At 67.3% G+C, this 56,002-nt stretch carries 54 protein-coding genes, 1 tRNA gene and 1 riboswitch (2 of these 56 cut by a window edge); of the genes, 27 read left to right on the top strand and 28 right to left on the bottom strand.

Annotated elements, in window-relative coordinates:
- The 3 genes from FL625_RS09890 to regB all read right to left on the bottom strand — a co-directional run.
- Positions 1–898 carry the 5' portion of a glycosyltransferase family 4 protein gene (locus tag FL625_RS09890; RefSeq protein ID WP_149588500.1) on the bottom strand. Its footprint begins 440 nt before the window's first position, so only the first 898 of its 1,338 coding nucleotides appear in the window; the start codon lies at positions 896–898; the stop codon falls past the left edge of the window.
- A gap of 3 nt (positions 899–901) precedes the next feature.
- Positions 902–2,317 carry a 3-isopropylmalate dehydratase large subunit gene (gene leuC / locus FL625_RS09885; RefSeq protein WP_149588499.1) on the bottom strand — a complete coding sequence of 472 codons (1,416 nt, stop codon included), beginning with the start codon at positions 2,315–2,317 and terminating at the stop codon, positions 902–904.
- Between the two features lie 380 nt (positions 2,318–2,697).
- Positions 2,698–4,089 carry a sensor histidine kinase RegB gene (regB, locus tag FL625_RS09880; RefSeq protein ID WP_149588498.1) on the bottom strand — a complete coding sequence of 464 codons (1,392 nt, stop codon included), beginning with the start codon at positions 4,087–4,089 and terminating at the stop codon, positions 2,698–2,700.
- 95 nt (positions 4,090–4,184) lie between these two features.
- On the opposite strand from regB, the gene FL625_RS09875 reads away from it, so the two are divergent.
- The 3 genes from FL625_RS09875 to FL625_RS09865 all read left to right on the top strand — a co-directional run bounded on the left by FL625_RS09875 (position 4,185) and on the right by FL625_RS09865 (position 5,777).
- Complete coding sequence (locus FL625_RS09875; RefSeq protein WP_149588497.1) at positions 4,185–4,811, top strand: SCO family protein; 627 nt, start codon at positions 4,185–4,187, stop codon at positions 4,809–4,811.
- 27 nt (positions 4,812–4,838) lie between these two features.
- Positions 4,839–5,393 carry an ActR/PrrA/RegA family redox response regulator transcription factor gene (locus FL625_RS09870; protein WP_149588496.1) on the top strand — a complete coding sequence of 185 codons (555 nt, stop codon included), beginning with the start codon at positions 4,839–4,841 and terminating at the stop codon, positions 5,391–5,393.
- A 69-nt stretch (positions 5,394–5,462) separates the two neighbouring features.
- Positions 5,463–5,777 (top strand): H-NS histone family protein, encoded by a 315-nt coding sequence (locus tag FL625_RS09865; RefSeq protein ID WP_149588495.1) that lies wholly within the window; start codon positions 5,463–5,465, stop codon positions 5,775–5,777.
- 3 nt (positions 5,778–5,780) lie between these two features.
- Here FL625_RS09865 and FL625_RS09860 read toward each other — a convergent pair whose 3' ends face one another.
- Positions 5,781–6,650, bottom strand: a complete 870-nt coding sequence (locus tag FL625_RS09860) for a LysR family transcriptional regulator (protein WP_149588494.1) — start codon at positions 6,648–6,650, stop codon at positions 5,781–5,783.
- 97 nt (positions 6,651–6,747) lie between these two features.
- On the opposite strand from FL625_RS09860, the gene FL625_RS18085 reads away from it, so the two are divergent.
- Positions 6,748–6,906, top strand: a complete 159-nt coding sequence (locus FL625_RS18085) for a hypothetical protein (protein WP_160147762.1) — start codon at positions 6,748–6,750, stop codon at positions 6,904–6,906.
- Positions 6,907–6,919: 13 nt separating this feature from the next.
- On the opposite strand, the gene FL625_RS09855 is transcribed toward FL625_RS18085, so the two are convergent.
- Positions 6,920–7,510 carry an HD domain-containing protein gene (locus FL625_RS09855; RefSeq protein WP_149588493.1) on the bottom strand — a complete coding sequence of 197 codons (591 nt, stop codon included), beginning with the start codon at positions 7,508–7,510 and terminating at the stop codon, positions 6,920–6,922.
- A 75-nt stretch (positions 7,511–7,585) separates the two neighbouring features.
- Here FL625_RS09855 and ahcY point away from each other — a divergent pair, with 75 nt between their 5' ends.
- From ahcY to FL625_RS09810, 9 genes are all read left to right on the top strand, one after another.
- On the top strand, positions 7,586–8,986 hold the full coding sequence (ahcY, locus tag FL625_RS09850; RefSeq protein ID WP_149588492.1) for an adenosylhomocysteinase: 1,401 nt from the start codon (positions 7,586–7,588) through the stop codon (positions 8,984–8,986).
- Between the two features lie 153 nt (positions 8,987–9,139).
- Entirely contained in the window at positions 9,140–9,481 is a 342-nt protein-coding gene (locus FL625_RS09845; RefSeq protein WP_149588491.1) for a DUF2853 family protein, read from the top strand.
- Between the two features lie 468 nt (positions 9,482–9,949).
- Positions 9,950–10,729, top strand: a complete 780-nt coding sequence (locus FL625_RS09840) for an L-fucose dehydrogenase (RefSeq protein WP_149588490.1) — start codon at positions 9,950–9,952, stop codon at positions 10,727–10,729.
- Positions 10,730–10,757: 28 nt separating this feature from the next.
- Complete coding sequence (locus FL625_RS09835; RefSeq protein ID WP_149588489.1) at positions 10,758–11,498, top strand: SDR family oxidoreductase; 741 nt, start codon at positions 10,758–10,760, stop codon at positions 11,496–11,498.
- Between the two features lie 170 nt (positions 11,499–11,668).
- On the top strand, positions 11,669–13,105 hold the full coding sequence (locus FL625_RS09830) for an NAD(P)-dependent oxidoreductase (protein ID WP_149588488.1): 1,437 nt from the start codon (positions 11,669–11,671) through the stop codon (positions 13,103–13,105).
- 122 nt (positions 13,106–13,227) lie between these two features.
- Positions 13,228–13,920, top strand: a complete 693-nt coding sequence (locus FL625_RS09825) for a hypothetical protein (protein ID WP_149588487.1) — start codon at positions 13,228–13,230, stop codon at positions 13,918–13,920.
- On the top strand, positions 13,910–14,353 hold the full coding sequence (locus tag FL625_RS09820; protein WP_149588486.1) for a GFA family protein: 444 nt from the start codon (positions 13,910–13,912) through the stop codon (positions 14,351–14,353). Before FL625_RS09825 ends, FL625_RS09820 begins: the two co-directional genes overlap by 11 nt.
- Positions 14,354–14,363: 10 nt before the next feature.
- Positions 14,364–18,902 carry a glutamate synthase large subunit gene (gene gltB, locus FL625_RS09815; RefSeq protein ID WP_149588485.1) on the top strand — a complete coding sequence of 1,513 codons (4,539 nt, stop codon included), beginning with the start codon at positions 14,364–14,366 and terminating at the stop codon, positions 18,900–18,902.
- A 122-nt stretch (positions 18,903–19,024) separates the two neighbouring features.
- On the top strand, positions 19,025–20,374 hold the full coding sequence (locus FL625_RS09810; protein WP_149588484.1) for an esterase-like activity of phytase family protein: 1,350 nt from the start codon (positions 19,025–19,027) through the stop codon (positions 20,372–20,374).
- 51 nt (positions 20,375–20,425) lie between these two features.
- On the opposite strand, the gene mgrA is transcribed toward FL625_RS09810, so the two are convergent.
- Positions 20,426–21,451, bottom strand: coding sequence for an L-glyceraldehyde 3-phosphate reductase (gene mgrA / locus FL625_RS09805; RefSeq protein WP_149588483.1), 1,026 nt, complete (start codon positions 21,449–21,451; stop codon positions 20,426–20,428).
- A 98-nt stretch (positions 21,452–21,549) separates the two neighbouring features.
- Here mgrA and FL625_RS09800 point away from each other — a divergent pair, with 98 nt between their 5' ends.
- Complete coding sequence (locus tag FL625_RS09800) at positions 21,550–22,392, top strand: YihY/virulence factor BrkB family protein (RefSeq protein ID WP_149588482.1); 843 nt, start codon at positions 21,550–21,552, stop codon at positions 22,390–22,392.
- Here FL625_RS09800 and FL625_RS09795 read toward each other — a convergent pair.
- From FL625_RS09795 to FL625_RS09750, 10 genes are all read right to left on the bottom strand, one after another.
- Complete coding sequence (locus FL625_RS09795; RefSeq protein ID WP_149588481.1) at positions 22,384–22,935, bottom strand: DUF4202 domain-containing protein; 552 nt, start codon at positions 22,933–22,935, stop codon at positions 22,384–22,386. The genes FL625_RS09800 and FL625_RS09795 overlap by 9 nt on opposite strands.
- Before the next feature lie 60 nt (positions 22,936–22,995).
- A complete protein-coding gene (locus tag FL625_RS09790) occupies positions 22,996–24,660 on the bottom strand; it encodes a thiamine pyrophosphate-dependent enzyme (RefSeq protein WP_149588607.1) in 1,665 nt (554 codons plus the stop codon).
- Positions 24,661–24,768: 108 nt separating this feature from the next.
- A complete protein-coding gene (locus tag FL625_RS09785) occupies positions 24,769–25,800 on the bottom strand; it encodes a proline racemase family protein (protein ID WP_149588480.1) in 1,032 nt (343 codons plus the stop codon).
- A 96-nt stretch (positions 25,801–25,896) separates the two neighbouring features.
- Positions 25,897–27,564, bottom strand: coding sequence for a glycoside hydrolase family 3 protein (locus FL625_RS09780; protein ID WP_149588479.1), 1,668 nt, complete (start codon positions 27,562–27,564; stop codon positions 25,897–25,899).
- Entirely contained in the window at positions 27,564–28,865 is a 1,302-nt protein-coding gene (gene xylA, locus FL625_RS09775) for a xylose isomerase (protein WP_149588478.1), read from the bottom strand. Before xylA ends, FL625_RS09780 begins: the two co-directional genes overlap by 1 nt.
- The gene (gene xylB / locus FL625_RS09770; RefSeq protein ID WP_149588477.1) at positions 28,862–30,301 is read right to left on the bottom strand and encodes a xylulokinase; all 1,440 of its coding nucleotides are present in this window, start codon (positions 30,299–30,301) and stop codon (positions 28,862–28,864) included. The genes xylA and xylB overlap by 4 nt, the downstream gene beginning before the upstream one ends.
- Positions 30,301–31,065 (bottom strand): ATP-binding cassette domain-containing protein, encoded by a 765-nt coding sequence (locus tag FL625_RS09765; RefSeq protein ID WP_149588476.1) that lies wholly within the window; start codon positions 31,063–31,065, stop codon positions 30,301–30,303. Before FL625_RS09765 ends, xylB begins: the two co-directional genes overlap by 1 nt.
- Before the next feature lie 13 nt (positions 31,066–31,078).
- The gene (locus tag FL625_RS09760; protein ID WP_149588475.1) at positions 31,079–32,470 is read right to left on the bottom strand and encodes a sugar ABC transporter permease; all 1,392 of its coding nucleotides are present in this window, start codon (positions 32,468–32,470) and stop codon (positions 31,079–31,081) included.
- 146 nt (positions 32,471–32,616) lie between these two features.
- Positions 32,617–33,642, bottom strand: coding sequence for a substrate-binding domain-containing protein (locus FL625_RS09755; RefSeq protein WP_149588474.1), 1,026 nt, complete (start codon positions 33,640–33,642; stop codon positions 32,617–32,619).
- 145 nt (positions 33,643–33,787) lie between these two features.
- Positions 33,788–34,813 carry a substrate-binding domain-containing protein gene (locus FL625_RS09750; protein WP_149588473.1) on the bottom strand — a complete coding sequence of 342 codons (1,026 nt, stop codon included), beginning with the start codon at positions 34,811–34,813 and terminating at the stop codon, positions 33,788–33,790.
- A gap of 214 nt (positions 34,814–35,027) precedes the next feature.
- On the opposite strand from FL625_RS09750, the gene FL625_RS09745 reads away from it, so the two are divergent.
- Positions 35,028–36,308, top strand: coding sequence for an ROK family transcriptional regulator (locus FL625_RS09745; RefSeq protein ID WP_149588472.1), 1,281 nt, complete (start codon positions 35,028–35,030; stop codon positions 36,306–36,308).
- Between the two features lie 4 nt (positions 36,309–36,312).
- Here the strand turns inward: FL625_RS09745 and FL625_RS09740 are convergent, their stop codons facing one another.
- Positions 36,313–37,158: an SDR family oxidoreductase gene (locus FL625_RS09740; RefSeq protein ID WP_149588471.1), complete on the bottom strand. Its 846-nt coding sequence runs from the start codon at positions 37,156–37,158 to the stop codon at positions 36,313–36,315.
- Positions 37,159–37,248: 90 nt separating this feature from the next.
- Here FL625_RS09740 and FL625_RS09735 point away from each other — a divergent pair, with 90 nt between their 5' ends.
- The 4 genes from FL625_RS09735 (at position 37,249) to FL625_RS09720 (ending at position 40,326) form a co-directional block, all read left to right on the top strand.
- Positions 37,249–37,884, top strand: a complete 636-nt coding sequence (locus FL625_RS09735; RefSeq protein WP_149588470.1) for a class I SAM-dependent DNA methyltransferase — start codon at positions 37,249–37,251, stop codon at positions 37,882–37,884.
- A 79-nt stretch (positions 37,885–37,963) separates the two neighbouring features.
- The gene (locus tag FL625_RS09730; RefSeq protein WP_149588469.1) at positions 37,964–39,442 is read left to right on the top strand and encodes an AMP nucleosidase; all 1,479 of its coding nucleotides are present in this window, start codon (positions 37,964–37,966) and stop codon (positions 39,440–39,442) included.
- Between the two features lie 165 nt (positions 39,443–39,607).
- Positions 39,608–39,895 (top strand): HU family DNA-binding protein, encoded by a 288-nt coding sequence (locus FL625_RS09725; protein ID WP_149588468.1) that lies wholly within the window; start codon positions 39,608–39,610, stop codon positions 39,893–39,895.
- Between the two features lie 71 nt (positions 39,896–39,966).
- Positions 39,967–40,326: a VOC family protein gene (locus FL625_RS09720; RefSeq protein ID WP_149588467.1), complete on the top strand. Its 360-nt coding sequence runs from the start codon at positions 39,967–39,969 to the stop codon at positions 40,324–40,326.
- A gap of 52 nt (positions 40,327–40,378) precedes the next feature.
- On the opposite strand, the gene FL625_RS09715 is transcribed toward FL625_RS09720, so the two are convergent.
- The gene (locus tag FL625_RS09715) at positions 40,379–40,990 is read right to left on the bottom strand and encodes a glutathione S-transferase family protein (protein WP_149588466.1); all 612 of its coding nucleotides are present in this window, start codon (positions 40,988–40,990) and stop codon (positions 40,379–40,381) included.
- A 69-nt stretch (positions 40,991–41,059) separates the two neighbouring features.
- Between FL625_RS09715 and FL625_RS09710 the strand changes: the two genes are divergently transcribed.
- From FL625_RS09710 to FL625_RS09680, 7 genes are all read left to right on the top strand, one after another.
- On the top strand, positions 41,060–41,764 hold the full coding sequence (locus tag FL625_RS09710) for a helix-turn-helix transcriptional regulator (RefSeq protein WP_149588465.1): 705 nt from the start codon (positions 41,060–41,062) through the stop codon (positions 41,762–41,764).
- 52 nt (positions 41,765–41,816) lie between these two features.
- Positions 41,817–42,731, top strand: a complete 915-nt coding sequence (locus tag FL625_RS09705; RefSeq protein ID WP_149588464.1) for a glycosyltransferase family protein — start codon at positions 41,817–41,819, stop codon at positions 42,729–42,731.
- A gap of 18 nt (positions 42,732–42,749) precedes the next feature.
- Positions 42,750–43,562 (top strand): hypothetical protein, encoded by an 813-nt coding sequence (locus FL625_RS09700; protein ID WP_235019370.1) that lies wholly within the window; start codon positions 42,750–42,752, stop codon positions 43,560–43,562.
- Entirely contained in the window at positions 43,559–45,349 is a 1,791-nt protein-coding gene (locus tag FL625_RS09695; RefSeq protein ID WP_149588463.1) for a glycosyltransferase family 2 protein, read from the top strand. The genes FL625_RS09700 and FL625_RS09695 overlap by 4 nt, the downstream gene beginning before the upstream one ends.
- Before the next feature lie 110 nt (positions 45,350–45,459).
- A riboswitch (TPP riboswitch) is annotated at positions 45,460–45,560 on the top strand.
- Positions 45,561–45,596: 36 nt separating this feature from the next.
- Entirely contained in the window at positions 45,597–46,580 is a 984-nt protein-coding gene (thiB, locus tag FL625_RS09690) for a thiamine ABC transporter substrate binding subunit (RefSeq protein ID WP_149588462.1), read from the top strand.
- 76 nt (positions 46,581–46,656) lie between these two features.
- On the top strand, positions 46,657–48,204 hold the full coding sequence (locus FL625_RS09685; RefSeq protein WP_149588461.1) for a thiamine/thiamine pyrophosphate ABC transporter permease ThiP: 1,548 nt from the start codon (positions 46,657–46,659) through the stop codon (positions 48,202–48,204).
- The gene (locus tag FL625_RS09680) at positions 48,191–48,889 is read left to right on the top strand and encodes a thiamine ABC transporter ATP-binding protein (protein WP_149588460.1); all 699 of its coding nucleotides are present in this window, start codon (positions 48,191–48,193) and stop codon (positions 48,887–48,889) included. The genes FL625_RS09685 and FL625_RS09680 overlap by 14 nt, the downstream gene beginning before the upstream one ends.
- A gap of 44 nt (positions 48,890–48,933) precedes the next feature.
- Here the strand turns inward: FL625_RS09680 and FL625_RS09675 are convergent, their stop codons facing one another.
- The 9 genes from FL625_RS09675 to FL625_RS09635 all read right to left on the bottom strand — a co-directional run bounded on the left by FL625_RS09675 (position 48,934) and on the right by FL625_RS09635 (position 54,808).
- A complete protein-coding gene (locus FL625_RS09675) occupies positions 48,934–49,725 on the bottom strand; it encodes a cytochrome c1 (protein ID WP_149588459.1) in 792 nt (263 codons plus the stop codon).
- A 14-nt stretch (positions 49,726–49,739) separates the two neighbouring features.
- A complete protein-coding gene (petB, locus tag FL625_RS09670; RefSeq protein ID WP_149588458.1) occupies positions 49,740–51,062 on the bottom strand; it encodes a cytochrome b in 1,323 nt (440 codons plus the stop codon).
- Between the two features lie 11 nt (positions 51,063–51,073).
- On the bottom strand, positions 51,074–51,646 hold the full coding sequence (gene petA / locus FL625_RS09665) for a ubiquinol-cytochrome c reductase iron-sulfur subunit (RefSeq protein WP_149588457.1): 573 nt from the start codon (positions 51,644–51,646) through the stop codon (positions 51,074–51,076).
- Between the two features lie 180 nt (positions 51,647–51,826).
- Positions 51,827–52,435 carry a glutathione S-transferase gene (locus FL625_RS09660; RefSeq protein WP_149588456.1) on the bottom strand — a complete coding sequence of 203 codons (609 nt, stop codon included), beginning with the start codon at positions 52,433–52,435 and terminating at the stop codon, positions 51,827–51,829.
- On the bottom strand, positions 52,432–52,737 hold the full coding sequence (locus tag FL625_RS09655) for a hypothetical protein (RefSeq protein ID WP_149588455.1): 306 nt from the start codon (positions 52,735–52,737) through the stop codon (positions 52,432–52,434). Before FL625_RS09655 ends, FL625_RS09660 begins: the two co-directional genes overlap by 4 nt.
- 506 nt (positions 52,738–53,243) lie before the next feature.
- Complete coding sequence (locus FL625_RS09650) at positions 53,244–53,867, bottom strand: FMN-binding negative transcriptional regulator (RefSeq protein WP_149588454.1); 624 nt, start codon at positions 53,865–53,867, stop codon at positions 53,244–53,246.
- A gap of 84 nt (positions 53,868–53,951) precedes the next feature.
- The gene (locus FL625_RS09645) at positions 53,952–54,374 is read right to left on the bottom strand and encodes a GNAT family N-acetyltransferase (protein ID WP_149588453.1); all 423 of its coding nucleotides are present in this window, start codon (positions 54,372–54,374) and stop codon (positions 53,952–53,954) included.
- Positions 54,375–54,535: 161 nt separating this feature from the next.
- Positions 54,536–54,661, bottom strand: a complete 126-nt coding sequence (gene ykgO, locus FL625_RS09640) for a type B 50S ribosomal protein L36 (protein ID WP_100196728.1) — start codon at positions 54,659–54,661, stop codon at positions 54,536–54,538.
- A gap of 72 nt (positions 54,662–54,733) precedes the next feature.
- Positions 54,734–54,808, bottom strand: a tRNA-Val gene (locus FL625_RS09635).
- Positions 54,809–54,986: 178 nt separating this feature from the next.
- On the opposite strand from FL625_RS09635, the gene FL625_RS09630 reads away from it, so the two are divergent.
- Entirely contained in the window at positions 54,987–55,850 is an 864-nt protein-coding gene (locus tag FL625_RS09630) for an N-formylglutamate amidohydrolase (protein ID WP_149588452.1), read from the top strand.
- 72 nt (positions 55,851–55,922) lie between these two features.
- Here the strand turns inward: FL625_RS09630 and FL625_RS09625 are convergent, their stop codons facing one another.
- Positions 55,923–56,002 carry the final stretch of a DNA polymerase IV gene (locus FL625_RS09625; RefSeq protein ID WP_149588451.1) on the bottom strand. Its footprint extends 1,177 nt past the window's final position, so only the last 80 of its 1,257 coding nucleotides appear in the window; its start codon lies beyond the right edge, outside the window; the stop codon is at positions 55,923–55,925.

The raw sequence follows: 56,002 nt of genomic DNA, 5'->3' as shown, positions 1-56,002 counted from the left end.
CGATCATCTCCTTCAGCACGGGCATCAGCGGCCCGTCGCCCAGGATGTCCAGCACCATGCTGCCGTCGCGCAGGAAGGGCTCGGCCGCCTCGATCAGCATGTCGGGGCCCTTGTAGGGCACCAGACGGCCGACGAAGGCGCAGCGCAAGGGCAGCGTGCCCGGTTGCGCGGCGCGCAGCGAAAAGCGCCCCGGATCGATGCCGTTCTCCGGGATCAGTGCCAGCCGGTCGCGGGCGGCGGCGAATTCCGAGGCGGTATGGCGCGAGCCGGCGATGATCGCCGCGGCCGCGCGGATCATCCGGCCGCGGGACAGCGACAGCCGGTAAAGGCCGCGGACGTAGGAGAGCCATTCCCGTTCCCGCCGGCGTTCGGCGTCGAACCCCGGGGGCCAGGGCACGCCGCCATTGAGCGGGCCCATGACGAAGGGGACCCCGGCCCTGGCGCAGCGCGGGGCGATCAGGCTATTCGCCGTGGGGGTCAGGGGCGTGACGCGGTGCACGATGTCGAACTCGCCCGCCGCGATGCGGGGGCCGAACTTCTGCCACAGCTTCCGCTCGAAATAGGGGTAGGCGAGTTTCGAGGACAGGGCGGTGACCATGGTCCAGCCCTTGCCCTTGCCCATGCGCAGGATCTCGGCCAGGCGCCAGATCGGACGGGCGACGGCCTCGCTGTCGATGGCGGTGAAGTCGCGCCCCTCGACCAGGCCCGCGCGCAGGAAGGCGTCGCGGTTGCGGATCTGGGTCACGATATGGACATCGTGATGCGCCCGCAGCGCCGTGGCGATCGACCAGCCGACCAGCGGCACCGAAACCCATTCCGGGTTCGCGGCTTCCGCGATGACCAGAACCCGCCGCCGGGGGGCGGGGGTCGGGTCATCCGTGGTCGGCCGGCCGGTCATGGATCAGACCGTCGCGCCCATCAGGTCGCGCACGTCGGTCAGGTGGCCGGTGATCGCAGCCGCAGCCGCCATGGCGGGCGACATCAGGTGCGTGCGGCCGCCGCGGCCCTGCCGACCCTCGAAGTTGCGGTTCGAGGTCGCCGCGCAGCGTTCGCCGGGGGCGAGCTGGTCAGGGTTCATGGCAAGGCACATGGAACAGCCCGCAAGCCGCCATTCGAAGCCCGCGTCGATGAAGATCTGCGCCAGCCCCTCTTCCTCGGCCTGGGCGCGGACGAGGCCGGAACCGGGGACGACCATCGCCCGCTTCACCTTGATCTTGCGGCCCTTGAGGATTTCCGCCGCGGCGCGCAGGTCCTCGATCCGGCCGTTGGTGCAGGACCCGATGAACACCGTGTCGATCTCGATGTCGGTCAGCTTCATGCCGGGCTTGAGACCCATGTAGTCCAGCGACCGCCGAGCGGCCTCGACCTTGCCGCCGGTGAAGCTTTCGGGGTCCGGCACCACGCCGGTGATGGGCAGCACGTCCTCGGGCGAGGTGCCCCAGGTCACAACGGGGGCGATGTCCTCGCCGCGGATCGTCACCACCTTGTCGAAATGCGCGCCTTCGTCGGTGTAGAGCGTCTTCCAGTAGGCCAGAGCGGCCTCCCACTTCGCCCCTTTCGGCGCATGGGGGCGGCCCTTCACATATTCGAAGGTCTTCTCGTCCGGGGCGATCAGGCCGGCGCGGGCGCCGCCCTCGATCGCCATGTTGCAGACGGTCATCCGGCCTTCCATCGACAGCTCGCGGATCGCCTGGCCGCAGTACTCGATGACATAGCCGGTGCCGCCCGCCGTGCCAGTATGGCCGATGATCGACAGGGTGATGTCCTTGGCCGTGACGCCGGGGCGCAGCGACCCGGTGATCTCGACCTTCATGTTCTTCGATTTCTTCTGGATCAGCGTCTGGGTGGCCAGCACATGTTCGACCTCGGACGTGCCGATCCCGTGCGCGAGCGCCCCGAAGGCGCCGTGCGTCGCGGTGTGGCTGTCACCGCAGACCACGGTCATGCCCGGCAGGGTCCAGCCCTGTTCGGGGCCGACGATGTGGACGATGCCCTGGCGGATGTCGGTCACGGGATAGTAGTTGATCCCGAAGTCCCTGGCGTTCTTGTCGAGCGCGGCCACCTGGATGCGGCTTTCCTCGGGCATCTGCGCCGGGTTCTCGCGTCCTTGCGTCGTCGGCACGTTGTGGTCGGGCACCGCGATGGTCTTTTCCGGCGCGCGGACCTTGCGGCCGGCCATGCGCAGACCCTCGAAGGCTTGCGGGCTGGTCACTTCGTGGACCAGGTGCCGGTCGATGTAGAGGAGGCAGGTGCCGTCCTCGGCCTGATGGACGACGTGGTCGTCCCAGATCTTGTCGTAAAGCGTACGAGGAGCCATGGCTCTCACCTGTTCTTGGGATGGCTGGGATAGGCATACCGGCGCGGGCGCGCGGGACGGCGGCGGTCAGGCGCGGGCGAGGATCGAGCGGGTCATGCCGAAGAAGCGGGCCGGAAGCCGCGCGTGATCGGTGATGTCGAAGAAGATGAACCCGGACATGAGCGCGATATACGCGCGAATCTCCGGTCAGGCAAGCTGGCGTCCGGCACGAGCCGGTTCCGGCGGGCAACCTCTTCTGGCTGACCAACGCGGCCTGGCACTGGCGCAGCCCACGACGATCAGTCTGCGGTCGAAACGGCAGGTCTGGCGATCACGGGGTCCGGCGGATAGGGACCGCGAGACAGACTGCACCCGGCCTGTCCCGAAAAGGCGCACCGCGCCTAGTCGGCGATCCGGGGGTTGTCGCCCAGGCCGCCCTGTGTCTGCGCCGCAACAAGCACATCCCTGTCCCAGATCGCCTCGACCACGGCACCCGAGCGGTCCGGGCGATCCTTCTGGGGCAGGAAGGGATCGGTCGCATTGGCAAAGGAAAGGTCGGCGCCCGACCGCTCCAGAAGCGTCTTGGCGATGAAGAGGCCCAGTCCCATGCCTTCATAGCCCGGGCGCCGGTCCGGTTCCGGCTCGGGACGCCGGACACGGACAAAGGGATCGCCGATCCGCCCGATGACATTGGCAGGAAAGCCGTCACCGTCATCCGTAATGCGCACGATGATCCGCTGGGCGGTCCATTCGCCCTCGATCCAGACGCGGGAGCGGGCGAAGTCGACTGCGTTCTGCACCAGATTCCGAAGGCCATGGATGATCTCGGGCCGGCGCTGGATCACCGGCTGTTCGTCGGTTCCGTCCTGCACCGGGCCGAAGGCGAATTCGACCTCCTTGCCGCGGGACAGATGCGGTTCGGCCGCCTCGCGCAGGACGGCGGACAGGGGCGCCTGTCGCAGGTGGCGGTCGTCCTTCCCGGCCCGGCCCATGTCGCGCAGGATGTCGCGGCAGCGGTCGGCCTGATCGCGGATCAGCCGGGCGTCCTCTTGCAGCGCAGGCTGGCCGTCGAGTTCCTCGATCAGCTCGGCGCTGACCAGCTTGATGGTGGCAAGGGGCGTGCCGAGTTCATGCGCGGCGGCAGCGACGACGCCGGCAAGGTCGGTCAGCTTCTGCTCGCGCGCAAGGGCCATCTGGGTGGCCAGAAGGGCCTCGGACATCGAGCGCATCTCGGTGGCCACCCGGCGGGAGTAGAGACCCAGGAACAGGATGCCTATCACGATCGACAGCCAGAATCCGAACACGAAGAGCGGCGGGATCACCAGCGCCCGGCCGTCGGCAAAGCGCAGGGGCAGGTGCCAGACGAGGGCGGCGGTCACGATCAGGATGGCCAGCGCCCCCAGCGTGATGGTCGAACGCAGGCGCAGCACGCTGGCAGAGATGGTGACCGGCGCCAGGACGAGGATGGCGAAGGGGTTGGTCAGGCCGCCCGTGAGGAAGATCAGCACGCCAAGCTGTCCGAGGTCGAAAAGAAGGGTCAGGAAGGCCTCGGCCTCGGACAGGCGGCGGTTTTCCGGGAACAGCATCACAAGGGCGAGGTTGGCCAGGATCGAAGCCCCGACGGCCAGCACGCAAGGCCCGAGCGGCAGGTCGAGCCCATAGACCTGGCTTGCCACCAGGATCGCCGCGATCTGCCCGGCAATCGCCATCCAGCGCAGCAGGATAAGGGTCCGCAGGCGCACCCAGTTGGTCCCTGTTTCTTGGGACGGAGAGCCGGTGGCGAAGCTGGCCATGCTGTGACCGGATGTCCCTGCCGATGGATTGCTCATTGTTAAGGACGCCCCCATCTGAGATCAATGCGCCGCGTTGCAGAATGGGAGAGACGACTGTGACCAGATTTTACGCGACTGTCGCCACGGTTGCCGTTGCCGCCTTTCTCGGCGGATCGGCCTGGTATGTCCTGTCCGACCGTGAGGCGGACCCCTTCGCGCAGTGCCGCCAGGGACAGGTTGCCGGCGGCGACATCGGCGGGCCGTTCACGCTGGTCAATTCCGCCGGGCAGACGGTCACGGATGCCGAGGTGCTGACAAAGCCGTCGCTGGTCTATTTCGGCTATACCTTCTGCCCCGACGTCTGCCCCTTCGACATGTCGCGCAACGTCGAGGCCGTGGACCTGCTTGAGAAGAAGGGCATCGACGTGACGCCGGTCTTCATCTCGATCGACCCCGAGCGCGACACGCCCGAAGCCCTGGCCGATTACGAGGCGAACCTGCATCCGAAGCTGATCGCGCTGACTGGCAGCGCCGAACAGGTCAGGGCGGCCTCGCAGGCCTACAAGACCTTCTACAAGCGGCGTGAAACCGGGGACGAATTCTACCTGCTGGATCACTCGACCTTTACTTACCTGGTGCTGCCGGGCGTGGGATTTGTGGATTTCTTCCGCCGCGAGATTACATCAGAGCAAATGGCGGAAAGCGTTGCGTGTTTTGTCGAGGCGGGCAAAGCTGCGATGTGACGCCCGAAACCGAAAAAGGTATGCCGCATGACTGAAGACTTCGCCGCCGAGCTTGGCCCGGATCGCACGCTTCTGCTGGTCGATGACGACGAGCCCTTCGTGAAGCGTCTTGCCAAGGCGATGGAGAAGCGCGGCTTTCTGCCGGAAACGGCGCAAAGCGTGGCGGAAGGCAGGGCCAAGGCGATTGCCCGGCCACCTGCCTATGCCGTTGTCGATCTGCGGCTCGAGGATGGCAATGGGCTCGAGGTTATCGAGGCCCTGCACGAAAAGCGGCCCTCCTGCCGCGTTGTCGTGCTGACCGGCTACGGCGCAATTGCGACGGCGGTTGCGGCAGTCAAGATCGGTGCCATCGATTATCTGTCCAAGCCTGCCGACGCGAACGATGTGACCAACGCGCTTCTGGCGCGCGGCGGAAACCTGCCCGAGCCGCCCGAAAACCCGATGTCGGCTGACCGCGTGCGCTGGGAACATATCCAGCGGGTCTACGAGATGTGCGACCGCAACGTCTCGGAAACCGCGCGCCGGCTTTCGATGCACCGGCGCACATTGCAGCGAATCCTGGCAAAGCGCAGCCCGAGATAATTAACCTTTCTTGCACTGATCCACAATTCGCCTTATCAAGTCCCATGCCTGTCCGGGAGGGATCAGAAATTGAAAGTCGATTTGAATAGCCTTTCCTTGAAAGAGCTGAAGGATTTGCAATCTCAGGTAGCAAAGGCAATCGCCGGGTATGAGGATCGCCGCAAGAAGGAAGTACTTGCGGAACTTGATGAAATCGCCAAGGCAAAAGGATTTTCTCTGGCTGAATTGACCGGCATCGCGGCGGGCCGCAAGAGGACGCCGTCCGTGGCGAAATACGCGAATCCCGCAAATCCGGCCGATACCTGGTCGGGCCGCGGCCGCAAACCGCGCTGGTTCACCGAGGCGCTGGCGCAGGGAAAGAAGCCGGAAGACCTGGCGGTCTGACCGTCAGCCCTGCGATTTGAGCCATTTCAGAAATGCCCGGGCGGCGGCGCGTTTCGGTCCGGGCAATGTGACGACGAAATAGGCCGGCAGTTTCTGGTGGCTTTCGTGGACGATCCGCAGCCGGCCCTCGGCCACGTCGGATTCGATCAGCGCCATGCCTTCCACCACAAGCCCCAGCCCCTGCCGCGCGGCCGCCAGCGCCAGTTCCTCGTTGCTGATGTCGGTGCGCTCCAGCCGCTCGGGATCCAGCCCCAACTGTCGCAGATAGGCGTCCTGCTCCGCCCAGTTGCGCGACAGGATCCAATCCATTTTCGCCATCTCCGCGACCGAGGGGTTGCGGTCCCCGATCAGCGAGGGCGCACCGGCGATCACCAGCCGGGCCGAGGTGAGATACTCCGTCTCGACCCCCGGCCAGTCGCCGTTGCCGTAGCGGATGCCCAGGTCCATCCGCTCGCGGTGAAGGTCCACGACCTTGCTGTCGGGATGCAGGGACAGGCCGATTTCAGGATGGCGCTGCCAGAAGTCCCTGAGCCGTGGCATCAGCCACTGCGCGGCAAAGACGGCCGTCAGGGTGATGCGGACGGGGCGGTCTGCCTCGCCTGCCTTCATCGTCTCGATCCCGCGCTGGATTGCGCCGAATCCCTCGGCCAGCGCCGCGGCAAGCTGCTCGCCGTCCGCCGTCAGACTGACGCCGCGCCCCTCGCGCTGGACCAGCGGGCGCCCCAGGGCCTCCTCCAGCGCGCGGACCTGCTGGGCCACGGCGGCATGGGTCACGTTCAGGACCCGCGCCGCCTGGCTGAAGTTGCGCAGTTCCGCCGTGGCCGCAAAGGCGCGCAGGGCAGTCAGCGACGGGATGCTGCGCCAGTCGATCATATGTTAGCATGCCTTACAGGTTGGAAGCCTTATTGGTTCGCATCATAGCCGGTTTCATGGCAGAAGGGATCATCGAAAGCCGAAAGGGAGAAAGTCAATGTTGAATATCTTCGCCGACGCCCTGATGATCGCCACGCGGTTCAAGCACAACTCCGAGGACTACCTGCCGCGGCACTACCCGCGCCGGTCGCCGCGCGAGTTCCAGGATGACGTGGCGCTGCGCACCGCCGATCATCTGCGGCACACGGGCCGCTGATGCCCGGCCTCTGTCAGCAGTCCGCAAGCAGTCTCGCCACGGTCGAGACATAGTCCGCCCGCACTTCTGCGGGCGGACGAAGCCTGATTTCCAGCCGGTGGATCAGTTCCGGCAAGGGCCTTCCGAACAGCTTGTCGGCCTCCGCCTCCCTGAAGCCCGCGATCCGCACCGCCTCCAGCCAGGCCGAAACCCTGTCCGCCGCCTTGATCGCCTTCTTGATGGGCTGGGGCAGCACGGCCGGCAGGCCAAAGCGCAGATGCACCGCCGCCGTGAGCCTCTGGTCCAGTTCGCCGTAGCCTGGCCCGACCGCCGCCTTCACCGGGCTGATCATGTCGCCGATCACATATTCCGGTGCGTCGTGCAGCAGGGCCGCAAGCCGCCATCTTGGCGCAGTTCCAGGGTTCATACGGGTGAAGATCTCCTCGACCAGCAGGGAGTGTTCCGCCACCGAATAGGGCCAGTCCCCGCGCGTCTGCCCGTTCCAGCGCGCGACGAAGGCGAGGCCATGCGCGATGTCCTCGATCTCGATGTCCACCGGCGTGGGGTCCAGAAGATCCAGCCGGCGGCCCGAAAGCATCCTCTGCCAGGCGCGGGGTTGTTTCATCGGCGGGCCTTTGTTGTCTGCGGTCGGGATCAATGCTATCTGCCCCGCCAACCAGGGATCAAGGAGAGCGCCAAGATGGCAGCGGATTACATCGTCAAGGACATCGGACTGGCTGACTTCGGCCGAAAGGAGCTGACCATCGCCGAAACCGAGATGCCGGGCCTGATGGCCTGCCGCGAGGAATTCGGGGCGTCCAAGCCGCTGAAGGGGGCGAAGATCGCCGGGTCGCTGCACATGACGATCCAGACCGGCGTGCTGATCGAGACGCTGAAGGCGCTGGGCGCGGATGTCCGCTGGGCCTCGTGCAACATCTTTTCCACCCAGGACCATGCCGCTGCCGCCATCGCGGCCTCGGGCACCCCGGTCTTCGCCATCAAGGGCGAAAGCCTGGAACAGTACTGGGATTACACCGACCGCATCTTCCAGTTCGGCGGCGAGGGTGGCACGGCCAACATGATCCTCGACGACGGCGGGGATGCAACGCTTTACATCCTGCTCGGCGCCCGCGTCGAAGCCGGCGAGACCGACCTGATCGCGATGCCGACCTCGGATGAAGAGGTCTGCCTCTTCAACCAGATCAGGAAGCGCCTGGCCGCCAGCCCCGGCTGGTTCACCAGACAGCGCGATGCGATCCGGGGCGTCAGCGAGGAAACCACCACGGGCGTTCACCGTCTGTACGAGCTGCACAAGAAGGGCCTCCTTCCCTTCCCGGCGATCAACGTCAACGACAGCGTCACCAAGTCGAAATTCGACAACAAGTACGGCTGCAAGGAAAGCCTGGTCGATGGCATCCGCCGCGCGACCGACACGATGATGGCCGGCAAGGTCGCCGTGGTCTGCGGCTATGGCGACGTGGGCAAGGGCTCGGCGGCCTCGCTTCGCGGTGCGGGCGCGCGAGTGAAGGTGACCGAAATCGATCCGATCTGCGCCCTGCAGGCGGCGATGGACGGCTATGAGGTGACACTGCTGGAGGACGAGGTCGCCACGGCCGACATCTTCATCACCACCACCGGCAACAAGGACGTGATCCGCATCGAGCACATGCGCCAGATGAAGGACATGGCCATCGTCGGCAACATCGGCCACTTCGACAACGAGATCCAGGTGGCGGCGCTGCGGAACCACAAGTGGACGAACATCAAGGACCAGGTGGACATGATCGAGATGCCCTCGGGCAACCGCATCATCCTTCTGTCCGAAGGCCGCCTGTTGAACCTCGGCAACGCCACGGGCCATCCGTCCTTCGTTATGTCGGCCAGCTTCACCAACCAGGTGCTGGCCCAGATCGAGCTCTGGACCAAGGGCAAGGACTATGCGCCGGGCGTCTATATCCTGCCCAAGGCGCTGGATGAAAAGGTCGCCCGGCTGCACCTGAAGAAGATCGGCGTGAAGCTGACCGAGCTGCGCAAGGACCAGGCCGATTACATCGGCGTCAAGGTCGAGGGCCCGTTCAAGCCGGATCACTACCGCTACTGACGGCTTGGCCTTCCCCGCTGCTGTGCGCCTGCGGGGAAGGCCCGGCGATCTTTCCCGTTGCCGTTTGGTCTCGTTAACGTAAGCTGACCAGGTCTCCGCCCGGGCTCCGCCGGGGAGGGGCGGAACGGGACAGGTGAAAGGAACGAGGATACCATGGGTATGAGAGACGAGCTCATCGCGAAATACGCCGATGACCTTAAGAACAAGTGCAAGGTGACGCCGGACATGGCGCTGCTGACCAAGGTCACGATCGGCTGCGGCCCGGCGATCTATGACAATGACGCCCAGACAGTTGCCGCCTCGGACAAGGAAGAGCTGGAGCGGATCAAGAACAACTTCCTGATGAAGAAGCTGGGCCTTGCCGACAGCCCCAAGCTTATGGAAGGCATCAACGCCGCCATCGACACCTATGGCAAGTCCGAGCGCAACAAGTATCGCGCCGTGTTCTATTATCTTCTGGTCAAGCACTTCGGCAAGGAATCCGCCTACAAGTGACGCCCGGCCATGAGGCGTTGCAGGGCCCGTTCCGCAAGGGGCGGGCCTTGTGCCATCCTGTGGCACGCATTTGTCTAAAGACCTTGATACTCCTGCCTTGCCCTGGGACGGAGATTCGGGCGACAAGACCGTAGTCGGGGCAGTAAGCCCGGGACCCTAATACAGACACGCGGTGCTATGGGGTGTGCGCGTGGGTTGGATGAAGGGTCCCGTAGGGGTGCGGGGCCCTTCGTTCATTTCCGTGTCCCGTTCCTGAGCAACCAGGCATGGCCGGCCGGTGCTCCTGGCCCCACAGGACCGGAGCCATTGCCTGACCGATCCTGCGCCAGCTGAACTCCTCCGTTGACACCGCTGCTCCCTTGGTCAGGATCGCCGTGGCGGAACCGGGTGACGGGCGGCGCGTGATCGACGGACGTGCTTGAGGTCTGCAAGCCTGGCAGCCCGGCGGCCTGAACGGAGGAAATCGCAATGGACCTTGGCCTTGCAGGCAAGGTGGTCGTGGTGACCGGCGGCGCGGCGGGCATCGGTCGGGCGATCTCGGAGGATCTGGCGGCCGAAGGGGCAGTGCCGGTCATCCTTGCCCGCCGGGCACCGGACCGCGACTGGCTGGCCGGCCTTGGGCCAAGGGCAGGCTGGATCGAGGTCGAACTGTCCAGCGACGAACAGTGCCGCGCCGCCGTGGCAGAGGTCCGGGCGCGGTTCGGGTCGGTCTACGGGCTGGTGAACAATGCCGGCAGCAACGACGGCGTAGGTATCGATGCCGGACCCGAGGCCTTCCGCGCCTCGCTGGACCGGAATCTGGTGCACTACTATACGCTGGTGCATCTCTTGGCCGAGGACATCAAGGCCGCGCAAGGCGCGATCGTGAACATCAGCTCGAAAACGGCGGTGACCGGGCAGGGGAACACTTCGGCCTATGTCGCGGCCAAGGCGGCGCAGTTGGGGCTGACACGGGAATGGGCGGCGGCCCTTGCGCCGCATGGGGTGCGGGTCAACGCCGTGATCCCGGCCGAGGTGATGACGCCGCTTTACGACCGCTGGCTGCAAAGTTTCGACAATCCGCAGGAAAAGCTGGCGGAGATCACGGCGCGCATCCCCTTGGGCCAGCGCATGACCGAGGCGCGGGAGATCGCGGCGATGACGGTCTTTGCCCTGTCGGACCGCGCGCGGCATCTTACCGGACAATGGCTTTTCGTGGATGGCGGCTACACCCACCTGGACCGGGCACTCGCCGGGGTTCAAAGGTAACGGGTCGGCAGGGAACAGGAGGTCGGGCGTGGCGGATCGGTTGAAGGGCAAGCGGGTGCTGGTTACGGCGGCCGGGCAGGGGATCGGGCGGGCAAGTGCCGTTGCGATGGCGCGGGAAGGTGCCCGGGTGCTGGCCACCGACATCAATGCCGCGGCGCTGGAAAGCCTGGGGTCCGAAGGGATCGAGACCCGGCTTCTGAACGTGCGCGACGCCGGAGAGATTGCCGAGACGGTCCGGGCGGCAGGCCCGGTCGATGTGCTGTTCAACTGCGCGGGATTTGTCGCCAACGGCACGATCCTGGACTGTGACGAGGACCAGTGGGCCTTCAGCGTGGATCTGAACCTGACGGCGATGTACCGGATGTGCCGCGCCTTCCTGCCCGGCATGCTGGAACGCGGCGGCGGTTCGATCATCAACATGGCATCGGTCGCCTCGTCGGTGATCGCCGCACCGAACCGGTTCGTCTATGGCGCGACCAAGGCCGGGGTGATCGGGTTGACCAAGTCCATCGCCGCCGATTTCGTCGGCAAGGGCATCCGCTGCAACGCGATCTGTCCGGGGACGGTTGAAAGCCCCTCGCTGGAGGAGCGGTTGCGCGCCACCGGCGACTACGAGGCCGCCCGCGCCGCCTTTGTCGCCCGCCAGCCCATCGGGCGCATGGCGAAGGCGGAGGAGATCGCCGCCCTTGTGGTCTATCTGGCCTCGGACGAATCCTCCTACACCACCGGGGTTGCGCACATAATCGACGGCGGATGGGCCAATATCTGACGCAGATCGAGGATATAGGTAATCTGAGCTGACCTTGTTTTTTGCCATTCCGGCAGAATCTTTGACCTAATCTGTCAAAAAGGGCCGATTAGGTCAGCATACCTGACTTTTACTGCGCCCCGATCCAAGCTATCCAGCAGGCCCGAAGGATTCCGGTGAAAGGCGCAGCCATGGCCACGCAGAAGATGCTGAAGTTCGTCACGATCGGCAAGGAAATGCCGGAAAAGCGTGACGCAGCCTCGCGCGCGCAGGATTTCCACGAGATTTACCGGGAGTTCGCCGACCGCAAGGCCGCCGAACAGGCCAGCCGCTGCTCGCAATGCGGCGTGCCCTACTGCCAGTCGCATTGCCCCTTGCACAACAACATCCCCGACTGGCTGAAACTGACCGCCGAGGGCCGGTTGCAGGAAGCCTACGAGATCAGCCAGGCCACCAACACCTTCCCGGAAATCTGCGGCCGCATCTGCCCGCAGGACCGGCTGTGCGAGGGCAACTGCGTCATCGAACAGTCCGGCCACGGCACCGTCACCATCGGCTCGGTCGAGAAATACATCACCGACACCGCCTGGGAGGAGGGCTGGGTCAAGCCGATCCGCCCGCATGCCGAGCGCCCGGAAAGCGTCGGCATCATCGGAGCGGGGCCGGGGGGCCTTGCGGCGGCGGACGTGCTGCGCCGGCAGGGCGTGCAGGTCACGGTCTATGACCGCTATGACCGCGCGGGGGGCCTTCTGACCTATGGCATCCCCGGCTTCAAGCTGGAGAAGGATGTGGTCGAACGCCGCACGGCCCAGCTGGCCGAGGGTGGGGTCAACTTCGTGCTGAACTGCACCGTGGGCGAGGACATCAGCTTTGACGCCATCCTCGGCCAGCACGACGCGGTGCTGATCGCGACGGGCGTTTACAAGGCCCGCGACATCGAGGCCCCCGGCGTCGGCGCCAGGGGCATCGTCAAGGCGCTGGACTACCTCACCGCCTCGAACCGCAAGGGCTTTGGCGACGATGTGCCCGAGTTCGACAGCGGCGAGCTGAACGCGAGCGGCAAACGGGTCGTGGTCATCGGCGGCGGCGACACGGCGATGGACTGCGTGCGCACGGCGATCAGGCAGGGGGCGCTGTCGGTCAAGTGCCTTTACCGCCGCGACCGGGCGAACATGCCGGGGTCGCAGCGCGAGGTGCAGAACGCCGAAGAGGAAGGTGTTGAATTCGTGTGGCTTTCCGCGCCGAAGGGCTTTACCGGCGGCACCGAGGTCGAGGGCGTTATGGTCCAGAAGATGCGCCTTGGCGCGCCCGATGCGACCGGCCGCCAGACGCCCGAGGTCATCGAGGGCGCCGATTATGTCGAACCCGCCGACCTGGTCATCCAGGCGCTGGGCTTCGAGCCCGAAGACCTGCCGACGCTCTGGGGCGTGCCGGAACTGAAGGTCACGCGCTGGGGCACGATCAAGGCCGATTTCCGCACCCATGCCACCAGCCTGCCCGGCGTCTTTGCCGCGGGCGACATCGTGCGTGGGGCCTCACTGGTCGTCTGGGCGATCCGCGACGGGCGCGAGGCGGCAGAGTCGATCCTGTCCTATCTGGCCCAGACCGGGGCGGTGGCGGCGGAATAGTGAAGGGAAGGTCAAGCGTCTGGCATCTGTCTGGCATGCGTCGGCTTTGCGTCGGGCACGGATGACAGACCGGAGGCGACGAAATGTCAGGATGGGTGACCCATCCAGAAAGTGAAGCGGCGATGCGGAAAGTTCTGATCCTTGCCTGTCTTGCTACCCCGGCCCCGGGGCTGGCCGGGACCTGGACCGCGCCCGAAGGCTGCGAGGCCTTCATGACGGTGCAGTCGAAGGGCTGCCGCGTCTCGCATTACTACAGGTGCAGCGCCGATGCGCCGGGCGACCAGTGGCGGGTGGACCTGGATCAGGAAGGTCCATTCTTCTATTCGCGCATCAACCATGAGGCGGAATGGGTCGAAAGCTATGACCCGGTCAAGCAGGTGCTGGACCCGAACCCGGCCGATCCGGCCAGCATGACCGAGCTTCTGGCCGAGGGGATGGACACCTGGAGCTTCAGCCTGTCGAAGGAGGACGGCACCGGCAGCCGGGCCGAGGGCTACGACCGGTTGACCGGCAAGTCGGTCCTGATCGATGGCATCACCCTGCAACAGACCGAGGTCGATTTCACCGAATACGGCCGCGACGGCACGGTGCTGCGCCGGTCGCGCGGCAATGAATATGTCCATCCCGACTGGCGGCTGTTCTTCGCCGGGCCCGGCGAGACGGACCTGGGCGATGGCCAGTGGCTGCCGATCGACGGCAGCCCGGTGGACTTCATCTTCCCGGGCGAGGAGGGCTTTCTGTCCAGCCAGCCGCTGTATGACTGCGACGCGCTGACGGCTTCGCTTCCGGTCTGGAGGGTCAGTCATGAGCCTTGAGCGCGAGGGCGGCTGTCTTTGCGGGGCCGTGCGGTTCCGCGCCAGGCTGATGGGCACGAATTTCGGGGTCTGCCATTGCCCGATGTGCCGGAAATGGACCGGCTCGGCGCTTCTGGGGATCACGGTTCCGGCGGCGAACGTGGAGTGGTCGGGGGCGGAGCATATCGCCAGGCGCCAGTCCTCGGCCTGGGGCGAGCGGGCCTGGTGCGCGGACTGCGGCTCTCCTGTCTGGTTCCGGGTGACGGTCGAGGGGCCATATGCGGGGAACCTGGAACTGCCGGTGGGTTCGTTCGACGATGCGAACGGGCTGACCATGACCAACGAGATCTACATCGACCACAAACCCGACAGCTATGCCTTCGCGGGCGAGGGTCGGCAAGTTTTGACGCGCGCGCAGTGTGTGGAGAAATTCCCGCTGCTGGCCAGTGAGTGAGGGGCAAGCCATGACGAAATACGATGCCGCCTGGGTGAAGGCCGAAGAGGAAAAGCGCGCCTGGCTGGATGCGAACGGGCTCTACCGGGCCGAGGACGAACATTCCTCCTGCGGGGTGGGTCTCGTCGTGTCGATCAGCGGCAAGCCGTCGCGCAAGGTCGTGGAGAACGGGATCAACGCGCTGAAGGCGGTCTGGCACCGGGGCGCGGTGGATGCGGACGGCAAGACCGGCGACGGCGCGGGGATCCATGTGCAGATCCCGGTGAAGTTCTTCTACGACGTGGTGCGCCGCACCGGGCATGAGCCGGACGTCAACAAGCTGATCGCCGTGGGCCAGGTCTTCCTGCCGCGAACGGATTTCGGCGCTCAGGAACGCTGCCGGACCATCGTCGAGACCGAGGTCCTGCGCATGGGGCATTACATCTATGGCTGGCGGCATGTGCCGGTGGATGTGTCCGTGCTGGGCGAAAAGGCCAATGCGACGCGGCCCGAGATCGAACAGATCCTGATCCGCTGCGAGAAGGACATCGACCAGGAGCAGTTCGAGCGCGAGCTTTACATCATCCGCCGGCGGATCGAGAAGGCGGCCACGGCGGCGGGGATCGCCGGGCTTTACCTGTGCAGCCTGTCTTGCCGGTCGATCATCTACAAGGGGATGATGCTGGCCGAGCAGGTCTCGACCTTCTACCCGGACCTGCAGGACGAGAGGTTCGAGAGCGCCTTCGCGATCTACCACCAGCGCTATTCGACGAACACCTTCCCGCAGTGGTGGCTGGCCCAGCCCTTCCGGATGCTGGCCCACAACGGCGAGATCAACACGCTGAAGGGCAACGTCAACTGGATGAAGAGCCATGAGATCCGCATGGCCAGCAACAACTTCGGCGAGGCGGCCGAGGACATCAAGCCGATCATTCCGGGCGGAACCTCGGACAGCGGCGCGCTGGATGCGGTGTTCGAGGTGCTGGTGCGGTCGGGGCGGTCGGCCCCCATGGCCAAGACGATGCTGGTGCCCGAGGCCTGGTCGAAGCAGACCGTGAACATGCCCAAGGCCTGGGCGGACATGTATTCCTACTGCAACTCGGTGATGGAGCCGTGGGACGGCCCGGCGGCGCTGGCGATGACCGACGGGCGCTGGGTCTGCGGGGGCTTGGACCGCAACGGGTTGCGGCCGATGCGCTATGTGGTGACGGGCGACGGGATGCTGATCGCCGGGTCCGAGGCCGGGATGGTGCCGGTGGACGAAAGCACCGTGCGCGAGAAGGGCGCGCTTGGACCGGGCCAGATGATCGCGGTCGATATGGTGGAGGGCAAGCTCTACCACGACACCGAGATGAAGGACAAACTCGCCGCCGCCCAGCCCTATGGCGAGTGGATCGAGAAGGTCGTGGACCTCAACAGCCTGCTGCGCGACGTGCCCGAGACGCAGACCTTCACCGGGGCCGAACTGCGCAAGCGCCAGATCGCGGCCGGGTTCACCCTGGAGGAACTGGAGCAGGTCCTGGCGCCGATGGCCGAGGACGGCAAGGAAATGGTCGCCTCGATGGGCGACGACACGCCGCCGGCGGTCCTTTCGGCTCAGTATCGCCCGCTGTCGCACTACTTCCGCCAGAACTTCAGCCAGGTGACGAACCCGCCCATCGACAGCTTGCGCGAGGGGCGGGTGATGAGCCTGAAGACCCGCTTCGGCAACCTGAAGAACGTGCTGGATGAATCGTCCAGCCAGACCGAGATCCTGGTGCTGGAAAGCCCCTTCATCGCCAACCGCGAGTTCCAGGTGATGGTGGAGCGCTTCGGCGATCAGGTGGCCTTCATCGACTGCACCTTCCCGGTGGGCGAGGGGCTGGACGACCTGCGCCAGGGGCTGGAACGCATCCGGGCCGAAGCCGAGGATGCCGTGCGGTCGGGTGCGGCGCAGCTGGTGCTGACGGACGAGCACCAGGGACCGGAGAAGGTGGGGATGCCGATGATCCTTGCGACCTCGGCGGTCCACAGCTGGCTGACGCGCAAGGGGCTGCGGACCTTCTGCTCGATCAACGTGCGATCGGCGGAATGCATCGACCCGCATTACTTTGCCGTCCTCATCGGCTGCGGCGCGACCACGGTGAACCCCTATCTGGCGCAGGACAGCATCGCGGACCGGATCGACCGGGGGCTGCTCGATGGCTCGCTGACCGATGCGATGCGTCGCTATCGCGATGCCATCGACGCGGGCCTGTTGAAGATCATGTCGAAGATGGGGATCAGCGTGATCTCCAGCTATCGCGGCGGGCTGAACTTCGAGGCGGTGGGACTGTCCCGCGCAATGGTGGCGGAATACTTCCCCGGCATGCAGTCGCGCATCTCGGGCATCGGCCTGACCGGGATCGAGCAGAAGCTGGAGGAGGTGCACCGCAAGGGCTGGCTGGGCGGCGCGGACGTGCTGCCCATCGGCGGCTTCTACAAGGCGCGGCGGTCGGGCGAGAAGCACGCCTGGGAAGCGCAGACCATGCACATGCTGCAATCGGCCTGCGACCGGGCGTCCTATGACATCTGGAAGCAATATTCAGCGGCGATGCGGGCGAACCCGCCCATTCACCTGCGCGACCTTTTGGACATCAAGCCGCTGGGCAAGCCGGTGCCGATCGAGGAGGTCGAAAGCATCACCTCGATCCGCAAGCGGTTCGTGACGCCGGGCATGTCGCTTGGCGCTCTCAGCCCCGAGGCGCACAAGACGCTGAACGTGGCGATGAACCGGATCGGGGCGAAGTCGGACTCGGGCGAGGGCGGCGAGGACCCGGCGCATTTCGTGCCGGAACCGAACGGTGACAACCCGTCCGCCAAGATCAAGCAGGTCGCCTCGGGCCGGTTCGGCGTCACGGCGGAGTATCTGAACGCCTGCGAGGAGCTGGAGATCAAGGTCGCGCAAGGCGCGAAGCCCGGCGAGGGCGGCCAGCTGCCGGGGATGAAGGTCACGGCGCTGATCGCTCGCTTAAGGCATTCGACGCCGGGGGTGACGCTGATCAGCCCCCCGCCGCACCACGATATCTACTCCATCGAGGATCTGGCGCAGCTGATCTACGACCTGAAGCAGATCAACCCGCGCGCCAAGGTCTGCGTGAAGCTGGTGTCTTCGTCCGGCGTGGGCACCATCGCGGCGGGCGTGGCGAAGGCCAAGGCCGACGTGATCCTGATCTCGGGCCACAACGGCGGCACCGGGGCATCGCCCGCCACCTCGATCAAGTATGCCGGCCTGCCGTGGGAGATGGGCCTGACCGAGGCGCATCAGGTGCTGGCGATGAACAACCTGCGCGAGCGGGTGACCTTGCGCACCGACGGCGGCCTGCGGACCGGGCGCGACATCGTGATGGCGGCGATGATGGGGGCCGAGGAATACGGCATCGGCACCGCCGCCCTGATCGCCATGGGCTGCATCATGGTGCGCCAGTGCCAGTCGAACACCTGCCCGGTGGGCGTCTGCACCCAGGACGAGCGCCTGCGGGCCAAGTTCACCGGCACGGCGGACAAGGTGGTCAACCTCATCACCTTCTACGCGCAGGAAGTGCGGGAAATCCTCGCCTCCATCGGCGCGCGGTCGCTGGACGAGATCATCGGGCGCGCGGACCTTTTGAACCAGGTAAGCCGTGGGGCTGCGAACCTCGATGACCTGGACCTGAACCCGCTGCTGATCACTGTCGATGGTGCGCGGTCGATCACCTATGACCGGTCGAAGCCGCGCAATGCGGTGCCCGACACGCTGGATGCCGAGATCATCCGCGACGGCGCGCGGTTCTTCGAAGACGGCGAGAAGATGCAGCTGTCCTACGCGGTGCGGAACACCCATCGCACCATCGGCACGCGGGCGTCTTCGCATATCGTCAAGAAGTTCGGGATGCGGAACGCGCTGCAGCCCGACCATCTGACGGTGAAGCTGACCGGGTCCTGCGGGCAGTCGCTGGGCGCCTTTGCGGTGCGCGGTCTCAAGCTGGAGGTGCAGGGCGACGCCAACGACTATGTCGGCAAGGGCCTGTCGGGCGGCACGATTACCGTGCGGCCGCTGATGTCCTCGCCGCTGAAGGCGGAAGAGAACACGATCATCGGGAACACCGTGCTCTATGGTGCGACCGACGGGTTCCTGTTCGCCAGCGGTCGGGCCGGCGAGCGGTTCGCGGTGCGGAACTCGGGCGCCAGCGTGGTGGTCGAGGGCTGCGGGTCGAACGGGTGCGAGTACATGACCGGCGGGGTGGCGGTGATCCTGGGCCGGATCGGCGCGAACTTCGGCGCGGGGATGACGGGGGGCATGGCCTATGTCTACGACCCCGAGGGCGTGGCCGAGGACTTCATGAACCTTGAAAGCATCCTGACCTGCGCCGTGGGCCATCCGCATTGGGAGATGCAGCTGAAGGGTCTGATCCAGCGCCACCTGGAGGAAACCGGCAGCCGGATCGCCGGACGCATCCTGTCGAACTGGGACCGCGAGCGGCAGAACTTCCTCCAGGTCTGCCCGAAGGAGATGGTGGAACGCCTGCCCTATCCCCTGTCGGACGAGGTTGCGAAGGTTCCGGCGGAATAACTCTTCCGGCGCCCGGACCATACGGCCCGGGCGCCTTTGCGAAACTTTCGCAGCGCCGTCACGTGCCTGTCGTGCCGGCTTTGCTACCGAGGCAAGGTCCACCCGACAATGGAGACCTTGCCATGCAATCCAGGTTCCTTCTGTTCTGCACCGCCCTGTCCGGCCTGGCCCTGCCGGCCGCCGCCGAGACGGTGTTCCCGTCGAAACTCGCCGGCCATGCGCTGGTGCCGGCGGCGAGCTACATCCCCGCCCCCGCCGATGCGCCGAAGGATGCGCAGGTGTCGGGCAAGTTCACCGGCGCCGCCCCGGTGAGGGAGCCGGGGACCGTCCCGGGCGACACCGGCGCCAGCCACGGCAAGCGGCCGACCGGCATCAGCCTGCCGTTCCAGGGCCAGCCCCTGCAGGGCTTTTCCGGCTTTGCGATGAACCTGACCGAGGACGGCAGCATCCTGACGCTGACCGACAACGGCTTCGGCTCCAAGGCGAACAGCCCCGATGCGCTCTTGTTCTTCCACCGCGTCGCGCCGGACTGGGCCTCGGGCGAGGTCGCGGTGCGCGAGACGGTCTTCCTGCGCGACCCCGAGTTCAAGGTGCCCTTCCGCATCGCCTATGAGGGATCGGAGAGCCGCTATCTGACCGGGGCCGATTTCGACCTTGAAAGCATCCAGCTTGTGAACGGCGAGGTCTGGATCGGCGACGAGTTCGGGCCCTACATCATCCGCGCGGGGCTGGATGGCGTGGTGCGCGAGGTCTATCCGACGATGATGGATGGCACGGTGCTAAAGGGACCCGATACCACCGGCATCAGCGCGGTTTCGGTCATGGGCAAGGACTGGACGGTGCAACGGTCGGGCGGCTACGAGGGGATGGCGCTGCAACCGGGCTCGGGCCTCTTGTGGGCGATGTTCGAGAAGCCGCTTCTGAACGCCGAGGGCAAGCCCGAGGGTGACTACCTGCGCGCGCTGGCCTTCGATCCGGCCAAGGGCGAATGGACCGGGGCGGGCTTCAAGTTCGCGCTCTCCGAAGGTGCGACGGCGATCGGCGATTTCAACTTCATCGACGAGACTCGTGCCCTGGTAATCGAGCGTGACAACGGCGAGGGCGTTCCGGCGCTGAAATGCGCGGGCGATCCGAAGCCCGACTGCTTCCCCGCCCCGGCGATGGTGAAGAACGTGGTGCTGATAGACACGGCGCAGATCGACGCGGACGGTTTCGCCAAGCGGCTGGGCCATGTCGATCTGATGAACATCGCCGACCCGGACGGCAAGGCGCGTCTGGAAACCGCGGGCGGCGAGGCAGGGGTCTTCACCCTGCCCTTCTTCACCATCGAGGACGTGATGAAGGCCGACGATACCCATATCGTCGTGGCGGTGGACAACAACCTGCCGTTCTCCTCGGGTCGCGCGCTGGACAAGGCCGCGGACAACGAGTTCGTCCTTCTGGAAGTGCCGGAGCTTCTGGCGGCGAAGTAGGCCACGGGCGGGCCCCAAGATTTTTCGACGAAAAATCTTGGGGTTGCGCGGTCATCCCTCGGAGGATCTGGCCCAGAGGTTGATGTCCTTCTCCTCGGAGATGGCGTCGATCCGGGCCAGTTCCTCGGCGGTGAAGTCCAGGTTCTCCAGCGCGCCCACGCAGTCCGTGACCTGCTCGGGCCTCGAGGCGCCGATCAGCGCGCTGGTGATCCCGCCGCCCCGCAAGACCCAGGCGATGGCCATCTGCGCCAGCGTCTGCCCGCGCGCTGCGGCCATGTCGTTCAGCTTGCGCACCGAGGCCAGCGCCTTTTCCACCACGGCGGGGTCGAGCGACTTGCCCTGCGTCGCCCGGCTGCCAGCGGGGATCCCGTTCAGATACTTGTTGGTCAGGATGCCCTGCGCCAGCGGCACGAAGGCGATGGAGCCGACGCCCAGTTCCTTAAGCGTGTCCTTCAGCCCGTCGGTTTCCACCCAGCGGTTCAGGATGTTGTAGCTGGGCTGGTGGATGAGGAGCGGCGTGCCGAGGTCCTTCAGGATCGCCACCGCCTCGCGCGTGCGCTGGGAGTTGTAGCTGGAGATGCCGATGTACTGCGCCCGACCCGACCGGACGATGTGGTCGAGCGCGCCCATGGTTTCCTCGAGCGGCGTGTCGGGGTCGAAGCGGTGGGAATAGAAGATGTCCACATAGTCGAGGCCCATCCGCTTCAGCGACTGGTCGCAGGAAGCGATCACATACTTCCGGCTGCCCCATTCGCCATAGGGGCCGTCCCACATCAGGTAGCCGGCCTTGGAGGAGATGATCAGCTCGTCCCGGTGGGAACGGAAGTCGGTGCGCAGGAGTTCCCCGAAGGCTTCCTCGGCGCTGCCGGGCGGGGGGCCGTAGTTGTTGGCGAGGTCGAAATGCGTGATGCCGAGGTCGAAGGCGGTGCGGCAGATCGCCTGTTTCGTGGCGTGCGGCGTGTCGTGGCCGAAGTTGTGCCAGAGGCCGAGGCTGATCGCCGGCAGCTTCAGCCCCGAGGCGCCGCAGCGGTTGTAGATCATCCGGCCGTAACGGTCGGGGTTAGGAACATAGCTCATGGGGGCCCTCCTGTTGGCGCTATCATGCGTCGGGGCACGGGCGGCTGCAAGTTGCGCCGGACGTTGCGCCGGGACACGATCTTGTGGAAGCTGGCGGCATGACGGGGCTGAGGCAGGCATGGGATTTCGTCGCGGCGGTCTGGCTGCGGGTCGGCGACGGGCATTTCGGCCTGATTGCCGCCGGCGTGGCCTTCTTCGCCATGTTCGCAGTCTTTCCGGGCCTGGCCGCCGCCGTCGCGGTCTGGGGCATGTTCGCCGATCCCGGGGTGATCCGGGGCTATCTGGAGGTGGCCGAACGCTTTCTGCCGCCCGAGGCGGGCCAGCTGATCCACGATCAGGTGATGGGCCTGATCACCGCGCCGCGGTCGGCGCTGCAATGGACCACGATCCTGTCGCTGCTGATCGCGCTCTACTCGGCGCGGGCGGGGGTGTCGGCGCTGGTGCAGGGGCTGGACGTGGTGCACCGCTCGCGCCCGAGGGGCTGGCTACGCGGCTGGGCGGTGGACTTCCTCTTGACCGGCGCGCTGATCGGGGCGCTGTTCATCGCGCTGGTGACGGTCGTCGTCGTGCCGATCCTCTTGAGCTATGTCACCTTCGGCACCTTCGAAGCCTGGCTGACCAAGGTGCTGCCCTGGGGGGCGATGTTCCTCCTGGTCGTCACCTGCCTGTCGATCCTTTACCGTTTCGGCCCGAACGTGCCGGGCGGGTTCCGCTCGCCCTGGATCAGCGTCGGCGTGCTGGTGGCGGCGCTGGCCTGGGCCGGAGTCTCGATCGGGTTCTCGGTCTATCTGGCGAACTTCAACAGCTACAACGCGATCTACGGCTCGATCGGGGCGGTCATCATCCTGATGATGTGGCTGTATCTGAGCGTCTGGGCGGTGCTGCTGGGCGGGGCGATCAATGCCGAACTGGACGAGCGGATGCGGCGCCGGTCAGGCTGAACGGACGGCATCGGCCAGCAGGGGCGGCAGGGCGAATTCCGCAAGCGCGCGGGTGCGGGCGGCATCCGACATCTTGCGCGCGGTCTTCCGAACGATGTCGAGGACCGAGGCCTCGTCCCGCCCGGCGGCAAAATCCGCGAAATACCAGCGCAGGAAGACGAAGCAGATCACGTCCTCGAGCATCTGCACTTCCGCGTCGCGTTTCAGCCCCTCTTTCCGCAGAAGCACTCCCACGCGGTCGCAGTCGGCGGGGTCGTATCCCGCCTCGGCCATGATCCCGGCCACGCGGAGCGCATGGCGGCGGGCCTGTTCGCGGCGCCAGGCGAGATAGCCCGCCTTGCCTTCGGGATAGTCCGAGCGGGGCAGGAGCCAGCGTTCGACATGCTGCCCGCGCGCGGCGATCTGGAGGACCTCGGAGGCATCGGGGGCGAGGCGGGCGAGTTCCGCGCTCATCCGCTCGCCATAGGGCAGGGCATCGCCCTTGGGGTCGGCGGCATTGGCGGCGTCGATCAGGGCAAGGGCGCGGTGCAGGCGGTCGGTCATGGTGGTTCCCCGGTCGCGGTCATCGGGGCGCAGTCTCGCCCCGGCGGCGGCCGAGCGCAACTACTGCGGGGCTTGCCGGGCCTGGGCGGCGGCGCGCATCTGCGAGAGCGTCTGGCGCGGGGTCAGCGCCTCGGCCGAGATGTTCAGGTCGAGGACCGCGCCGCCGGGCGAGGCCAGCGCCCGGGCGAAGGCGGCGGGGAAGTCATCGGTGCGTTCGACCCGTTCGGCGTGGAAGCCGTAGGCGCGGGCGAGCGCGGGGAAATCTGGGTTCACCAGGTCAGTGGCCGAGACGCGGGCGGGGTAGGTCCGTTCCTGGTGCGCGCGGATCGTGCCGTAGGTGCCGTTGTTCAGGATCAGGACGATGGGCTGGGCGCCGGCCTGGAGGGCGGTGCCAAGCTCCTGGCAGGTCATCTGGAAATCGCCGTCGCCGGCGAAGCAGACCACGGTGCGGTCGGGATGGGCGACCTTGGCGGCGATGGCGGCGGGCAGGCCATAGCCCATCGCGCCCGACTGCGGGGCCAGGAGGCGCGCCTTCGGGCCGAAGCGGAAGAACTTGTTCGGCCAGGCGGTGAAGTTGCCCGCCCCGTTGGTCAGGATCGCATCCTCGGGCAGCACAGCGCGCAGATGCGCCGTCACCGCGCCCATATCCACCGGCGAAGGCTGGGGCGGCAGGTCGAAGGTCGCCTCGTACTCCGCCCGCGCGCGGCGGCGCCAGTCGGCCCAGGCGCCGCTGACCGGGGTCAGGGCGGCGGCGAAGGCGTTGGGGCCGGCGGGGATGCCGAGGGTGGGGATGTAGATCTTGCCGATCTCGGCCACCGAGGCGTGGACATGGATGATCTTCTGCCGTGGGACGGGCACCTGGAACAGGGTGTAGCCTTCTGTCGAGATCTCGCCAAAGCGGGTGTTCAGCGCGAGCACGACGTCGGCCTCGGCCAGGGTCCGGCGCACCCCGGCGGCAAGGCCGAGGCCCAGATCGCCCGCGTAACAGGGCGAGTGGTTGTCGAACATGTCCTGGTAGCGCAGCGCCGCGATCACGGGGATGTCGGAGGTCTCGGCGAAGGCCTTGAGCGCGGTCTTTCCGGCCTCGGTCCAGTTGCAGCCGCCCAGAAGGATCGCGGGGCGCGCCGCCGAGGCGAGGAGCGCCAGCGCCTCGGCCAGGGCGGCGGGGTCGGGGGCGGGTTCGGCGATGCGGGCCGGGCCGGTGAGCGGCGCGGCCGAGGCGGGGCCGGAGAGCATGTCCTCGGGCAGGGCGATGACGATGGGGCCGGGGCGGCCGGTGGTGGCGGTGATCCAGGCGCGAGAGAGGATTTCCGGGATGCGGTCGGCCTGGTCGATCTCGACCGCCCATTTCGCCATGGTGCCGAAGACGGCGCGGTAGTCGAGTTCCTGGAAGGCCTCGCGCCCGCGCATGTCGGTTCCGACCTGGCCGACGAAGACGAGCATCGGCGCGGAATCCTGCATGGCGGTATGGATGCCGATGGCGGCATTGGTCGCGCCGGGCCCGCGGGTGACGAAGCAGAGCCCCGGCTGCCCGGTCAGCTTGCCCCAGGCCGCCGCCATGAAGGCCGCGCCCCCCTCGTTGCGGCAGAGGATGAAGTCGAGCCTGCCCCGCGTGTCGTGCAGCGCGTCCAGCACCGCCAGATAGCTTTCCCCCGGCACGCCGAAGCCCTTCGCGGCCCCGAGCGCCACCAGACAGTCCACCAGAAGCCGCCCGCCGTTCATCATGCCGTCGTCCAATCCTGCCGATGCGCCGCTGTTGCACGGCGCCCCGGCGGCAGGAAGCCCCGAAATGGGGCCAGAGACAAGGGAGAGCCTTGCCCCGCCCGGCCGGTGTCAGAGAATCTCGTCCACATGCGGGCCCCAGGTGTCGGACAGGGCAAAGCCGCGCGGGAAGGGGTCGGTGGGGTCGAGACCCAGTTGCGAGATGCCGTAGATCCAGGCCCGCCCCGTGACCCGGGGCAGCACGGCGGGGCGGTTGCCGACGGTGGTTTCGCCCAGCATCTCGACCCGGAAGCGCGAGCCGATGATCGACTCGCTGGTCAGGCTGTCCCCGGTCTTCACCAGCCCCCGGGCTTGCATCGCGGCGAGATTGGCCGACGAGCCCGTGCCGCAGGGCGAGCGGTCCACCCTGCCCGGCTTCAGCACGGTGCAGGTCTGGACCAGGTCCCCGCGGATGTCGCGGAACATGACGTAGGAGAACTGGTTGATCTGCGGCCGTTCGGGATGCGCGACCGGCACCTTCGCCGCAAGCTCGGTCAGGATCGCGGTGCCGGCCCGCATCAGCGCGTGGGCGTTCTGCGGCGCGATCGTCAGGCCGAGCTGGCCCACGTCGATCAGCCCGTAGAAGCAGCCGCCATAGGCCACATCCAGCTTGATCCGGCCGAAATCGGAGGTCTCAAGCACCAGATCCAGATCCTGCACGAAGGAGGGCGAGGTCTCGATCGCGGCCGAGGTCACCTTGCCGTCCTGGCAGGCGGCGGTGACCGTCACGAGGCCCGCGGCGGTGTCGAGGCGCACCGTCGTCTCGGGCTCCCGCATCGCCAGCATGCCGGTTTCCAAGAGCGCCGTGACCACGCAGATCGCGTTCGACCCCGACATCGGATGCGCCTTGTCCGGTTGCAGCACGATGAAGCCCGCATCCGCGTCCGGCCGTGTGGGCGGCAGCACCAGGTTCACCGTCATCTGGGCAAAGCCGCGCGGCTCGAAGCAGACCAGCCGGCGCAGGCTGTCGTCCACGCGGTTCAGATGCACCAGCTTGTCCAGCATGGTCGCCCCCGGCACATCCAGCGTGGTCGAGGTGATGACCTTGCCGATCTCGCCCTCGCAATGCACGTCCACGACCTGCAATGTCTTCTTCCAGCGCATCGCGGCCTCGTCCCCTTGGCAGGCACCATTTCATGCCGACTTGATGTAGGCACGATTTGTCGCCAGACGACAAGCGATTTCTGACCTTGCGGCAGATCAGAACCGCGCGTCGGGCAGGTTGCAGAAGGGATCGACCGGGTTCGTCCCATGGAAGGGCTTGCGCCCCAGCAGGCAGTCGAGCGTGGCGCGCTGCATCGTGTCCATCGTGGCATAGGCATTGACCACGCAGGGCATCCTGGGGGCGTCGTAGAGGTAGTAGGGATAGCCGAAGGAGATCAGCGCGGTCGGCACCTCATGCCAGTGCCGCTGCATGGCGCCGAACATGCCGCCCGTCAGGCGGTTCCAGTCGAGGAAGATGCGGCCCCGGGTCAGGAGCGTTTCCTCGCCCATCAGGAACAGCACCAGGTCGAAGTCGCGCTGGTCGGTGCGGTCTCCGGGCCGATGTTCTGTCACCTCGAAGCCCTCGGCGCGCAGGAGGTTGGGGAAGATCATCGCCTGGCCTTCGCCGTGCAAGGGTGTGACGATGCCGGTCGAATAGACCAGCACCCGGCGGTGGCGGTCGGGCGAGAGGGGCAGGATGCCCTGCACGTCCTTGACCAGCGTGGGCGCGCGGGCGGTCACCTCTTCGGCGATGCGGGCATTGGCGGGGTTGAAGAGCCGGGCGCGGTCGGCCGGATCGCGACCCGTCCGGTGCAGCCCCAGCGCCGCCTTCAGGCCGAGGATGCGGATCAGCGCCTCGTCGAGCCGTGCGAGGGTCAGGCGGCCATCGTCCAGCGCCGTCTCGATGCGGGCGATGTCGGCCTCGGGTTCGTCCGAGAAAAGGATCACGTCGCAGCCCGAGGAGACGACCTCTGGCAGCATATCGTCCCGATGCGCCCAGGCGCCGAAACCGGCCATGGGTGTGGCGTCCGAGACGATGACGCCGTTGAACCCCAACTCGCCGCGCAGGAGCGTCTGGTTGAGCAAGGGCGAGACCGAGGCGGGGCGGCAGGCCTCGATCCCGGCATCGGGGTCATGGGCCAGGACATAGGCGGGAAAGGCGATATGGGCGGACATGACCGCCATGACGCCCGCCTCGATCGCCGCGCGGTAGAGCGCGCCGTGGGTGGCGCGCCAGTCCTCGACCGACAGCGGGTTGATCGTGGTGACGAGGTGCTGGTCGCGGTCGTCGTGGCCCTCGCCCGGCCAGTGCTTGGCGGTGGCCGCGACGCCCTGGGCCTGAAGCCCGCCGATATGGGCCAGCGCATGGGCGCGGATGCGGGCGGGGTCGGAGCCCAGGCCGCGGGTCGCCACGATGGGCGAGCGGAACAGTGCGTTGATGTCGAGGACCGGGGTGAAGGACCAGTTGACCCCGGCCGCCCGCGCCTCTTCGGCCATGATCCGGGCGATGGTGGCCGAGGCCTGCACATCGTCCACCGCCGCCAGCGCCAGCGGATTCGGCACCTCGGTACCGAAGGGCAGGCTCATCCGGCTGCCTTCGAGGTCGGCACTGACGAGGTAGGGGATTGGGGCCGCGGCGCGGAGCGCGTCGAGCGTGTCGAGTTCGGCCTTCGCATCGGGGCCGAAGAACTTGGTGATCCCGGCGGGGGCGAGGGCGGTGATCCGCTCCACCACCTCGGGCCCCGTGCCGAAGCAGATGTGGACGAAGAGCTGGCGGACCTTCGCCGCGCGGTCCATGGCGCCGAGGGTGGACCGCACCCAGTCGCGCCCGGTTTCGTCAAGGTTGAACGGCCGGGCGGACAGGATGCGGTCGATGGCGTCCATCAGAGGTAGCGGTTCCAGAGGTTCTCCAGCCGCTCCTGCCGGCCCGACCTCGGTTCGGGTTCGAGCTTCTCGGCGATGACGCGGGCGGCGGCGTCCTCGAGGCTGCCTTTCAGCATGGCCTGGGCGGCCGGCGTTTCCCAGCCCGCATAACGGGCCTTGCGGGCGGCCTCGAGCTCTCCGCTTTCCAGAAGGGCGGCGGCGCATTTCAGCGCGCGGGCGCAGGTGTCCATGCCGCCGACATGGGCGAGGATCAGGTCCTCGGGATCCAGCGACTGGCGGCGGATCTTGGCGTCGAAGTTGGTGCCGCCGGTGGTGTAGCCGCCCGCGCGCAGGATCTCGTAGAAGGCCAGGGCCTTTTCCGCATGGTTGTTCGGGAACTGGTCGGTGTCCCAGCCGGACTGGTAGTCGTTCCGGTTCATGTCGATCGAGCCGAAGATGCCAAGGGCCGCCGCCAGCGCGATCTCGTGTTCGAAGCTGTGGCCGGCAAGGATCGCGTGGCCCTGTTCGATGTTGACCTTGACCTCTTTCTCCAGTCCGAACTCCACGAGGAAGCCATAGACCGTGGCCACGTCGTAATCGTACTGGTGCTTCGAGGGTTCCTGCGGCTTCGGCTCGATCAGGATCGTGCCCTTGAAGCCGATCTTGTGCTTGTATTCGACGACCTGCTGCAGGAAGCGCCCGGCGTGCTGGCGTTCCGCCTTGAGGTCGGTGTTCAAGAGCGTCTCATAGCCCTCGCGCCCGCCCCAGAGGACGTAGTTCTGCCCGCCGAGGCGATGCGTCACGTCCATGTTGGCCTTCACCGTGGCGGCGGCATAGGCATAGACATCCGGGTCGGGGTTCGTCGCCGCGCCGGCCATCCAGCGGCGGTGGCTGAAGAGGTTCGCCGTGCCCCAGAGGAGCTTGGCCTTGTGCTTCGTCTGCTTCTCGCCCAGGTAGTCGGCGATCGCGTTCAGGTTCTTCAGGCTTTCGGCGAATGTCGCGCCTTCGGGGCGCACGTCGGCGTCGTGGAAGCAGTAGAAGGGCTGGCCGAGGATGTCGAACATCTCGAAAGCTACGTCGGCCTTGAGCTTCGCCAGCTCCATCGTCTCGCCGAACCAGGGGCGCTGGAAGGTCTGCCCGCCGAACGGGTCGCCGCCCGGCCAGGCGAAGCTGTGCCACCAGGCCACGGCAAAGCGCAGGTGGTCCTCCATCCGCTTGCCGAGGATCACCTCGTCCGGGTTGTAGTGCCGGAAGGCGAATTCGTTGGTGGAGGCGGGGCCCTCGTACCTGATGGCGGGGATGCCTTTGAAGAAGTCGGTCATGTCAGATCCTTGATGGCAGATTGGGCGGCGCGGAACCGTGCGTGGCCCGCGTCAAAGGCGTCCTTGAGGGAAGGATCGGGGTCGATCACCCGGGCGATCTGCGGCAGGGTGGCGATCTCGGCCCCCGCGCCCGTCGCGGCCATGAGGCCGAGGCGCGCGGCCCCGAAGGCGCCGCCGAAATCGCCCGCCACGGGCAGTTGCACCGGGCAGTCCAGCGCGGTGGCGATCAGCTTCAGCCAGTAGTCCGACCGCGACCCGCCGCCCACCGCCAGCAGGTGCTCCAGCCGCGTGCCGGTCGCGGCCAGCGCGTCGCGGCTGTCGCGGATGGCGAAGGTCACGCCTTCCAGCACCGCGCGGGTGGCGGCCTGGCGATCGGTGGCATGTTCGAGCCCGGTGAAGGCCCCGCGCACCGAGGCCGAGTTCAGGGGCGTCCGTTCGCCGCCGAGATAGGGCAGGAAGATCGTCTTGCCGGGGGCCTTCAGCTCGCCGAGTTCGCCGGTCAGTTTCGCCGCCTCGGTGCCGATCAGCCGGGCATACCAGTTCAGCGCATCGGTCGCGGCGAGGATCACGCCCATCTGGTGCCAGGTGTCAGGCAGGGCGTGGCAGAAGGTATGCACCGCCGTTGCCGGGTCGGGCTGGTAGCCGTCGTTCGCGGCGAAGAGCACACCCGAAGTGCCGAGCGAGACGAAGGCCTCGCCCGCGCGAACGACGCCCACCCCTACGCCCGAGGCCGCGTTGTCGCCGCCGCCGCCGGCCACGACCACGCCCCTGGGCAGGCCCCAGCGGTCGGCCAGCGCCTCGCGCAGGGAGCCCGAGACCTGGCTGCCCTCGACCAGCCGGGGCATCTGCGCACGGGAAAGGCCCGTGGCGGCCAGCAGGTCGTCCGACCAGTCGCGCCTGCCGGTATCGAGCCAGCTGGTGCCGGCGGCATCCGACATCTCGCCCACATGCTCGCCGGTCAGCCAGAGGCGCAGGTAATCCTTCGGCAGAAGGACCTTGGCCACCCTGTCCCAGACCTGAGGTTCGTGCCGGCGGACCCAGACGAGCTTGGGCGCGGTGAAGCCGGGAAAGACGATGTTCCCGGTCAGCCGGCGGAACTGCGGATCCGCGTCCAGCGCGGCGGCCTCGGCATGGCTGCGCGTGTCGTTCCACAGGATGCAGGGCCGCAGCACCTCGTCCGCCGCATCCAGCAGCGTCGCCCCGTGCATGTGGCCGGACAGGCCGATCCCCCGGACCTTGGCCAGCGACCGCTGCGCGGCGAGCCGGTCGAAGACAGTCTCGGCCGCCGAGATCCAGTCCGAGGGCAACTGCTCGCTCCACCCCTCGGCGGGGCGCTGGACGGTCAGGGGGGCGGTGGCCTCGGCGAGCACCGTCTGATCCTCGCCGATCAGGATGCCCTTGAGCCCCGAGGTGCCGAGATCGAGCCCGATATACATCACGCGGCCAGGTGCTGGGGCTTCTTGCCCAGGATGATCATGCCCAGGATGTCGTCGTCGGTGACCTCGTTCACGTTCACCGTGCCGACCAGCTGGCCGTTCTTCATCACGCTGGCGCGGTCGCAGAGCTTCATCACGTTGTGGATGTCATGCTCGATCAGGAAGATGCCGAGGCCCTGCGCCTTCAGTTCCTGGATCAGTTCGGCGACCATCTGGGTCTCGTGCGGGCCCAGAGCGGCGGTCGGTTCGTCCATGATCAGGATCCTGGCGTTGAAATAGACCGCCCGGGCGATGGCGACCGACTGGCGCTGACCGCCCGACAGGGCGCTGACCGGGACGTTGAACTTGCGGAAGTTCGGGTTCAGCCGGCCCATGATCTTGCGCGTCTCGGCCTCCATCTTCGATTCGTCCACGAAGCCGAAGGCGTTCACCAGCTCGCGCCCGAGGAAGAGGTTCGAGGCGGCGTCCAGGTTGTCGGCGAGCGCAAGGGTCTGGTAGATCGTCTCGATGTTCAGCGCGCGGGCATCGCGGGGGTCGTTGATCTCCACCTCCTTGCCGTTGATGAAGATCTGGCCTGAGTCCTTCTTGTAGGCGCCCGAGAGGCACTTGATCAGCGTGGACTTGCCCGCGCCGTTGTGGCCCAGAAGGCCCACGACCTCGCCGGGGTAAAGGTCGATCGTGACGTGATCCACGGCCTTGATCCCGCCGAAGGCGATCGAGATGTCGCGCAGTTCGACAAGCGGGGTTCCGGTTCTGTCTACCATGCTAGGGGCCCCTTCACTTGATGCGTTTGCGGTAAACGATGTCGAGATACACGGCGAGGACGAGCGCGATGCCGATCACGATGCGCTGGTAGGATCCGTCGCCGAAGCCGATCAGCACCATGCCGGTCTGCAGGCTGGTCAGGATCAGCGCGCCGATGATCGCACCGTAGATCGTCCCGACGCCGCCCGCCAGCGAGGTGCCGCCGACCACGGCCGCGGCGATGACGTAAAGCTCGTCGAGGTTGCCCATGGCGTTGGTGGCGCTGTTCTGGCGCGCGGCGCCGATCACGGCGGCGATGCCGGCCAGCGCCCCCATGAGCGTGAAGATCTTCACGATCATCGCCCGGGTGTTGATGCCCGACAGGGACGCCGCCTCGGGGTTGCCGCCGATGGCAAAGACATAACGGCCAAAGCGGGTGCGGGTCATCAGGATGGTCATGGCGAAGGCCACGGCGATCATGATCAGCACCGGATAGGCGAAGCCATGGCCGAAGCTGGCGCAGACATCGGTGTAGATGTTGCCGCCCCGTTCGGCGCAGGCCGGAATCTCCTGGCCCAGGGCCTGGTAGTATTTCTGGATGTTGCCGGTCGGCCAGATGTAGGAATTCACGATGGCCGTCGCGCCAAGGATCACCGCGCAAACGAGGCCGATCACGAAGGTCTCGGCCCAGACCGGGCGCAGGGCGAAGCCGTGGCGCTGGCGCGACCGGCGGCCGTTCAGGAAGGCCCAGACGACGAAGACGCAGGCGATGGCGGCAAAGATCCAGCTGCCGGTCTTGCCCAGCGCCCCGAAGGAGCCGCCACCGATCAGCGAGAAGCGGTCGTCGAGCGGCGCGATGGTCTTGCCGCCGGCGACGAGGAAGGCCGCGCCGCGCCAGACCAGAAGGCCGCCCAGGGTGACGATGAAGGACGGGATACCGAGGAAGGCGATCAGCGTGCCCTGGAAGGCGCCGATCAGCGCGCCCATGGCGATGCCGAAGAGGACGGTGATGATCCAGATCGACGGATGGCCGAGGCCCAGCGCCGGCGTCAGGTATTCCACCTGCAGAAGGCCCATGTACATGCCCACCATACCCATGATCGAGCCCACCGACAGGTCGATGTTGCGGGTGATGATGACCAGCACCATGCCGCAGGCCATGATCCCGATATAGGCGGTCTGGACCGACAGGTTCCACAGGTTGCGCGGCGTCAGGAAACCGTTCGCCTCGGCCTGGCTGGCACCCAGAAGCATCGAGGGGCGGCCGAGGACGAAGGTCGAATAGGCCTCGAAGGCCAGCCAGATCAGCAGAAGCGCGCCGACCATGCCCAGCAGGCGCGGGTCGATTTCCGTGGCGCGCAGGAAGCGGGTGAATCCGCCCTCGTTCGGCGCATGGGATGCAGGGGAATGAGGTGTGTCGGTCATGTCCGTCCAGCCTGAGAGGGGATGGGGCTGTGCCGGTGCCGTGCGCCGCGATGCGCGTCATCGGGCTCCGAGGACGGAGCGACGGACCAGCCAGGAGAAAGGGGTCGGCGCCGCCCCCTCGGGACGGCGCCGGAGATCAGGCCAGATTACTGGCAGGCAGCCACGTCGGGCATCGCGCCTTCGCAGGCCTGTTCCTTGGTGATGTGGCCAGCCTCGATCGCCAGACCGATGGTCTCCTTGGTGATCGGGGTCGGGGTCAGCAGAATGGCGTTCATCTCGACGCCCTTCTCGCCGCCCGAGAACTTGGTCGCGCCCGGGATAGCGTCCAGCGCCGCGCCGTCGGCCAGCGCCGAGGCGATCTCGCCGGCGGCCTTGCCCAGCTGGCGGGCGTCCTTCCAGACCGAGACGGTCTGGGTGCCGCGCGCTACGCGGTTGATCGCGGCGAGGTCGCCGTCCTGGCCACCCAGCGGAACGTTCAGGCCTTGCGCGGCCAGCGCAGCCGCCACACCGCCCGCCATGCCGTCGTTCTGCGCCAGCACGGCGTCGATGGCGTTGTTGTTGGCGGTCAGGATCTGCTCCATGTTCTTCTGGGCGTTCTCCGGCTTCCAGCCGTCCGAGTTCGCTTCGCCGACGATCTTGATGTCGCCCGAGGCAACGGCCGCGCCGATGACCTCTTCCATGCCCTGGCGCAGGAAGCCGACGTTCGGGTCGCCCGGGTCGCCCTTGATGATGGCATAGTTCCCCTTCGGCACCAGCTTGAACACCTCTTCCGCGATGATGCGGCCGACGCCGACGTTGTCGAAGGTCAGGTAGAAGGTGCGGTTGTCCTCGATCAGGCGGTCATAGCCGACGACCGGGATCCCTTCTGCCGCGGCCTTCTCGATGGCCGGCCCGATGGCGTCCTTGTCCCAGGCGTTGATGACCAGAGCATCCACGCCCTGCGCGATCAGCGCGTCGATGTCCGACAGCTGCTTTTCGGCCGAGGACTGGGCGTCGGCCGAGACATACTCGTTGCCGGCGGCTTCGATCGCGGCCTTCATCGCGGCTTCGTCGATCTTCCAGCGCTCTTCCTGGAACTGTGCCCAGGAAACACCGATCTTCTTGCCTTCGGCGAGAGCTGCCGACGAGAAACCGGTCACCGCCAGAACGGCGGCGAGAATTGCGGTACGCATATGTATCCTCCCTATGGATCGGCCTCTAAGGGCCGGTCCGGCAGATTCGCCGGAACAGGGCGGAAGATGCCGCCAATAATTTCAGTTGTCAAAAAATAAAACGCCGGCCCGCGACGGGGCCGGCACTGGACGTATCCCCCAAGGCTCAGCGGCAGGCGGCGACCGTGGGCAGGGCGTTCTTGCAGACATCCGCCTTGGTGACGTGATCCGCGTCGATGACGACGTCGAGCGTCTCGGCCGTGATCGGGGTCGGGTTCAGCATGATGGACCAGACCGGAACGCCCCTTTCGCCCCCCGAGAACTGCCGCGCGTCGGGAATCAGGTTCATCGGCGTGCCTTCTGCCAGCTGGACGGCGATGCGGCCGGCCTGCTTGGCAAGGTCGAAGTTGTTCTTCCAGACCGACACCGTCTGCGTGCCCATGGCAACCCGGTTCAGCGCCGCCGGGTCACAGTCCTGGCCACCGATCGGAACCGTGAGGCCCGCCGCCGTCAGCGCCTCGATCGCGCCGCCGGCCATGCCGTCGTTCTGCGCCAGCACGGCATCGACCTGATTGCCGGTCTCGGCCAGGACCTTTTCCATGATCGCCTTGGCGTTCTCGGGCCGCCAGCCGTCGGCATTCGCCTCGCCGACGATCCTGATCTGCCCGCTGGCAACGGCCGCGCCGATCACCTCTTCCATGCCCTGCCGCAGGAAGCCGGTGTTGGCATCGCCGGGGTCGCCCTTGATGATCACATAATTGCCCGTGGGGGCCGCCTGCTTGACGATCGCGGCGATGATCCGCCCGACGCCCACGTTGTCGAAGGTGATGTAGAAGACCTTGTCGTGCTCGATCAGGCGGTCATAGGCGATCATCGGTATGCCGGCCGCCGCGGCACGTTCCACGCCGCTCATGATCTCGTCCTTGTCCACGGGCTGGATCACAAGGGCATCGACGCCGTCCGCGATCATCTTCTCGATGTCCTGCAACTGCTTGGCCGCCGATCCGCCGGCATCGACCGGGATGTACGTGTTGCCGCTGCGTTCGATGACCGAGCGCATCGCGGTCACGTCCCAGCGCCAGCGCGGCTGGGACAGATCGCCCCAGGCCACCCCGATCTTCTTGCCCTCGGCGAGGGCGACCGAAGTCAGGGCCATCACGGCAAGGGCTGCAACCCACAACAGTTTGCGCATCAATACCTCCCCAAGATTGCACGCTCTGCAGACCCATTGCCCTAAAGGTTGAGCAAAGGCCAAGGCCAAACTCGCATATCAATTTCAGTTGTCAAAATTATTCTGCTGGTCAAAGCTTGCGGCAGGGCGGAAATGGTGGAAGTCCGGCCATTCTGCGGCAAGCCTGCCTCGATGCGCAGCAGAATCGGCGGCTTTTGCTTCGGGAGGCGAAGGAATGTTGGCCAAGGCGACGCATGCCGCCGCGACAGAGCCGCGCAAGGGCGTGGGTCCCCTGATCCCGCCCCTGACCGAAAGCCAGCGCCCGCTGCGCCAGCAGGTCTTCGAGTTGGTGCGCGCCGCGGGTCTGATTCCGCGGGTGCAGCTGGCCAAGGACCTGGGCGTGAGCCCGGCCAGCGTGACCACGATCTCGTCGGAACTGATCGAGGCGGGCCTGATCGAGGAGGTCGCGGTGCCGCGCGGCGGCGAGGCCGGGCGCGGGCGGCCTGCCGTCTTTCTGGGGGTCAAGGCAGGCGCGCATCTGGTCGCGGGGATGAAGCTGTCGGACCGCGAGCATACCGCCGTCGTCGTCGATTTCGCCGGCAAGCTGATCGCCGACGAGGCGATCCCGCGCCGGCCCGGCCCGATGCAGCTGGGCGAGCTTCTGGACACGATCGAGGCGCTGCTGGACCGGGTCTGTGCCAAGGCGAAGGTCTCGCGGTCCGAACTTTCGGGTGTCGGAATCGGAATCCCGGGTTTTGTCGATTGTGCCGACGGGGTGGCGCTGTGGTCCTCGGTTCTGGTCGAACGCGCGGTGCCGGTTGCCCAGGCAGCGAGCGCGCGGCTGGGGATCCCGGTGCAGGTGGACAACGACGCGAACCTGGTGGCCCTGGCCGAGCTGTGGTTCGGCGCCGGGCGCAGCCTGTCGGATTTCGCGGTGGTCACCATCGAGCACGGGGTCGGCATGGGCTTCGTGATGAACCACCGGATCTATCGCGGCGCGCAGCGGCTGGGGATGGAGCTGGGCCATACCAAGGTGCATCTCGACGGCGCCCTGTGCCGCTGCGGCCAGCGCGGCTGTCTGGAGGCCTATGTCGCCGACTATGCCCTGGCGCGCGAGGCGACGACGGCGCTGAACTGGGGCCACAAGGAGAGCCAGCCGATCAACGTGCTCTTGGAAAGCCTCTACGACCATGCCAAGGCCGGCAATGCCACGGCGAAGTCGATCTTCCGCCGCGCGGGGCGCTATCTGGCGGTCGGGCTGTCGAACGTGGTCAACCTCTTCGACCCGGCGTTGATCATCCTGTCGGGCGAGCGGATGCGCTATGACTATCTCTATGCCGCCGAGACCCTGGCCGAGATGGACAACCTGGCGATCAACACCGGCCGCCCGCGCCCGCCGATCGAGATCCATGCTTGGGGCGACCTCCTTTGGGCGCATGGCGCAGCGGCGCTGGCGCTGTCGGCAGTGACCGAGGCGATCCTGGCCAACCAGTCGCGCGATCTGGCGGCGGAATAGGTCGTCAGCCGCCCTCTTCGGCCAGAAGCGCAGCGAGGCCTTCGGGGTAGTCGGGGTAGAGCAGCCGCACGCCCAGCTCTTCCTTGATCCGGTCGTTCCGCACCCGCTTCGATTCGCTGTAGAAGCCGAGCGCCATCGGGGTCATCGTCGGGGCAACCTCCTCGAAGGGCACGGCGGGCGGTTCGGGCAGGCCCAGAAGCCGTGCTGCGTAGGCGATCACGTCCTGCGGCGGACAGGGATTGTCGTCGCAGACATTGTAGGCCGCGCCCGGGTTCGGACGGCGGATCGAGGCTTCCAGCACCTGGGCGATGTCATCGACATGTATGCGGCCGAAGACCTGCCCCGGCTTGATGATCCGCCGCGCGGTGCCGTCGCGGACCTTCTCGAACGGCCCGCGGCCGGGGCCGTAGATGCCGGCAAGGCGGAAGATGTGGACCGGCAGGCCCGTCTCCAGCCATTGCCGTTCGGCCACCACGCGCTGCCGGCCCCGGTCGGACTGGGGGGTGAGTGGCGTCGTCTCGTCCACCCAGCCGCCCGCATGGTCGCCATAGACCCCGGTGGTGGACAGGTAGCCGACCCAGACCGCCTTGGACTGGGCAATCTGTGGTGCCGCGCGCAGGAAGGGGTCGCCCTGGGCATCCGGGGCGGCCGAGCAAAGGATATGCGTCGCCTTGGCCAGCGCGGGGCCGAGGTCGCCGGGCCAGAGCAGGGGCTCGACCCCTTCGGCGCGCAGCGCCTCGGCCTTGGCGGGATTGCGGGTGGTGCCGATGACGCGCCAGCCCTGCGGGATCAGGCGGCGGGCAAGGGCGCGGGCGGAATAGCCGTGGCCAAGGGAGAGGAGCGTGGACATGGCCGCGACTATCGCGGGGCGGGCGGAGGGCTGCAAGGGCTTGCGGCAGGGGCCGGGGCGATCCAATCTGGCGGGCAGGGGAGGAAGGCGATGGATCAGGGGCTGAAGGGGGCGCTGGGCCTGACCGGGCCGGAGGCATGCCTTGCCTATTACCGCGACTGGGCGGCCAACTACGACTCCGGCTTCGCGGCCGAGATGGAATACATGCTTCCCGCCCATGTCGCGGCGGCCTTCATGGGCACCGGGGCGGGCGGGCCGGTGCTGGACGTGGGCGCGGGCACCGGGCTTCTGGCCGAAGCCCTGCGCGGCATGGGGTTCCGTGGCCCGATCGACGCGGTGGATTTCTCGGCCGAGATGCTGGAGCGCGCGGCTGAGAAGCGGATCTACGACCACCTGATCCGGGCCGACATCACCCGGCCCCTTGATCTGCCGCGGCGCCATGCGGGGATCGTCAGTTCCGGCACCTTCACCGCCGGCCATGTCGGGCCCGAGGCGTTTCCGCATCTGCTGGCCGTCGCCCTGCCGGGGGCGCAGTTCGCCCTGTCGATCAACCGCCGGGTCTGGACCGATCGCGGCTTCGACCGCGCGCTGGAGGATCTGTCCGCCGCCCGGCGCATCGCCGACCTGCAACTGATCGAGGTCGAGATCTACGGCGCCGCTGCCGCGCGGATCGACGCCGATCATGCCGCCGACCGTGCGTTGATCGCGCTGTTCCGCGCCGGCTGAGCGCGACCGTCACAATGGCTTCACTTGCGGACCTGCCCGGCTTTCGGCTTATATGCCGGATCAATCGCAGGACCCCGGAATGCAAGACGACCTGAACAGCGCGATCCTTACCCCCGACGCCCCGCCGATGGAAAGTTTCACCAATGCCGCAGCGGCGGTGGACCGGCTGGAGGCACTGTACACCCAGGCCACCCGGTTCCTGTCGGACCAGTTCCTGCGCACCGTGTCCAAGGGACATCCCGGCCGCCGCGTCCGCGCCTATTACCCCGAGATCCGCCTGACGGTCGCCAGCTTCGACAAGGTGGATACCCGTCTGGCCTTCGGCCATGTCTCGGCCCCCGGGACCTATGCCACCACGATCACGCGGCCGGATCTCTTCCGAAACTACCTGATCCAGCAGATCGAGCTTCTGATCCGCAACCACGGCGTCACGGTCGAGGTCGGCCTGTCGGACACGCCCATGCCGGTGCATTTCGCCGTTTCCGGTACCGAAGTCGCGATTCCGCAGGAAGGGGTGATGGACTTCTCCTTGCGCGACGTGTTCGACGTGCCGGACCTGGTGACCACGAACGACGACATCGTGAACGGGGTGATGACGCGCTATGACGACGGTTCGGCCCCGCTGGCCCCGTTCACCGCGCAGCGGGTGGACTACAGCCTGGCGCGCCTGTCGCATTACACGGCGACCGACCCGACGCATTTCCAGAACCACGTCCTGTTCACCAACTACCAGTTCTATGTGGACGAGTTCGAAGCCTATGCCCGCGCGGCGCTCGGTGATCCGGCCTCGGGCTATACGGCCTTCGTCGCGACCGGAAACCAGGTGATCACCACGCCGGACGGGGTGATCGAGACCCCGTCCAAGATGCCGCAGATGCCGACCTATCACCTGAAAAGGCCGGACGGGAACGGGATCACCCTGGTCAACATCGGGGTCGGGCCGTCGAACGCCAAGACCGCGACCGACCATATCGCGGTGCTGCGCCCGCATGCCTGGCTGATGGTCGGCCACTGCGCGGGGCTGCGCAACAGCCAGAGCCTGGGCGACTTCGTTCTCGCCCATGCCTATCTGCGCGAGGACCATGTGCTTGACGACGACCTGCCGGTATGGGTGCCGATCCCGGCGCTGGCGGAAATCCAGATCGCGCTGGAGAAGGCGGTGGCCGAGGTCACGCAGCTGGAGGGCTACGAGCTGAAGCGCATCATGCGCACCGGCACCGTCGCCACCATCGACAACCGCAACTGGGAGCTGCGCGACCAGTCCGGCCCCGTCCGCCGCCTGTCGCAGTCGCGCGCCGTGGCGCTGGACATGGAAAGCGCCACCATCGCGGCGAACGGGTTCCGGTTCCGGGTGCCCTACGGCACGCTGCTCTGCGTCAGCGACAAGCCGCTGCATGGCGAGCTGAAGCTGCCCGGCATGGCGTCCGAGTTCTACAAGACCCAGGTCAGCCGGCATCTCCAGATCGGCATCCGAGCGATGGAGCGCCTGCGCGAGACACCGATCGAGCGGCTGCACAGCCGGAAACTGCGCAGTTTCGAGGAAACGGCCTTCCTCTAGACGGCGAAAAAACCGTCAATACCCCTTGTTTCGTGCTTCGGGGCTTGATTTCGGACCTCAAACCGTGTGTCTGGGCCGTGGCCCCGCAACCGGGGGTGGACGCCCGTGTTTTGCGGGCCGAACCGTGCATATGACACGAAGCGAATAACAACGAAGGATGATCAAATGTCCAAACCGATGACCAAGACCCAGCTGGTGGCCGCCGTCGCCGAAGCCATGGGCGGCGACAAGAAAACCGCGAATGCGGCTCTGGATGCCATCGCGGCGGTCGTGTCGCGGGAAGTCGCTGCCGGCGGCACCGTGACGCTGCCGGGCCTCGGCAAGGTGGCCTGCAAGGCCCGCCCCGAGCGTCAGGTCCGCAACCCCGCCACGGGCGAGACCATGACCAAGCCGGCCGACAAGCAGGTCAAGTTCGCCATCGCCAAGGCGCTGAAGGACGTGGTCAACGGCTGATCCTTCCCGCGACAGCGGAAATGTGAGAGGGTCTCCCGTGGGGCGACCCTTTTGCATTGCGGGAGGCGGGCATGGGCAAGGTCACCGGCATCGGCGGCATCTTCTTCCGCGCCCGCGATCCCGAGGCGCTGAACGCCTGGTATCAGGATCATCTCGGCATCACCCAGCCCGATGTGGCGGTCTGGATGCAGGAGGCGGGTCCGACGGTCCTTTCGCCCTTCAGTTACGACACCGACTATTTCGCCGCCGACCGGCAATGGATGCTGAACCTGCGCGTCGATGATCTGCCCGCGCTCATCGCCCGGTTGCAGGCCGCGGGGATCGCGGTGGAGACGCGGGCCGACTGGGACGGCGACGGCAGCTACGGCACCTTCGCCCGAATCCACGACCCCGAGGGCACGCCGATCGAACTGTGGCAGCCGCCGGGGTGAGGACGCCCAAAATTCTTCGTCGAAGAATTTTGGGCCTTGCGCCTGGGCGCCGTCAGGCGGCCTGCATCCTGCTTGCATCGCGGTCCAGCACCCGCGCCCGCGCCGGCCGCGCAAGGCAGCGGTCGATCCAGTCGCGCAGCACCGGGTCCGCGGGCGTCGCCTCGGGGAACCAGGCATAGGGCGCATGCAGAAGCAGGTCCGCCGCCGAATAATGCTCGCCCAGGATCCACGGCCCCTTGTCCAGCGCCGCCCGGAGACGGGCAACCGCGGTCTGGTGATCCCGCACCGCCGCGGTCAGCCAGGGATGCGAGACGCCCGCGGCCTCCATGATGAAGGTCGGTTCCAGCACGCCCTGATACCAGGCCAGCCACATCGCGAACACGCCCCATTCGGGCGTCCCCACCGCCGGGGCCATTCCGCTGTCGGGGAAGAGGCTGGTCAGGTGCAGGATGATCGCGGCGCGTTCGGTGATGACATGGCCGTCATGCACGAGGACCGGCACCTTGCCCTCGGGATGCGGATTGGCCGGGTCGCGCCCGCCCGAGCCGTCCATGCGCGGGATCGTCACCTCGCGGATCTCCACCCAGTCCTGGATGCCCATCTCCTCGATCAGGGCGACGATGGCCGAGGACCGGCTGTGCGGGGAATGGAACAGGGTCAGCATCTTTCTCTCCTTTGCTGGCTGATGCCTCCGGTATAGGCTTCGCCTCCTGTCAGAACCTGTCAGTAGTCCATGCCCAAGTCCGACCGCCTGTTCCGCCTGCTGGATGCCTTCCGGATGCTGCCGCAGCCCGTCACCGCCGCCCGGCTGGCCGAGGAGACGGGCGTGTCCGAGCGCACGCTCTACCGCGACATCGGCGCCTTGCGGGCGGCGGGGGCGCTGATCGACGGCGCGGCCGGGGCGGGCTATACGCTGACCGAGGACCCGGCGCTGCTGCCGCAGATGTTCACCCGGCTGGAGGTCGAGGCGCTGGTCCTCGGCCTGGCCGAAGTGACCATGGCGGGCGATCCGGCGCTGGCGCGGGCCGCCGCCCAGGCCCAGGCCAAGATCATCGCCACCCTGCCCGACCGGGTGCAGCGCCAGGCGATCCACGCGGTGACCCAGACCTACCGTTTCGACCGCCGCGCCCCCCTGCCGCCGCACATGCAGACCCTGCGCGAGGCCGCCTGGGAGGAGCGCGCGCTGGACATCGCCTACCGCGACCTCTCCGGCGCGGTGACAGAACGGCGGATCTGGCCCTTGGGCACCGTGTTCCTCGACCGCGAGGTGCAGTGCCTGGCCTTCTGCTGCCTGCGCCAGGATTTCCGTCGCTTCAAGGTGCAGCAGATGGACCGGGTCGCCCTGACCGACGAAAGCTTCCGTCCCCGCCGCGTGCCGCTGCTGCGCGACTTCATCGCGCGCCTGCGGGTCGAGGGGCGCCGCAGCCCCCCGGCTTGAAAGCCCGCGAATCCGCGTGATACCGTCCGCCCCGCAGGTCCAGGAAAGCCAGATGTCCGACGCCCCCGCCACGCTCGATCCGACCAAGAAGCCGGCCGGGGCCATGACCATGGTCTACAAGGACTATTACTTCCTGCGCCGCTGGGTCGATTACTATGGCCGGCAGTTCGGGCGGGAACATCTCTACATCCTGTCGCACGGCGGCGATCCCGAACATGACCGCATCTGCGAGGGCGCCAATGTCATCCGCCTGCCGCGCGACCCGACCCTGTGGCGGATGGAACGGCGGCGCTGGTCGATCAACAGCCAGTTCTCGGCCGGGATGCTGCGCTATTACAACTGGTTCATCGTCAGCGACGTGGACGAGGTGGTGATCGTCGATCCCGCCGTGGCCCCCGACCTCGTCACCTACCTCGGCCGTTACACCCACCCCAGACGCACGCCGGCCTCGCTCTGCCCCTTCGGGATCGAGCTGGTCCACAACCCCGAGGCCGAGCCCGAGCCCCTGTCCGACGACGCCCCGATCCTGTCGCGTCGCAGGGTGTTCCGCGCCAATGCCAACTATGCCAAGCCCTGCGTGTTGCGGAAGGAAACCGGCTTTACCGTCGGCGGGCACGCGAACAGCCACCAGCCGCGCGTGCTGGACCCGCATCTCTACCTGATCCACCTGCGCTTCTTCGACTACGACATGGTCACGGAACGCCTCGCCGGCCGCAAGGACATGCGCGCGATCATGGCCGGAGACCGCGACCCGAAAGAGGTGGGCAAGGCCTGGGGCAAGGATCTGGAAACCTTCCTCAAGCTGTCCAAGGGCGTCGCCGAACGCGAGGACGCCGAGCTGCCCGAGTTCCGCAAGCGCATGATCGAGGAACAGCAGCACCTGCACGACGGCAAGATCACCTTCTTCGGCGGCGGGCGCACGAAGGCGCTCTACCGCCTGCCCGAACGTTTCGCCTCGGTCTTCTGACCGCCTGAAGGACAGCCCATGGACCTGAACCGCCGCCCCGTCGCATCGCTCTGGATTGGCGAAAGCCTGCACTACATCAACCAGCTCTGCCTGAAGTCGCATCTGGTGATGGGCCATCCGGTGACGCTGTATTGCACCGACAAGGTGCGCAACGTGCCCGAGGGGGTCGAGGTCCGCCCGGCCTCGGAAATCATGGAGATCGACCGCGCGATCGTTGCCGAGACCTCGGCCTCGTTCCTGTCCAACGTCTTCCGCTACAAGATGATCCAGAAGACCGGCGCGATCTGGATCGACTGCGACGCCTTCTGCCACCGCCCCTTCCCGGAAGGGCAGGAGCACATCTACGCCGGCCACGGTATGCGGGGCGCGCTGAACTGCGGCGTTGTGGCGATGCCGCAGACCGGGCGGCTGATCGAAAGCCTGCTCGACTATTACGACAACCTGCCCGACTACCCGGCCTGGTGGGGCAACAAGCAGCGCCGCAAGATGGACAAGCTCGATCGTTCGCTGCCGAAAGCCGTCCGCATCTATCACACCGAACGCACCGCCTTCGGCCCGCAGGCCTTCACCCATTTCGCGCAGGTCACGGGCGATATCGACAAGGCGATGACCGCCGACACGCTTTACCCCGTGCCCTTCCAGCTGAACGATGTCTTCTACGACCCCCATTCCAACGTGGAAGGCCATTTCACCGACGCCACCCTCTCGGTCCACATCTACACCAACGCGGCGCGGCCCTGGTGGCGCAAGAACCCGCCCTTGAAGGGCAGCTACATCGCGCGGATGTGCGAGAAGCTGGAAATCGACCCCTCCGCCGCCCTGGACGAATGAACTTCACCCGCCAGACCAGCCCGCATGGGTCGCTGGTGGCGCTGTCCACCATGAAGGACGAAGGCCCGACCGTGGTGGAATGGGTCGCGCATCACCTCGCGCTCGGCTTCACCGAGATCATGGTCTATACGAACGATTGTTCGGATGGCACCGACGACCTGTTGAAACGGCTCGAGGCGCTGGACATCGGCGTCCACCACCGCGACAACGTGATCCCCGAAGGAATGAAGCCGCATCCCTCGATGCTGAAGGCCGCGGCCGAGGAAGAGCTGATCATCAACTCCGACTGGCTTCTGGTGCTGGACGCCGACGAGTTCATGGTCATCAACCACCCCTCGGGCACGCTGGACGGGCTGGTGGCCGACCTGAACGCGATGAATGCCCAGGCCATGGTGCTGACCTGGCGCATCTTCGGCTCCTCGGGCATCCGCGACTGGTCGCGCGAGCCCATCACCGAACAGTTCACCCGCGCCGCGCCCGAGTTCTGGAACAAGGGCTGGGGCACCAAGACGCTGCTGAAGTTCGATCCGAAATACCTGCGACTGGGCATGCACCGCCCGATCATCAAGTCGCAGCACAAGGACACCGACTATCCCGAAAGCGTGCTGTGGGTGAACGGCTCGGGCCGCCCGCTGGAGGAATGGTTCAAATTCCGCGGCTGGCGGTCGATCCGCCGGACCGTGGGCTACGACTGGGGGCAGATCAACCACTATGCCATCAAGTCGATGGCCGCCTATTCCCTGCGCAAGTTCCGCGGCAACGCGAACCTGAAGAAGGACAAGTACAACGCCGACTACTGGTCGCTCCAGGACCGCAACGAGGTCGAGGACACCCGCATCTTCCGCCACCGCGCGCGCCGGGCCGAGATCATGGCCGCGCTGCTGTCCGATCCCGAGGTGCGCCGCCTGCACGAGGCCGCCCATGACCGGGCCGAGGCGCGGCTGGCCGAATACCGCCAGTCGCCCGATTACCTCGCTTATGTCGCCAATCTGGAAGCCGCCTCGAACGTGCCGATCAGCCAAGTCGTGGCCAAGCCGCCGAAACCCCGTGACCCCGAAGCGGTGAAGGCGGTCCAGACGAAACTGGAACAGCGCCGCAACGCCCAGCCGAAAGAGGTCCGCCGCACCCCGCCGCCGCCCGGCTGGGGCTCTCCCTTTGCCTCGCCCTATGTCTCGGGTTCGGCCGACCTCACGCAGGACATTCCGCTGGAGCTGGTGGAAAACCAGGGCCTGAAGCTCCCACTCGACCCCCGCGTCTTCACCGCCGCCGCGCTGGAGGTGATCAGGTCGGGAAAGTTCGACCGCCGCCATGCCCGCAACATCGCGGGATTTGTGAACGGTTGTTCCAGTCTCCTGGATCTGGATGCCGGCATCGGCTTTGTCGCGCTGCGCGCCCGGGCCGCCATGCCCGACCTGCGCATCACGATCCACGAGGAACGCCCCTCGCTCCTCCTCCTCTCGCGGCGCATCGCCGCGCTGAACTTTCCCGACACCGCGGGCCTTTCCTGGTCGCAGGCCACGCTGAACCCCGAAGGCATCTGGTCGGGCCTGCATCGCCTTCTGGCCGAGACCCGGCCCGAGGTCCTGCGCCTCTCCGGCCCGCTCCTGCCGCCCGAGGCGCTGCCCGAACCCGCCCTCGCAGGCCTGCGCCGCATCCTCATCCCCTTCCTCGACCCTTCCGAGGTCACCGCCGCGCGCGCGAAACTGACCCCCGCCCTCGCCGCCCTGGGCTTCGCCGAGGACGAGACCGGCGAACCGAACGGCACGCTGTTCCTGCGCCGCGACTGACCCCGGCCCCTGCTCTTGCCCTTTTCCAAATACTCCCGCCGGAGGCATCCGACGCCAGCCGCCGGGCGCCACCCTCGCCCCTTGCGCCCGCCGCCGAATGCCGTAAGGTCGGCCCTACCTCGGGGTGCCCGGCAACGGGCTGAGATGCGCAAGCGAACCCGTCGAACCTGAACCGGATCATACCGGCGGAGGGAAGGTGCATGGGCTTCTCCATCCCCGACCGTTCCGTCGCACCATGGAGAAGATGATGAAAAGACATCTCCTTGCTGCGGGCCTTCTGACCATCGCCACGCAGGCGCTGGCCGAAACGCCCGTTCTCACCGTCCTGACCTACGACAGCTTCACCTCGGAATGGGGCCCCGGCCCCGCGATCGAGAAGGCCTTCGAGGAAACCTGCGCCTGCGACCTGCGCTTCGTCCCGGCGGGGGATGGCGCGGCGCTTCTTGCGCGCGTCCAGCTGGAAGGCGCGGCCTCCGAGGCCGATGTCGTCCTTGGCCTCGACACCAGCCTGACGGCGGCCGCCGCCGCGACCGGGCTGTTCGCCCCGCATGGCCATACGCCGCAACTCGACCTGCCGGTGGAGGTCGCCGATCCCCTGTTCCTGCCCTACGACTGGGGCTGGTTCGCCTTCGTCCACGACCGGACCCGCCTGCCCGAGCCGCCGAGGACCTTCGAGGCGCTGGCCGCCTCGGACCTGAAGATCGTGATCCAGGATCCCCGCTCCTCGACCCCCGGGCTCGGGCTTCTCCTCTGGGTCAAGGCGGCCTACGGCGACCGCGCTGCTGAAATCTGGCAGGGCCTGGCCGACAATGTCGTCACCGTCACCCCCGGCTGGTCCGAGGCCTATGGCCTGTTCCTGGAAGGCGAGGCCGACATGGTCCTGTCCTACACCACCTCGCCCGCCTACCACCTGATCGCGGAGAAGGACGACAGCAAGGCCGCGGCCCTGTTCGACGAAGGCCATTACCTCCAGATCGAGGTCGCCGGCAAACTGGCCGCGACCGACCAGCCGGAGCTTGCGGACCGCTTCCTCGCCTTCATGCTGACCGAGGCCTTCCAGTCGGCGATCCCCCAGACCAACTGGATGTATCCCGCCGTCACCCCGGCAGCCGGCCTGCCCGAGGGCTTCGACGCCTTCCGACCGGCGAAGTCGCTCCTGATGACGCCGGAAGAGGCCCAGGCCGCCCGCGACCCGGCGCTGGCCGAATGGCGCACGGCACTGGCGAAGTGACCGGAGTCGCGCGCCCGATCCCCCCGCGCCTCCCCTCCCCCTCGTGGGGAGGGGATGGGGGTGGGGGGCCTGCCCGATGAAGCCGAGGCTTGCGCCTCGCCAGAACCTGCCCGCGCACCTTCTGGCGGGCCTCCTCTTGGCGCTGGTCATCGCGCCCCTGCTGGCCATTGGCTGGCGCGGGACGGGGATCTCCCTCGGTGCGGCCGACTGGGCGGCGGTGCGCTTTTCGGCGACGCAGGCGGTGCTGTCGGCGGTCTTTTCCACGCTGCTGGCCGTGCCCGTGGCCCGCGCGCTTGCCCGCCGCCAGTTTCCCGGCCGTGGCGCGCTGATCACCCTGATGGGCGCGCCCTTCCTTCTGCCGGCGGTGGTCGCGGTGCTTGGGCTTCTGGCCGTCTTCGGTCGGGGCGGCATGCTCAATCAGGCGCTCACCGCCCTCGACCTGCCGCCCGTCTCGATCTACGGCCTGCACGGCGTCGTCCTGGCCCATGTGTTCCTGAACCTGCCGCTGGCCACCCGGATGATCCTGCAAGGCTGGCTGTCGATCCCGGCCGAGCGCATCCGGCTGGCGCAATCCCTGGGCTTCCCCCCGCGCGAGACCTTCCGCCACCTCGAGGCGCCGATGCTGCGCGAGGTGCTGCCGGGGGTCGCGCTGGTGATCCTGGTGATCTGCCTGACCAGCTTTGCCGTGGTCCTGACCCTGGGCGGCGGCCCCTCGGCCACCACGATCGAGCTGGCGATCTATCAGGCGGTGCGCTTCGAGTTCGACCTGGCCCGCGCGGCGGGGTTGGCGGGGGTGCAGCTGGTGCTGGGGGGACTGGCGGCGCTGGCGGCCTGGGGGCTGACCCGGCCGGCGGGATTCGGCGCGGGGCTCGACCGGCCGCTGCGGCTGGACGCCCCGCCGGGCTGGCGGCGCGCGCTGGATGTGCTGGCGCTGATCCTGACGGGCCTGTTCCTGGCGCTGCCGCTCCTCGCCGTCCTGATGCGGGGCCTGCCGGGGCTCGCGGACCTGCCTGCCTCGGTCCTGCCGGCGGCGGCACGGTCGGTCGGCGTGGCGCTGGTCTCGGCGGTGCTGGCGACGGCGGCGGCGCTGGCGCTGGCCCTGTCGGCCGCGCGGCGGCCGGGCCTCTGGGTCGAGACGGCGGCCACGCTGCCGCTGGCGACCTCGGGCCTGGTCCTCGGCACCGGCCTTTTCCTTCTGATCCGGCCCTTTGCCCCGCCGATGACCCTGGCGTTGCCGGTCACCGTGCTGGTCAACCTCGCCCTGTCGCTGCCCTATCTCTACCGCATCCTCCTGCCCGAGGCGCGGGCGCTGCATCAGGACTACGGCCGGCTGGCCGACAGCCTCGACCTGCGCGGCTGGCCCCGTCTGCGCTGGCTTGTCCTGCCACGGCTCGCGCGGCCCCTGGGCTTTGGCGCCGGCATCGCCGCCGCGCTGTCGATGGGCGATCTGGGCGTCATCGCCCTGTTCGCCGGGGAGCGGCAGGCCACCCTGCCCCTTGTCGTCAGCCAGCTGACCGGCGCCTACCGGATGGAGGCCGCCGCCGCCGCCGCGCTGATCCTTGTCGCCCTCTCCTTCGCCCTGTTCTGGGCTTTCGACGCCGGAGGCCGCCGTGCTGCAGCTTGACCGCCTGACCTTCACCCAGCCCGGTTTCCGCCTGACCGCCGACTGGCAGGCCGAGCCCGGCAGCCTGATCGCGATCATGGGGCCGTCCGGGGCGGGAAAATCCACGCTCCTGTCAATGATCGCCGGGTTCCTGCCGCCGACCTCGGGCCGGGTCCTGTGGCAGGGCGCGGATCTTGCACCCGTCCCCCCCGGTCAGCGGCCGATGACGATCCTGTTCCAGGACCAGAACCTGTTCCCGCATCTGACCGTGGCAGAAAACACCGGGCTAGGTCTCAGGCCGGACCTGCGCCTGTCGGACGCCGATCGCGCGCGGGTCGGGCAGGCGCTGGCCCGGGTCGGCCTGGCCGGCCTGGAGGAAAGGCGCCCGGCTCAGCTTTCCGGCGGGCAGGCCAGCCGCGCGGCACTTGCCCGTGCCCTGCTGCGGGCGCGGCCGATCCTGATGCTGGACGAACCCTTCGCCGCGCTGGGACCGGCGCTGCGGGCCGAGATGCTGGCTCTGGTCCGCGAGGTGGCGCAGGAGACCGGAGCCCTCGTCCTGATGGTGACGCATGACCCCGAGGACGCAAGGGCCCTGGGCGGAAGCCTGGCTTTCGTTACCGACGGCGTGGTCCATCCTCCGGTGGCAACCGGGATGCTGCTGTCCAACCCGCCGCCAGAGGTGCTGGAATACCTAGGCCGGAAATGAAAAACCCCGCCAGTGGCGGGGCTTTCCGAAGGATCTGGCACCGATCAGGCGTGCTGCTTCTTGCCCTTGACCCCGGCCCAGAGGCGCTTGTTGGTCAGGTACAGCAGCGTCGACAGCAGCACCAGGAACAGCACGCTGACAAAGCCCGCGTTCTTGCGGTCCATCAGCTTCGGCTCGGCCGCCCAGTACAGGAACGAGGCCACGTCCATCGCCATCTGGTCCACCGTCGCCGGAGTGCCGTCGGCATAGGTCACCTGATCGTCCGAAAGCGGCGGTGCCATTGCGATCCAGCCGGTCGAGAAGGCGGTGTTCTCGTAGAAGAACGAGCCGAACTCCTCCTTCTCCTCGCCGGTATAGCTGGTGAGGATCGCGTGGATGTATTCCGGTCCGCCCATGCCCCTGAACAGCTGGTTGATCCCGGTGCCATAGGGGCCGTGGAAGCCCGCACGGGCCTTGGCCATCAGCGACAGATCGGGCGCGCCGGCCCCGGTGTTGGCCGGGAAGTTGTCGCTGGGGATCGCCTCGCGGTCCTCGCCGGTTTCCCTGTCGGTCACCGTGAACTGCTTGGCATAGGCGCGGACCTGATCCTCGGGCAGGCCGGGCCCGCCCGGGTCCGACAGGGTGCGGATCGGGACATATTTCAGCCCGTGGCAGGCCGAGCAGACCTCGGTAAACACCTGAAGGCCGCGTTGCAGCTGGAACTGGTCGAACTTGCCGAACGGGCCTTCATGGGCGAAGGCCACGTCCTCGACATGCCCACCCTCGCCGGCGGCAAGGGCGCCGCCGGCGGTCAGGGTCAGGGCCGAAGCGGCGATGAGTGCGATGTTGCGGAACATGTCTCTGTTTCCTCTCACTCGGCCGGCGTGGCCTTGGGGCCGTAGTGGGCGTTGAAGTCTTCCTCGATGGTCGCGGGCTGCGGCAGCGGCTTCTCGATCACGCCCAGAAGCGGCAGGATGACCAGGAAGTAGGCGAACCAGTAGGCCGAGGCGATCAGCGAGATCGTGGCATAGGGCTCTTCCGCGGGCATGGCGCCGCACCACATCAGGACGATGAAGTCGATTACCAAGAGGGCGAACCACCACTTGAACATCGGGCGATAGCGGCCCGAGCGCACCGAGGAGGTGTCGAGCCAGGGCGCCAGCGCCATGACCGCGATCGCGCCGAACATCGCCAGCACGCCGAAGAACTTGGCGTCGATGATGCCGAACGACAGCCATTCGGCCGCGATCACCACCCAGACATCGCCGGTGAAGGCGCGCAGGATGGCGTAGAACGGCAGGAAGTACCATTCCGGCACGATGTGCGCGGGCGTCGCCAGCGGGTTGGCCTCGATGTAGTTGTCGGGGTGGCCCAGGTAGTTCGGCATGAAGCCGACGATGGCGAAGAACACCGCCAGGATCACCGCCAGCGCGAACAGGTCCTTGATGACGAAGTAGGGCCAGAACGGAACGGTGTCGCGCTCGGCTTCTGCCTTCGAGCCGCGGCGGACCTCAACGCCCGTGGGGTTGTTGTTGCCGGTGGTGTGGAAGGCCCAGATGTGCACCGCGACCAGCGCCGCGATCACGAAGGGCAGGAGGTAGTGCAGCGAGAAGAAGCGGTTCAGCGTGGCATTGTCCACCGCCGGGCCACCGAGCAGCCAGGTCTGGATCGCCTCGCCCACGCCCGGGATCGCGCCGAACAGGCCGGTGATCACGGTCGCACCCCAGAAGGACATCTGACCCCAGGGCAGCACATAGCCCATGAAGGCGGTGCCCATCATCAGGAGATAGATGATCATGCCGACGATCCAGGTGATCTCGCGCGGGGCCTTGTAGCTGCCGTAGTAGAGGCCGCGGAAGATGTGCAGGTAGACGGCGAAGAAGAACAGCGAGGCGCCGTTCATGTGCAGGTAGCGGATGAAGTAGCCGCCGTTCACGTTGCGCATGATGTGCTCGATCGAGGCGAAGGCCTTGTCGACATGCGGGGTGTAGTGCATCGCCAGGATGATCCCGGTGACGATCTGCAAGGCGAGGCAGAAGGTCAGGACGATGCCCCAGATCCACATCCAGTTCAGGTTCTTGGGCGTGGGGATCATGATGGTGTCGTACATGAGCCCGACGATGGGCAGGCGCTTGTGCAGCCAGCGCTCACCGGCGGTCTTGGGCTCGTAATGGTCGTGCGGAATTCCGGCCATGTCTCTGATCCTTACCCAAGCTTGATCGTGGTTTCGTCGAAGAAGGCCGCCACCGGCACGTCAAGGTTCCGTGGCGCGGGTCCCTTGCGGATACGGCCTGCGGTATCGTAGTGCGAGCCGTGGCAGGGGCAGAACCAGCCGCCAAACTCGCCGGCGCCGTCGCCCAGCGGCACGCAGCCCAGATGGGTGCAGACCCCCATCATCACCAGCCATTCGCCCGCCTCGTCGAGCGTGCGGTTCTGGTCCGATGCATCGGTGCCCGGCTTGTTGGCGTTCTCCGAGTTCTGATCGACCAGATCGCTCAGCGCCGTGGCGCGGGCGGCCTCGATCTCTTCGGGGCTGCGGCGGCGGATGAATACCGGTTTGCCCAGCCATTTCACCGTCAATTGCGTGCCGACCTCGACGGCGGACACATCGACCATGATCGAGGCGAGCGCCCGGGTATCGGCCGACGGATTCATCTGGTTGATCAGCGGCCAGACAGCGGCGCCCGTGGCAACCGCCCCGGCGCCTGCCGTTGCGTAGTACAGGAAATCCCGCCGAGTGCCTTCGCCGGTGCCTGCGTGATCGTCTGCGTGGGACACGAGATCTTCTCCCCTTTCGGACCGGGGGCGCCGGCCCATATGACTTGAGGGGCAATGGAAACCCATGCCCCGCCGCGGGTGTATCTAGCCAAGGCGCGTCCCCGCGTCCAGCGGACAAAGTCGCGCAGGGTCGCATTTCTCTGCGGCAGAGGGTCGCCTGTGGCGGGACGGTCGCTGGGTTCAGGCGTCCGGTGCGGTGGCGCGCATCGCCGGGCGGTCGGCGAAAGCGGCATGCCAGGCGGCGAGCGCGGGATGGGTGGCGCGCCAGTCCCGGTCGGCATGACGGAAGTCCAGGTAGCCCAGCGCGCAGCCGACCGCGATCTGCCCCATGTCGAGCGGGCCGGCGAGATGGCTCTGCCAGCGCTCCTCCAGCGCGGCCAGGGAGCGGGCGATCTTGCTCCACTGGGCCTCGATCCAGGCGGGCGAGCGAGTGGCTTCCGGTCGGACATGCGCCTCGTAGCGCATCAGGACGGCAGCCTCGGCGATGCCGTCGCCGGTGGCCTCGAGGGTCAGCGTGTCCCAGAGATGCGGCGCGGCGGGATAGAGCCGTGCGTCCAGCAGGTCGTCGAGGTAGCGGGTGATGACCCGGCTGTCGTAGAGCGTCGGGCCGTCGGGACGTTCCAGCGCCGGGATCTTGCCCAGCGGGTTGCGGTCGACCGGCAGTGTGCCCGGGTCGAGCGGGTTGCCCGAGGCGGGAATCAGGGTGACGCGATCGACTGCGTCCGCCTCGTGCAGCAGAACCATCACCTTGCGGACGAAGGGCGAGGCGGGGGCGTGGTAGAGCCTCACTCGTCGGCCTCGCGCAGGCGGAAGCGGGCCATCAGGCCTGCGTCGATCTCGTAGGTCCGGCCTCGGAAACGCACCACCCGGCGGAGGCGGGCGGTGGCGTTGGTCTGGCGATCCTCGGCCCGGTCGGCGGGGCGGTGGAGGGAGAGGCCCTCGCCCAGGTCGTCCAGCGCGTCCTCGGCCCGCTGGTCGGTCCGGCCGGGATGGGTGGAGGACCGGACCCAGCGGGTGACGGCGACGGTTGTCGTCGCGACGAGGCCGAGGCGGATCGCGAGCGGGATCAGGGGAGCGAGGGGCAGGGGCATGGCGACCTCCGGTTGCTGGGGCCGACTGTAGGGGCGGAGGGGGTGGAGTGTAAACAGCCGCGGAAGGTGTCCACGGTGGACAATCCTGGTAAAGCGATATAATTCAGTAACTTGGCTGCAGGCGGTAACGAAAATTTAACGGACGGGTTCGGCGCGGGCAGCGGCGGACTCCGGCGGCATTGAAGCTTTCTCGAGAGGCTCCTCGTGCGACTTCGTCTTCTCGTCGCTGGTCCCTGCGAGGCGTGACAAAGTCATCAACGAGCGGTATTGCCCGACATCCCCCGCCAGTCGTTCACCGCCCGGGCCATCGCCTCGGGCGTCCTGCCGTTGGTGCAGTAGCCGGTGAAGGGCACGGTCTCGGGTCGATCAGATCCGACCCTGTCCGGCAGGTGTCGCCGTCGCTGTCATAACTGACCCCGACCGACGCCATGGCCAGCCGGTCCAACGCATAACCCTCGAACGCAGTCATGCCTACACAAGTCCCTGTCGGCGGCAATGCAGGCGCCTCAGCCCAGGTCGCGGCGGATCAGGGCCGCGATCTCTTGCGCCGAGGCGTTGCCACGCGCCAGTGCCGCCGCCGCCCGGGCGCGGATCTCCGGCGTCTTGTTCTGGTTCAGCTTCCAGGTGCCCTCGACCGAAGCGACGCGGAAACGGAAGGGCAGGATCATCCGCATCATCCTTGGCATCGCGCCTTCCGTCATCTTGGCGCTGGTCCAGGGGCGCTTGTCGGTGATTCGACCCTCGTGTTCGGCGGACAGTGCATCGACATGTGGGCGCAGCGCGTCTTCGGGCAGGAGTTCGAGGGTGCCGCGCAGATGGACTGCGACGTAGTTCCAGGTCGGGACCTGATCGGGGACCTGTTCGTGCGCGCCGTACCAGTCGGGCGAGATGTAGGCATCGGGCCCCGAGATGGCGATCAGTGCGGGCGCAGGCAGTCCGGCACGGGCGATGGGGTTCGAGCGCGCGAGGTGCAGCTCGGCAAAGCTTGCGTCATCGTTCAGCAGAAAGGGGACGTGGGCAGCCAGCGGGCCTTCGGGGCCGTTGACGGTGAGGAGACCGAACCCCCGGTCGCGGGCGAAGGCGAGGTTCTGGTCGCGCGGGGATTGGCGGAAGGCGGGGTTGGGGTGCATCTCGCGTCCTGAAGTTGGTCCCCGGACACAAGATCCTTCGAGGGATTCTGGCAAATCCTTTCAAAAGATTTGGCACCCGGCGGATCAGCTGGGTGCGATGGGGAGAGAGTAGACGTCAAGCTCGGAACGGCGGACGGCGCCGATCGAGGTCCAGAAGGCGGCACCCTCGGCATTGTCCCCGAACACCATGAGATGGCACTTGTCGATGCCCTGCGCCCGGAGCGCTGCGAGGCCTGCGGCAACAAGTCTGCGGCCATGGCCGGAACGGCGCTGATCCCCGGCGACGGCGAGGTGGTGAATGAGCCCGCGCCGCCCGTCATGGCCGACAAGGATGGTGCCGGCCAGCCGCCCCCCCGATTCGGCCACGAAACTGGTGCCGGGGTTGCGGGCGAGGAAGGCTTGCAGCGCGGCGGGTTCATCGGCGGCGGAGAGACCCACACCCGGGGTCGCCTGCCAGAGGGCGCGGGCGGCAGGGATGTCGGACGGCAGGAAGGGACGGAGGGTCATGGGCTGTCCTTCTGGTGGCTCCTCGTGCGCCTTCGGCGTCTCGTCGCGGATCGGCCAGGAGTTACGAAGTCATCGGCGAGCGGGCGAACGGAAGAGGCCGCCGAGGTTTCCCTGGCGGCCCTGTTTTGCGTCCTGCGCTGCGCGGCTCGGCCCTGAAGGGCTCAGCCTTGACGCGCCTTGTAGCGCTTCTGCGTCTTGTTGATCACATAGACGCGGCCCTTGCGGCGCACGATCTGGCAATCGCGGTGACGCGTCTTCAGCGAGCGGAGCGAGTTGGCGACTTTCATGGTCGACCCTCCTTCTACGCGGCGCGAAACTGCGCCAGATTGAACCCAATGCCTCCCGCGGGAAGCGGCGAATGGTGGGCGGTACTGGGATCGAACCAGTGGCCACTACGATGTCAACGTAGTGCTCTACCGCTGAGCTAACCGCCCTCTTGAGCCTTGCAACCGCACCGGTCCCTTCCGATGAAACGAAAAGGACGCGGAGCGAACCGCGTCGGTCAGGCGGGGTCTATACTGACAAGTCTCACGGGCTGCAAGGGGTTTTGGCTTTCCGGATTATCCGGCTATATCGGAAGCAAGAATCCCATGCCCGCCAACGGGAGCGCCGATGACACGGACCGAGACCGAGGCCTATGTCCTGACCCGCCCGGCCCGCCGGATCTCGCCGCTGATCTTCGCCTCGCCGCATTCCGGCAGCGACTATTCGCCGGATTTCCTGGGACAGGTGGTGCTGGACCGGCGGTCGGTCCGGTCCTCGGAGGATGCCTTCGTGGACAGGTTGTTCGACAGGGCGCCGGCCATCGGCGCACCTCTGCTTGCCGCGCGGGCGCCGCGGGCCTTCGTCGACCTTAACCGCGCCGCCGACGAGCTGGATCCGGGGGTGATCGAGGGAATCGCCCGGGTTCCGCACAATCCGCGCATCTCGTCGGGTCTGGGGGTGATTCCCCGCGTGGTCGCCGGGGGGCGGGCGATCTATCGCGGCAAGCTGACGCTGGCCGAGGCCCAGGACAGGATCCGGCGATTCTGGCATCCCTATCACCAGGCGCTGGCGGCCCTGGTCGAGGAGACGCGCGCGGCCTTCGGGCAGGCGGTGCTGATCGACTGCCATTCCATGCCGCACGAGGCGATCGAGGCGCATACCCGCCCCGGCCAGCCCCGGCCCGAGGTGGTGCTGGGCGACCGTTATGGTGCCACGGCGGGACGCGAGGTGATGGACCGGGTCGAGGCCGCCTTTGCCGGGGCCGGGCTGCGGGTCGGACGGAATTCGCCCTTCGCGGGCGCCTATGTGGCGCAGGCCTATGGCCGACCGTCGCGGGGGGTGCATGTGGTGCAGGTCGAGATCGACCGGGCGCTCTACATGGACGAGGTGAGGATCGAGCCCCTGGCGAGGTTCGCGGAATTCCGCGAGCTGGTGTCCGGCGTGGTGGGCGAACTGGTGCAGCCGCCGGGCGTGGCGCTGGCCGCAGAGTAAGGCACCCGGTGAACGCGGGACACCCGGCGGGTCACCTGCGCAGGCTCTGGTGCGCCCTGCTCGCAGGAACCGCTACCTGAGCGCCCTGCCCTTGATGATCGCCTCGGCACCGAACCTGGCGCGGATGGCGTCGGTGGCGCGTTCGGCGGCGG

It is taken from the genome of Tabrizicola flagellatus, assembly GCF_008271465.1.
Classification (GTDB): Bacteria; Pseudomonadota; Alphaproteobacteria; order Rhodobacterales; family Rhodobacteraceae; genus Tabrizicola; species Tabrizicola flagellata.
The sequence above is the reverse complement of the archived record's forward strand: the minus strand, read 5'-3'. Positions and strand labels throughout refer to the sequence as shown.

Bases quoted from the DNA above. Each gene is read 5' to 3' on its own strand.
- leuC (WP_149588499.1), bottom strand. From the start codon at position 2,317: ATGGCTCCTCGTACGCTTTACGACAAGATCTGGGACGACCACGTCGTC.
- regB (WP_149588498.1), bottom strand. From the start codon at position 4,089: ATGGCCAGCTTCGCCACCGGCTCTCCGTCCCAAGAAACAGGGACCAAC.
- FL625_RS09870 (WP_149588496.1), top strand. From the start codon at position 4,839: ATGACTGAAGACTTCGCCGCCGAGCTTGGCCCGGATCGCACGCTTCTG.
- FL625_RS09860 (WP_149588494.1), bottom strand. From the start codon at position 6,650: ATGATCGACTGGCGCAGCATCCCGTCGCTGACTGCCCTGCGCGCCTTT.
- FL625_RS18085 (WP_160147762.1), top strand. From the start codon at position 6,748: ATGTTGAATATCTTCGCCGACGCCCTGATGATCGCCACGCGGTTCAAG.
- FL625_RS09855 (WP_149588493.1), bottom strand. From the start codon at position 7,510: ATGAAACAACCCCGCGCCTGGCAGAGGATGCTTTCGGGCCGCCGGCTG.
- ahcY (WP_149588492.1), top strand. From the start codon at position 7,586: ATGGCAGCGGATTACATCGTCAAGGACATCGGACTGGCTGACTTCGGC.
- FL625_RS09845 (WP_149588491.1), top strand. From the start codon at position 9,140: ATGGGTATGAGAGACGAGCTCATCGCGAAATACGCCGATGACCTTAAG.
- FL625_RS09840 (WP_149588490.1), top strand. From the start codon at position 9,950: ATGGACCTTGGCCTTGCAGGCAAGGTGGTCGTGGTGACCGGCGGCGCG.
- FL625_RS09830 (WP_149588488.1), top strand. From the start codon at position 11,669: ATGGCCACGCAGAAGATGCTGAAGTTCGTCACGATCGGCAAGGAAATG.
- FL625_RS09825 (WP_149588487.1), top strand. From the start codon at position 13,228: ATGCGGAAAGTTCTGATCCTTGCCTGTCTTGCTACCCCGGCCCCGGGG.
- FL625_RS09820 (WP_149588486.1), top strand. From the start codon at position 13,910: ATGAGCCTTGAGCGCGAGGGCGGCTGTCTTTGCGGGGCCGTGCGGTTC.
- gltB (WP_149588485.1), top strand. From the start codon at position 14,364: ATGACGAAATACGATGCCGCCTGGGTGAAGGCCGAAGAGGAAAAGCGC.
- FL625_RS09810 (WP_149588484.1), top strand. From the start codon at position 19,025: ATGCAATCCAGGTTCCTTCTGTTCTGCACCGCCCTGTCCGGCCTGGCC.
- mgrA (WP_149588483.1), bottom strand. From the start codon at position 21,451: ATGAGCTATGTTCCTAACCCCGACCGTTACGGCCGGATGATCTACAAC.
- FL625_RS09800 (WP_149588482.1), top strand. From the start codon at position 21,550: ATGACGGGGCTGAGGCAGGCATGGGATTTCGTCGCGGCGGTCTGGCTG.
- FL625_RS09795 (WP_149588481.1), bottom strand. From the start codon at position 22,935: ATGACCGACCGCCTGCACCGCGCCCTTGCCCTGATCGACGCCGCCAAT.
- FL625_RS09790 (WP_149588607.1), bottom strand. From the start codon at position 24,660: ATGATGAACGGCGGGCGGCTTCTGGTGGACTGTCTGGTGGCGCTCGGG.
- FL625_RS09785 (WP_149588480.1), bottom strand. From the start codon at position 25,800: ATGCGCTGGAAGAAGACATTGCAGGTCGTGGACGTGCATTGCGAGGGC.
- FL625_RS09780 (WP_149588479.1), bottom strand. From the start codon at position 27,564: ATGGACGCCATCGACCGCATCCTGTCCGCCCGGCCGTTCAACCTTGAC.
- xylA (WP_149588478.1), bottom strand. From the start codon at position 28,865: ATGACCGACTTCTTCAAAGGCATCCCCGCCATCAGGTACGAGGGCCCC.
- xylB (WP_149588477.1), bottom strand. From the start codon at position 30,301: ATGTATATCGGGCTCGATCTCGGCACCTCGGGGCTCAAGGGCATCCTG.
- FL625_RS09765 (WP_149588476.1), bottom strand. From the start codon at position 31,065: ATGGTAGACAGAACCGGAACCCCGCTTGTCGAACTGCGCGACATCTCG.
- FL625_RS09760 (WP_149588475.1), bottom strand. From the start codon at position 32,470: ATGACCGACACACCTCATTCCCCTGCATCCCATGCGCCGAACGAGGGC.
- FL625_RS09755 (WP_149588474.1), bottom strand. From the start codon at position 33,642: ATGCGTACCGCAATTCTCGCCGCCGTTCTGGCGGTGACCGGTTTCTCG.
- FL625_RS09750 (WP_149588473.1), bottom strand. From the start codon at position 34,813: ATGCGCAAACTGTTGTGGGTTGCAGCCCTTGCCGTGATGGCCCTGACT.
- FL625_RS09745 (WP_149588472.1), top strand. From the start codon at position 35,028: ATGTTGGCCAAGGCGACGCATGCCGCCGCGACAGAGCCGCGCAAGGGC.
- FL625_RS09740 (WP_149588471.1), bottom strand. From the start codon at position 37,158: ATGTCCACGCTCCTCTCCCTTGGCCACGGCTATTCCGCCCGCGCCCTT.
- FL625_RS09735 (WP_149588470.1), top strand. From the start codon at position 37,249: ATGGATCAGGGGCTGAAGGGGGCGCTGGGCCTGACCGGGCCGGAGGCA.
- FL625_RS09730 (WP_149588469.1), top strand. From the start codon at position 37,964: ATGCAAGACGACCTGAACAGCGCGATCCTTACCCCCGACGCCCCGCCG.
- FL625_RS09725 (WP_149588468.1), top strand. From the start codon at position 39,608: ATGTCCAAACCGATGACCAAGACCCAGCTGGTGGCCGCCGTCGCCGAA.
- FL625_RS09720 (WP_149588467.1), top strand. From the start codon at position 39,967: ATGGGCAAGGTCACCGGCATCGGCGGCATCTTCTTCCGCGCCCGCGAT.
- FL625_RS09715 (WP_149588466.1), bottom strand. From the start codon at position 40,990: ATGCTGACCCTGTTCCATTCCCCGCACAGCCGGTCCTCGGCCATCGTC.
- FL625_RS09710 (WP_149588465.1), top strand. From the start codon at position 41,060: ATGCCCAAGTCCGACCGCCTGTTCCGCCTGCTGGATGCCTTCCGGATG.
- FL625_RS09705 (WP_149588464.1), top strand. From the start codon at position 41,817: ATGTCCGACGCCCCCGCCACGCTCGATCCGACCAAGAAGCCGGCCGGG.
- FL625_RS09700 (WP_235019370.1), top strand. From the start codon at position 42,750: ATGGACCTGAACCGCCGCCCCGTCGCATCGCTCTGGATTGGCGAAAGC.
- FL625_RS09695 (WP_149588463.1), top strand. From the start codon at position 43,559: ATGAACTTCACCCGCCAGACCAGCCCGCATGGGTCGCTGGTGGCGCTG.
- thiB (WP_149588462.1), top strand. From the start codon at position 45,597: ATGAAAAGACATCTCCTTGCTGCGGGCCTTCTGACCATCGCCACGCAG.
- FL625_RS09685 (WP_149588461.1), top strand. From the start codon at position 46,657: ATGAAGCCGAGGCTTGCGCCTCGCCAGAACCTGCCCGCGCACCTTCTG.
- FL625_RS09675 (WP_149588459.1), bottom strand. From the start codon at position 49,725: ATGTTCCGCAACATCGCACTCATCGCCGCTTCGGCCCTGACCCTGACC.
- petB (WP_149588458.1), bottom strand. From the start codon at position 51,062: ATGGCCGGAATTCCGCACGACCATTACGAGCCCAAGACCGCCGGTGAG.
- FL625_RS09655 (WP_149588455.1), bottom strand. From the start codon at position 52,737: ATGCCCCTGCCCCTCGCTCCCCTGATCCCGCTCGCGATCCGCCTCGGC.
- FL625_RS09650 (WP_149588454.1), bottom strand. From the start codon at position 53,867: ATGCACCCCAACCCCGCCTTCCGCCAATCCCCGCGCGACCAGAACCTC.
- FL625_RS09645 (WP_149588453.1), bottom strand. From the start codon at position 54,374: ATGACCCTCCGTCCCTTCCTGCCGTCCGACATCCCTGCCGCCCGCGCC.
- ykgO (WP_100196728.1), bottom strand. From the start codon at position 54,661: ATGAAAGTCGCCAACTCGCTCCGCTCGCTGAAGACGCGTCACCGCGAT.
- FL625_RS09630 (WP_149588452.1), top strand. From the start codon at position 54,987: ATGACACGGACCGAGACCGAGGCCTATGTCCTGACCCGCCCGGCCCGC.